55 protein-coding genes are annotated in these 56,284 nt (G+C 58.6%); 40 read left to right on the top strand and 15 right to left on the bottom strand.

Features of this window, described 5'->3' with window-relative positions; genetic code table 11:
* Window positions 1–177 precede the first annotated feature (177 nt).
* From DVJ77_RS19495 to DVJ77_RS19465, 6 genes are all read left to right on the top strand, one after another.
* Window positions 178–498, top strand: a complete 321-nt coding sequence (locus DVJ77_RS19495; protein WP_114847204.1) for a hypothetical protein — start codon at window positions 178–180, stop codon at window positions 496–498.
* Between the two features lie 223 nt (window positions 499–721).
* Window positions 722–1,414, top strand: a complete 693-nt coding sequence (locus DVJ77_RS19490; RefSeq protein ID WP_114847203.1) for an SIR2 family NAD-dependent protein deacylase — start codon at window positions 722–724, stop codon at window positions 1,412–1,414.
* Between the two features lie 107 nt (window positions 1,415–1,521).
* Window positions 1,522–1,887, top strand: coding sequence for a hypothetical protein (locus DVJ77_RS21245; protein WP_162791597.1), 366 nt, complete (start codon window positions 1,522–1,524; stop codon window positions 1,885–1,887).
* Between the two features lie 592 nt (window positions 1,888–2,479).
* Window positions 2,480–2,803: a hypothetical protein gene (locus DVJ77_RS19475; protein ID WP_114847200.1), complete on the top strand. Its 324-nt coding sequence runs from the start codon at window positions 2,480–2,482 to the stop codon at window positions 2,801–2,803.
* Window positions 2,804–3,222: 419 nt separating this feature from the next.
* Window positions 3,223–3,429 carry a hypothetical protein gene (locus DVJ77_RS19470; RefSeq protein WP_114847199.1) on the top strand — a complete coding sequence of 69 codons (207 nt, stop codon included), beginning with the start codon at window positions 3,223–3,225 and terminating at the stop codon, window positions 3,427–3,429.
* A 516-nt stretch (window positions 3,430–3,945) separates the two neighbouring features.
* Entirely contained in the window at window positions 3,946–4,251 is a 306-nt protein-coding gene (locus DVJ77_RS19465) for a hypothetical protein (RefSeq protein WP_162791596.1), read from the top strand.
* A 120-nt stretch (window positions 4,252–4,371) separates the two neighbouring features.
* Here DVJ77_RS19465 and DVJ77_RS19460 read toward each other — a convergent pair whose 3' ends face one another.
* The gene (locus DVJ77_RS19460; RefSeq protein WP_225428102.1) at window positions 4,372–5,700 is read right to left on the bottom strand and encodes an amidohydrolase family protein; all 1,329 of its coding nucleotides are present in this window, start codon (window positions 5,698–5,700) and stop codon (window positions 4,372–4,374) included.
* The gene (locus tag DVJ77_RS19455; RefSeq protein ID WP_162791595.1) at window positions 5,697–6,281 is read right to left on the bottom strand and encodes a TetR/AcrR family transcriptional regulator; all 585 of its coding nucleotides are present in this window, start codon (window positions 6,279–6,281) and stop codon (window positions 5,697–5,699) included. The genes DVJ77_RS19460 and DVJ77_RS19455 overlap by 4 nt, the downstream gene beginning before the upstream one ends.
* A 55-nt stretch (window positions 6,282–6,336) precedes the next feature.
* Between DVJ77_RS19455 and DVJ77_RS21240 the strand changes: the two genes are divergently transcribed.
* Together DVJ77_RS21240 and DVJ77_RS21730 are read left to right on the top strand one after the other, a co-directional pair.
* A complete protein-coding gene (locus DVJ77_RS21240) occupies window positions 6,337–6,513 on the top strand; it encodes a hypothetical protein (protein ID WP_162791583.1) in 177 nt (58 codons plus the stop codon).
* The gene (locus DVJ77_RS21730; RefSeq protein ID WP_162791594.1) at window positions 6,500–6,739 is read left to right on the top strand and encodes a LytTR family DNA-binding domain-containing protein; all 240 of its coding nucleotides are present in this window, start codon (window positions 6,500–6,502) and stop codon (window positions 6,737–6,739) included. Before DVJ77_RS21240 ends, DVJ77_RS21730 begins: the two co-directional genes overlap by 14 nt.
* 102 nt (window positions 6,740–6,841) lie before the next feature.
* Here the strand turns inward: DVJ77_RS21730 and DVJ77_RS19445 are convergent, their stop codons facing one another.
* Window positions 6,842–7,333: a hypothetical protein gene (locus tag DVJ77_RS19445; protein WP_114847195.1), complete on the bottom strand. Its 492-nt coding sequence runs from the start codon at window positions 7,331–7,333 to the stop codon at window positions 6,842–6,844.
* A 463-nt stretch (window positions 7,334–7,796) separates the two neighbouring features.
* On the opposite strand from DVJ77_RS19445, the gene DVJ77_RS19440 reads away from it, so the two are divergent.
* Entirely contained in the window at window positions 7,797–10,139 is a 2,343-nt protein-coding gene (locus DVJ77_RS19440) for a glycoside hydrolase family 31 protein (protein WP_225428101.1), read from the top strand.
* Window positions 10,140–10,474: 335 nt separating this feature from the next.
* Here the strand turns inward: DVJ77_RS19440 and DVJ77_RS19435 are convergent, their stop codons facing one another.
* Window positions 10,475–12,103 carry a S8 family serine peptidase gene (locus tag DVJ77_RS19435; RefSeq protein ID WP_114847193.1) on the bottom strand — a complete coding sequence of 543 codons (1,629 nt, stop codon included), beginning with the start codon at window positions 12,101–12,103 and terminating at the stop codon, window positions 10,475–10,477.
* A 993-nt stretch (window positions 12,104–13,096) separates the two neighbouring features.
* Between DVJ77_RS19435 and DVJ77_RS19430 the strand changes: the two genes are divergently transcribed.
* The 11 genes from DVJ77_RS19430 to DVJ77_RS21720 all read left to right on the top strand — a co-directional run bounded on the left by DVJ77_RS19430 (window position 13,097) and on the right by DVJ77_RS21720 (window position 19,126).
* The gene (locus DVJ77_RS19430; RefSeq protein ID WP_114847192.1) at window positions 13,097–13,504 is read left to right on the top strand and encodes a DUF4440 domain-containing protein; all 408 of its coding nucleotides are present in this window, start codon (window positions 13,097–13,099) and stop codon (window positions 13,502–13,504) included.
* Window positions 13,505–13,575: 71 nt separating this feature from the next.
* A complete protein-coding gene (locus DVJ77_RS19425; RefSeq protein WP_114847191.1) occupies window positions 13,576–14,103 on the top strand; it encodes a hypothetical protein in 528 nt (175 codons plus the stop codon).
* A gap of 179 nt (window positions 14,104–14,282) precedes the next feature.
* Window positions 14,283–14,519 (top strand): YcxB family protein, encoded by a 237-nt coding sequence (locus DVJ77_RS21725; protein ID WP_114847190.1) that lies wholly within the window; start codon window positions 14,283–14,285, stop codon window positions 14,517–14,519.
* A gap of 407 nt (window positions 14,520–14,926) precedes the next feature.
* Entirely contained in the window at window positions 14,927–15,277 is a 351-nt protein-coding gene (locus DVJ77_RS19410) for a hypothetical protein (RefSeq protein ID WP_114847188.1), read from the top strand.
* 165 nt (window positions 15,278–15,442) lie between these two features.
* The gene (locus DVJ77_RS19405; protein ID WP_114847187.1) at window positions 15,443–16,240 is read left to right on the top strand and encodes a tetratricopeptide repeat protein; all 798 of its coding nucleotides are present in this window, start codon (window positions 15,443–15,445) and stop codon (window positions 16,238–16,240) included.
* A 149-nt stretch (window positions 16,241–16,389) separates the two neighbouring features.
* Complete coding sequence (locus tag DVJ77_RS19400; RefSeq protein WP_114847186.1) at window positions 16,390–16,755, top strand: YciI family protein; 366 nt, start codon at window positions 16,390–16,392, stop codon at window positions 16,753–16,755.
* A gap of 152 nt (window positions 16,756–16,907) precedes the next feature.
* Window positions 16,908–17,276, top strand: a complete 369-nt coding sequence (locus DVJ77_RS19395) for a VOC family protein (RefSeq protein ID WP_114847185.1) — start codon at window positions 16,908–16,910, stop codon at window positions 17,274–17,276.
* An 85-nt stretch (window positions 17,277–17,361) separates the two neighbouring features.
* Entirely contained in the window at window positions 17,362–17,751 is a 390-nt protein-coding gene (locus DVJ77_RS19390; RefSeq protein ID WP_114847184.1) for a hypothetical protein, read from the top strand.
* Window positions 17,752–17,837: 86 nt separating this feature from the next.
* A complete protein-coding gene (locus DVJ77_RS19385; RefSeq protein WP_114847183.1) occupies window positions 17,838–18,290 on the top strand; it encodes a VOC family protein in 453 nt (150 codons plus the stop codon).
* A gap of 145 nt (window positions 18,291–18,435) precedes the next feature.
* Complete coding sequence (locus DVJ77_RS19380; protein WP_114847182.1) at window positions 18,436–18,852, top strand: hypothetical protein; 417 nt, start codon at window positions 18,436–18,438, stop codon at window positions 18,850–18,852.
* Window positions 18,791–19,126 (top strand): hypothetical protein, encoded by a 336-nt coding sequence (locus DVJ77_RS21720; protein ID WP_425480389.1) that lies wholly within the window; start codon window positions 18,791–18,793, stop codon window positions 19,124–19,126. Before DVJ77_RS19380 ends, DVJ77_RS21720 begins: the two co-directional genes overlap by 62 nt.
* Before the next feature lie 149 nt (window positions 19,127–19,275).
* Here DVJ77_RS21720 and DVJ77_RS19370 read toward each other — a convergent pair whose 3' ends face one another.
* On the bottom strand, window positions 19,276–19,827 hold the full coding sequence (locus DVJ77_RS19370) for a hypothetical protein (RefSeq protein ID WP_114847180.1): 552 nt from the start codon (window positions 19,825–19,827) through the stop codon (window positions 19,276–19,278).
* A gap of 1,023 nt (window positions 19,828–20,850) precedes the next feature.
* Between DVJ77_RS19370 and DVJ77_RS21620 the strand changes: the two genes are divergently transcribed.
* The 3 genes from DVJ77_RS21620 to DVJ77_RS19355 all read left to right on the top strand — a co-directional run bounded on the left by DVJ77_RS21620 (window position 20,851) and on the right by DVJ77_RS19355 (window position 27,541).
* A complete protein-coding gene (locus DVJ77_RS21620; protein ID WP_263853834.1) occupies window positions 20,851–20,976 on the top strand; it encodes a hypothetical protein in 126 nt (41 codons plus the stop codon).
* Between the two features lie 221 nt (window positions 20,977–21,197).
* Window positions 21,198–26,684 carry an ESPR-type extended signal peptide-containing protein gene (locus DVJ77_RS19360; protein WP_114847178.1) on the top strand — a complete coding sequence of 1,829 codons (5,487 nt, stop codon included), beginning with the start codon at window positions 21,198–21,200 and terminating at the stop codon, window positions 26,682–26,684.
* Window positions 26,685–26,722: 38 nt separating this feature from the next.
* Complete coding sequence (locus DVJ77_RS19355) at window positions 26,723–27,541, top strand: OmpA family protein (RefSeq protein WP_162791593.1); 819 nt, start codon at window positions 26,723–26,725, stop codon at window positions 27,539–27,541.
* A 97-nt stretch (window positions 27,542–27,638) separates the two neighbouring features.
* Here the strand turns inward: DVJ77_RS19355 and DVJ77_RS19350 are convergent, their stop codons facing one another.
* Window positions 27,639–27,857, bottom strand: coding sequence for an AraC family transcriptional regulator (locus tag DVJ77_RS19350; RefSeq protein WP_114847176.1), 219 nt, complete (start codon window positions 27,855–27,857; stop codon window positions 27,639–27,641).
* Window positions 27,858–28,151: 294 nt separating this feature from the next.
* On the opposite strand from DVJ77_RS19350, the gene DVJ77_RS19345 reads away from it, so the two are divergent.
* The 3 genes from DVJ77_RS19345 (at window position 28,152) to DVJ77_RS19340 (ending at window position 30,734) form a co-directional block, all read left to right on the top strand.
* Window positions 28,152–28,646: a cupin domain-containing protein gene (locus tag DVJ77_RS19345; protein WP_162791592.1), complete on the top strand. Its 495-nt coding sequence runs from the start codon at window positions 28,152–28,154 to the stop codon at window positions 28,644–28,646.
* Between the two features lie 239 nt (window positions 28,647–28,885).
* Window positions 28,886–29,062, top strand: a complete 177-nt coding sequence (locus DVJ77_RS21235) for a hypothetical protein (RefSeq protein ID WP_162791591.1) — start codon at window positions 28,886–28,888, stop codon at window positions 29,060–29,062.
* Between the two features lie 94 nt (window positions 29,063–29,156).
* Window positions 29,157–30,734: a hypothetical protein gene (locus DVJ77_RS19340; RefSeq protein WP_114847174.1), complete on the top strand. Its 1,578-nt coding sequence runs from the start codon at window positions 29,157–29,159 to the stop codon at window positions 30,732–30,734.
* Between the two features lie 98 nt (window positions 30,735–30,832).
* Here the strand turns inward: DVJ77_RS19340 and DVJ77_RS19335 are convergent, their stop codons facing one another.
* Together DVJ77_RS19335 and DVJ77_RS19330 are read right to left on the bottom strand one after the other, a co-directional pair.
* Entirely contained in the window at window positions 30,833–31,486 is a 654-nt protein-coding gene (locus DVJ77_RS19335) for a glutathione S-transferase family protein (RefSeq protein WP_114847173.1), read from the bottom strand.
* 291 nt (window positions 31,487–31,777) lie between these two features.
* On the bottom strand, window positions 31,778–32,323 hold the full coding sequence (locus DVJ77_RS19330; protein WP_114847172.1) for a DUF2867 domain-containing protein: 546 nt from the start codon (window positions 32,321–32,323) through the stop codon (window positions 31,778–31,780).
* Between the two features lie 138 nt (window positions 32,324–32,461).
* Between DVJ77_RS19330 and DVJ77_RS21230 the strand changes: the two genes are divergently transcribed.
* Window positions 32,462–32,638 (top strand): hypothetical protein, encoded by a 177-nt coding sequence (locus DVJ77_RS21230; protein WP_162791590.1) that lies wholly within the window; start codon window positions 32,462–32,464, stop codon window positions 32,636–32,638.
* 99 nt (window positions 32,639–32,737) lie between these two features.
* Here DVJ77_RS21230 and DVJ77_RS19325 read toward each other — a convergent pair whose 3' ends face one another.
* Complete coding sequence (locus DVJ77_RS19325) at window positions 32,738–33,169, bottom strand: helix-turn-helix domain-containing protein (protein ID WP_114847234.1); 432 nt, start codon at window positions 33,167–33,169, stop codon at window positions 32,738–32,740.
* A 72-nt stretch (window positions 33,170–33,241) separates the two neighbouring features.
* Between DVJ77_RS19325 and DVJ77_RS19320 the strand changes: the two genes are divergently transcribed.
* Window positions 33,242–34,087, top strand: a complete 846-nt coding sequence (locus tag DVJ77_RS19320) for a class I SAM-dependent methyltransferase (RefSeq protein ID WP_114847171.1) — start codon at window positions 33,242–33,244, stop codon at window positions 34,085–34,087.
* 283 nt (window positions 34,088–34,370) lie between these two features.
* Complete coding sequence (locus DVJ77_RS19315) at window positions 34,371–35,996, top strand: family 43 glycosylhydrolase (protein ID WP_114847170.1); 1,626 nt, start codon at window positions 34,371–34,373, stop codon at window positions 35,994–35,996.
* 103 nt (window positions 35,997–36,099) lie between these two features.
* On the opposite strand, the gene DVJ77_RS19310 is transcribed toward DVJ77_RS19315, so the two are convergent.
* A complete protein-coding gene (locus DVJ77_RS19310; RefSeq protein ID WP_114847169.1) occupies window positions 36,100–36,846 on the bottom strand; it encodes a glucose 1-dehydrogenase in 747 nt (248 codons plus the stop codon).
* A 101-nt stretch (window positions 36,847–36,947) separates the two neighbouring features.
* Here DVJ77_RS19310 and DVJ77_RS19305 point away from each other — a divergent pair, with 101 nt between their 5' ends.
* Together DVJ77_RS19305 and DVJ77_RS19300 are read left to right on the top strand one after the other, a co-directional pair.
* On the top strand, window positions 36,948–37,331 hold the full coding sequence (locus DVJ77_RS19305) for an ArsR/SmtB family transcription factor (RefSeq protein ID WP_114847168.1): 384 nt from the start codon (window positions 36,948–36,950) through the stop codon (window positions 37,329–37,331).
* Window positions 37,332–37,632: 301 nt separating this feature from the next.
* Window positions 37,633–38,631: a LysR family transcriptional regulator gene (locus DVJ77_RS19300; protein WP_162791589.1), complete on the top strand. Its 999-nt coding sequence runs from the start codon at window positions 37,633–37,635 to the stop codon at window positions 38,629–38,631.
* Window positions 38,632–38,635: 4 nt separating this feature from the next.
* Here the strand turns inward: DVJ77_RS19300 and DVJ77_RS19295 are convergent, their stop codons facing one another.
* The gene (locus tag DVJ77_RS19295; protein WP_225428100.1) at window positions 38,636–39,487 is read right to left on the bottom strand and encodes an SDR family oxidoreductase; all 852 of its coding nucleotides are present in this window, start codon (window positions 39,485–39,487) and stop codon (window positions 38,636–38,638) included.
* Window positions 39,488–39,600: 113 nt separating this feature from the next.
* Here DVJ77_RS19295 and DVJ77_RS19290 point away from each other — a divergent pair, with 113 nt between their 5' ends.
* Together DVJ77_RS19290 and DVJ77_RS19285 are read left to right on the top strand one after the other, a co-directional pair.
* Complete coding sequence (locus DVJ77_RS19290) at window positions 39,601–40,020, top strand: DUF1801 domain-containing protein (RefSeq protein WP_114847165.1); 420 nt, start codon at window positions 39,601–39,603, stop codon at window positions 40,018–40,020.
* 159 nt (window positions 40,021–40,179) lie between these two features.
* A complete protein-coding gene (locus DVJ77_RS19285; protein WP_114847164.1) occupies window positions 40,180–40,944 on the top strand; it encodes an SDR family oxidoreductase in 765 nt (254 codons plus the stop codon).
* A gap of 146 nt (window positions 40,945–41,090) precedes the next feature.
* On the opposite strand, the gene DVJ77_RS21545 is transcribed toward DVJ77_RS19285, so the two are convergent.
* The gene (locus DVJ77_RS21545; RefSeq protein WP_225428099.1) at window positions 41,091–43,076 is read right to left on the bottom strand and encodes a PKD domain-containing protein; all 1,986 of its coding nucleotides are present in this window, start codon (window positions 43,074–43,076) and stop codon (window positions 41,091–41,093) included.
* Window positions 43,077–43,426: 350 nt separating this feature from the next.
* Between DVJ77_RS21545 and DVJ77_RS19275 the strand changes: the two genes are divergently transcribed.
* From DVJ77_RS19275 to DVJ77_RS19255, 5 genes are all read left to right on the top strand, one after another.
* Window positions 43,427–45,091 carry a multicopper oxidase family protein gene (locus tag DVJ77_RS19275; protein ID WP_114847162.1) on the top strand — a complete coding sequence of 555 codons (1,665 nt, stop codon included), beginning with the start codon at window positions 43,427–43,429 and terminating at the stop codon, window positions 45,089–45,091.
* A gap of 127 nt (window positions 45,092–45,218) precedes the next feature.
* Window positions 45,219–46,001, top strand: a complete 783-nt coding sequence (locus DVJ77_RS19270; RefSeq protein WP_114847161.1) for an FKBP-type peptidyl-prolyl cis-trans isomerase — start codon at window positions 45,219–45,221, stop codon at window positions 45,999–46,001.
* A gap of 260 nt (window positions 46,002–46,261) precedes the next feature.
* Window positions 46,262–47,131: an SPFH domain-containing protein gene (locus DVJ77_RS19265; protein WP_114847160.1), complete on the top strand. Its 870-nt coding sequence runs from the start codon at window positions 46,262–46,264 to the stop codon at window positions 47,129–47,131.
* A 7-nt stretch (window positions 47,132–47,138) separates the two neighbouring features.
* Complete coding sequence (locus tag DVJ77_RS19260; RefSeq protein WP_114847159.1) at window positions 47,139–47,327, top strand: type II toxin-antitoxin system antitoxin; 189 nt, start codon at window positions 47,139–47,141, stop codon at window positions 47,325–47,327.
* 169 nt (window positions 47,328–47,496) lie between these two features.
* Window positions 47,497–48,465: an alpha/beta hydrolase gene (locus tag DVJ77_RS19255; protein WP_114847158.1), complete on the top strand. Its 969-nt coding sequence runs from the start codon at window positions 47,497–47,499 to the stop codon at window positions 48,463–48,465.
* Between the two features lie 64 nt (window positions 48,466–48,529).
* Here the strand turns inward: DVJ77_RS19255 and DVJ77_RS19250 are convergent, their stop codons facing one another.
* The gene (locus tag DVJ77_RS19250) at window positions 48,530–50,485 is read right to left on the bottom strand and encodes a S9 family peptidase (protein ID WP_114847157.1); all 1,956 of its coding nucleotides are present in this window, start codon (window positions 50,483–50,485) and stop codon (window positions 48,530–48,532) included.
* A 145-nt stretch (window positions 50,486–50,630) separates the two neighbouring features.
* Here DVJ77_RS19250 and DVJ77_RS19245 point away from each other — a divergent pair, with 145 nt between their 5' ends.
* A complete protein-coding gene (locus tag DVJ77_RS19245) occupies window positions 50,631–51,140 on the top strand; it encodes a MarR family winged helix-turn-helix transcriptional regulator (RefSeq protein ID WP_114847156.1) in 510 nt (169 codons plus the stop codon).
* A 100-nt stretch (window positions 51,141–51,240) separates the two neighbouring features.
* Here the strand turns inward: DVJ77_RS19245 and DVJ77_RS19240 are convergent, their stop codons facing one another.
* Window positions 51,241–53,838 carry a phosphocholine-specific phospholipase C gene (locus DVJ77_RS19240; protein WP_114847155.1) on the bottom strand — a complete coding sequence of 866 codons (2,598 nt, stop codon included), beginning with the start codon at window positions 53,836–53,838 and terminating at the stop codon, window positions 51,241–51,243.
* Between the two features lie 225 nt (window positions 53,839–54,063).
* Window positions 54,064–55,116: an NAD(P)-dependent alcohol dehydrogenase gene (locus tag DVJ77_RS19235; protein ID WP_114847154.1), complete on the bottom strand. Its 1,053-nt coding sequence runs from the start codon at window positions 55,114–55,116 to the stop codon at window positions 54,064–54,066.
* Between the two features lie 160 nt (window positions 55,117–55,276).
* On the opposite strand from DVJ77_RS19235, the gene DVJ77_RS19230 reads away from it, so the two are divergent.
* Window positions 55,277–56,200 (top strand): AraC family transcriptional regulator, encoded by a 924-nt coding sequence (locus DVJ77_RS19230; RefSeq protein WP_114847153.1) that lies wholly within the window; start codon window positions 55,277–55,279, stop codon window positions 56,198–56,200.
* The last annotated feature ends 84 nt before the right edge of the window (window positions 56,201–56,284 follow it).

The raw sequence follows: 56,284 nt of genomic DNA, 5'->3' as shown, positions 1-56,284 counted from the left end.
GATCGGCTGGGTGGTGGCTATCCTAATTGTTGTCGGCATTCTCGTTAGCAGTTCAAGCCGCGCGCCATGACACCTAACAATTCGCTCAAGCGGATCACGGACTGGAAGCTGCGCTAAGATCGAAACGTTGCGGCCGCGGCCGCTTAGCTCAAGCGTTAGCCGGCAAGGGGATATCTCGTGTGGTTTGACTACGTTTTCTGGGCCTTCTTCGCATTCGTTTTAGCCCACATGGCTTGGCGTTATTTTCGCAGTGGCAGCTTTACCGGTGCAATGCTTGGCGGAAAGATTAAGCGCGAGATTGGCCAAGCGTCGGCTAGCAGCGGCTCGTTCTCTTCACAAACGCTTAAAGTCTACACAATGGAGTCATCTGACGGTGAGTCGTTTATCGGCATGTCTCTTGTGTCCAAAGCGCCGCTCGCTGCGAGCATGCAGCCGATCAAGCTTTCTAAATCTCAAGCGCAAGACTTGGTTCAGCTCTTACAACAAGCTCTGGCGTGAATATGGTGGCTAACAATTCGTTCAAGGCGGACGGCGACGCCGCCGCTTAACTCCAGCGTTAAAGGTCCGTAACCCATAGCGGACAGTTCAAGAATGTGAGGAACAATCCCCTAAGGAGCAGGGCAACGTGACGTTTTCCAGTAGCTTCCTAACGGCAGTCGATGTGGCGGGTAGCGGACATGTATCGATCTCGTTGATCGCGGCCTAGCCGGAAAGGATCGTTGTGGAAAAGATCGTTGTATTTACCGGAGCCGGCGTTAGCGGAGAAAGCGGCTTGAAGACCTTTCGGGATATGGGTGGCCTATGGCACGAGTACGCCATCGAAGACGTTGCCTCCCCGGAAGGTTGGAATCGAAACGCATCGGCCGTCCTGGCCTTTTACAACGAGCGCCGGACGTCCGTCTTGGCTGCGCAGCCCAATTCGGCGCACGAAGCTATTGCCCGTCTCGAGTTGAAGTTCGAGGTGATCGTGATCACCCAGAACATCGACGATTTGCACGAACGTGCTGGTTCATCGAACGTCATTCATGTCCATGGCGAAATTCTAAAGGCAAGAAGCTCGGTCGATTCTTCGCTGGTCTATGAGTTGAATAAACCCACGATCGAACTTGGGGAGCTGTGCGAAAAAGGAAGTCAACTCAGGCCTGATGTGGTGTGGTTTGGTGAGAATGTCCAGCAGATGGAAGCGTGCCTCGAACACTTTGCAACGGCGTCGCGAGTCATCACGGTGGGCACGTCGCTGACCGTGTATCCCGCAGCGGGCTTGGTAAAGAAGGCGCCGTTCTCCGCGGAGAAATACCTCATTTCCCCGGAAGCACAAAAGGTCCCTTACGGCTTCAGGTTTCTCAGGGGGCAGGCGACCACGGTCGTACCTCATGTGGTGACCTGCTGGCTCGCCGGCCGAAAGCCGGTATAGGGGGCGCCATGTTGCGGCTGGCCCGATTTGTAAGCAAGCTGGGACTGTCTGCTTTCGGCCCGAGGCGGACGTAGTCGTGGGCAAGTGGCGGTCTCAGAGGGGGAGAAATGCAAAGTGGTTACCCAAACACCGTGGTTCTTCGACAGGTCAAAAAGGCGCTTGAGGATCTCTTGGAAGAGAAGGTTTGCCTCACAGAAGGCGTGAGAAATGTGGCGCAGTGGGGATGGTCCAATCATGGACTGGATGAACTGCTATTTCGCCCATTTATTGGCGTTGACTCTGAAACAGATAGGTTTCCAGTTGGCCGGATCCGTGATCTTTGGAATGCTGACCGACTTCAGGAAATTGATTCGGAAAGAATCGCCATCGAAACGCACTATCGGCGCTGGATTGTGGAAAGCACAACGAACTTGTTAGACGCGGTGGTTGCCACTCTTCCGAGGTCAACATTCACCGATCCTGACCCAACGTGAGGTCCGCTTTCGACCTAAAGTAGACAGTTTTCAACGAAAGCGAGAGGCCTTTTGGCTACTAACCCTTATCATTCAGAAGAGACTTACTGGTCCCCGTTATGCCGGCTCAGGTCGGAACTGCATTGCTGGGTTCGCTTGGTTTGGAGGGACGGCTCCTCGATTCAGGAGGGGCACTGGGGACAACTTCTGATAATGCCAGTGCAGGGTTATCTAGAAGGGCCCGGGGGACCGGTTCCGCTCCGACATATCGAATGGGTCGAAATATCGACGAGTACGGTTAAGGGCGGCATGGCAGGAAGGCCATTGCAGATGATCGACGTGAAGGACGAGATTCTAGCGGGCCTTAGCGAAACGCAGGCGATTTGGACTCTACGTGAGAGTTCATGGTCAATCGAAAGGATCTTCAAAGACGAGCCGGTTCGACTGATTCGTATTGCGAACCCTTTCCGGTCGACGGGAAGGCCGTAATTGGGTGGCAAGTGGTCGCTACCTCATTTCGATGAGGAATATCATATGTCCGCTCTCGACCCGTAGCGGACACATCGAAAAGTCCCAGCGGAGCTGCCGTCAAACTGTGAAGGGGGAGTTGTGAATGCCTTATGGAACCATGCTGGATGTGTTCGGATTCATCGTTATTGGTATCAGCATACTTATTTGGTGGGTTGCCATGAAGCTGAATCATGTCGATCCGAGCTACTTCAGAACTCGCGATGGAAGATTGCACTGGTGGGATCCTCAATCGGTCTTCGGCGTAGTGGGCATGATCTTTGACTGGCGACTACCGAATCCTTCGCACGGGTCAACTCTGCGCAGGGACATCATCACGATCCGTGTTCTGTATGCATTTGCCATAGTCGGCGGCGCACTCTTCATGTTCTTGATCTTTACTCAGCCAGCGCTGGTGTTCGCCCGTTAGTGCATGAGTGAAGTGGAGGACAGACTTTTTGACGATGAGATGGCTGCATTTGCAATGTCCGCCTCCGACCCAAAGCGGACAGAGCATTAGCGGCAGGAAGGGGACCATAGGCGCGCCACATAACTTCGCTGCCTTGAGCATGTCGGTAGAATATTTGCCATGCATGCCATCAATCAAAACGACTTACAGCTATCGGTTGCACCGGTGATGGATTGGGTCGATGAGGCGGGAAACCCTTGCAGGACAAGGCTTGTGCAATGCCTTTTCATAGCATGTGTAGTACTTACGTAGCACCGAAGGTTCACCGGTAGAGCTCTTCAGTCCTTGTGGTGGGGCCACGCGGTTCCAAAGGAACGCTTCCGCCCCCAAGCGGACATGCACGTTCATTCATTAGGTAGCCAGACCATCAAGGAGATGCGATGCGCAAGAGGCAGTTGGCGTGGTGGCTGTGGGCCGCAGGAACCGTCCTGATTGTGCTGAGCTGGTTCGATGTGGTGACTCCGCAGGTTGGATGGGTCGGTTTCGCTATCGGCATGTGCGGCAGCATTCTTGGTTGGGGCCTTCGCCCTCCTCGATCACCGCAACCATCGGTCGACACTAACAACGATCAGGCCCCAAAGGTCTAATGACGGTAAGGTCCGCTTTCGACCCGAAGCAGACATCTTGAACTTAAGAAAGCCCCTCCGAATTTGGCAGAAACGCATGTTTTCACCTGTAGAAATCAGTGAATTCTTTCTCGGAGAAACAGGCTGCGTCCTAGAGTTGGACTACGTCGACAACAACTCTTCGGTAAGATGTGAAGTCGTGGCCCCCAGGCATGTACGAGCTCGTATACCCAAGACATGTCGTAGCTTGAGTCATCCATTTAGCATTGAGTTTGCCCTCTCGGATCCAGCATGTGGCGCTTCATATGTTCAGTCGGCATCTGAATACATAGTGGAGATTACTAAACGACATCAAGTTCGCTCAGTACTCAAAATCGCATCGCTTTATCTGGATTGGACCGATATAGCGCGATTACGTGGCCGAATTACTCGGGTGGGCCAAGACGTGTAGAGCTTGATCGATACTGCACTTTCAGCTATCTCCGCTTCCGACCCAAAGCAGACATCATTGGCAAACTCTAAATGGATGGATCGACGATGCAGATCGCCTGTGAACGTCACGAAGACCTAGAGCTGAAAGAGCTCTATGACGCCGGAATGGATGTCAGTTGGGCTGGAGAGACGATTACATTTTCCGACGATGCACAAACGTTGGTTTTCAGGTTGGATGACTCATTGCCTGGCGAGGCACAGCTCTCGAAGCTCATCGAGAACGGGCGTTCGTTAGCTGTGAAGCTTGGCAAGGCTTTTGCTGGCAATGAAATTGCGCTGCCCCGGACGAATTCACTTCTCGTCCAGGCACTAGAATTCCTGAGAGATGAGCGGACAGTTAGGGGGATTTAATGATCGGCCGGTATGACATTGGGTGCGAGCAAGCATCCGTGGACGAGGCAATGGTCCTTGAAGGCATCCATAGCGGCCCCCCCCTGTGAATGTATTTCGCCCCCCATGTCCAATTCACTTCTATCGATCCGCACCCCAAATTACCCTTCCTGCTCGGATCGTGTCGCGCACACGGGCGAAGGCGGTCGGATCTTTGGCGGGGTCGCCGTTCAACAATACAAGATCGGCATCCATACCATTTGCAATCCGACCTTTGCGGGAGATGTAGCCGAATCGCTCGGCCGGCGCGGTGGTGAGCGAGGTCAGGATAGCCCGCCAGTCGAGGGCGCCCGACATCAGCTTGTATTCCTCCGTAGGGTCGAAGACATCGATGTAACCTACGTCGGTGCCGAACAATATCCGGCCGCCCGCACCAGCGTAGTTTTTGACCTCTGCCGTGATGACCGAAATAGCGTTCGCCAGATCGTTCGGGCTTTCGTGGAATTTCTTCGCCTCGACCTCGAACAGCATCATGGTTGGAATGAGAGCCATATCATGCGCACGCAGTCGGGCGATCAACTCTGGCGACCACCCGCCTGGGTCTCCCCCATCCATGGCTGTGGTATGAGCCAGGATATCGACCCCTGACTCAATCGCCACGTTTAGCCCGGCGAGGTTGGCTGGATGAGCGAACGCGGGCACCTTCCGACGATGTGCCTCGTCGACGATCGCCTTGGCGATGTCAATCGGCATAGGAAGAACGCCGATCTTCCCACCCACGACGGCACCGGCGAAGATCTTCACGCCATCGGTACCGTTATCAAGTTGGCGAGCCGCGCGAGCAGCAGCTTCTTCGGGTGTTGAAACTTCCTCATTGGGCGCGCCATGTGCCCGCAGATATTCGCGAACATAGAAAGGCGTCCCGCCTTTTGGATAGAAGGGATCGCCAACTGTCAAAATCATGGGGCCAGTGATATCACCCGTTTCCACGCGGTGCCGAAGTGCGATCGCGTTCTCGGTCGATGAGGCGATGTCAAAAATGGTGGTGAAGCCCCAGCGAGTGAGCATTGTCTCCAAGCCACCTTGCAAGGTTTCGGCTTTCGCTGCAGTTGCGCCGAGAAGGCTCGGTGTCATCAGGTGGACATGGCTGTTCCAGAAACCTGCCGTCAGCACTGAACCGCGCGCGTCTATTAGACGAACGCCACGGGGAACGCTGATCTGCCGGCGTGGGCCAACACCGACGATCTTCCCCCCACGCACGAGAACAACACCATCGTTGATTGGTTCACTATCGGGTGCGGGGTAGATTTTCGCCCCCACAATGGCAAGATCGGCTGCGGTAGGAATCGACTCATGCGCGCTCCCGCCAGCAATGAGAGACAACCCGACGATCAGTCCGATCAGCGTCCGGAGACGCAATGCACCAATTCGATATCGAGCGCTTGATGTTCTTGCCAATAAGAGGGTCATCTTTCTCTCCGAAGCGGTCTGACTGAATAAGATTCAAGGCAGTGACGTATGGCCGTGCGATAGATGGCTTTGAACTGCGCTTCACTCGAAAATCGGTTGGCGCGATGCATGGAGACCAGGCCTTGGGCGAGAGCCGCGAGTGATATCGCAACGTCAAGCGCAGGCTTGTTGCCAAACCATCCGTTGGACTTAGCCTGATCAATTCGCAAGATGATCATCGCCATGACTGGTGAGCGGCCGACTGCGAAGTCATCAGGAAATTGGCGTGCGCTGGGCGCTGGGAGCATGAAAGCTGCATCGAAACGGTGCGGCTTGGTCAGTGCAAAATCTAAGTACGCCTCGATCAACTCCTCCAGCCACGCCATGGGGTCCTGGGCTGATATGGACGACACGATCTTGCCCCACGTTGCCAGGCCGTCATCCATAAGGGCATCGAGCAAGGCGCTTTTGTCCACAAAATGCCGATACATGGCCATCGGCGACAGCTTGGCTCGCGTGGCGACCTTGCGAACGGTGAGTCCAGGGATGCCCTCGCGATCGAGGACAGCTCTTGCGGCGGCGAGGATGGTGTCTCTTGTCATATGTGTACACTGTACGCATATTTGTGTACTATGTAAACTGTCTCGCTTTCGAAGCATGTTTGAAGTGGGCCTGTCGCACGAAGCCGCGCGAATGCGCGGGGCGGGCCTGATCGTCGCCATGGCGACGCCAGCCATGCTCTCGCTGGGAGGTTGCTTTCCGCTCAGCGGACACTACCGGCTGCGCCATCTGCTCACAGACGCCGGTAGCACTCGATCAGGTGGATTGGCTTGAAACACAGAGCAACTATCTCGCCCTGCACATAGGTGACGCCACGTTTCTGATCTGTCAAATCATCAAGGCGTTCGAAACGCAACTGGATCCGAGACAATTCGCCCGCGTCCATCGCCGGGCCATGGTTTCCCTGTACAACATCCAGGACCTGAAGCCACGTATCAATGGTGATGCGGAACTACGCCTTCGCACAGGGCAGGTCGTACGCGTCAGCCGGAGTTATTGAAAACATGTGTCGGAGAAGTGCTCGGAAGCTTGATGCGGACTTCACGCGGGAAACAAGCGCCCCATGCGCCTCAGCAAGCCCGTCCAGCGTGCTGGTTTGGTCCTAAACCAGATCGCTACCACTCCGTACGTCAATCGGCACCGTCCGTCCGACACACGAGATCAAGAGATGATTGGGCAGTCTTGAGTTTATCGCTTTGGTGCAGGCATCGAAGTTCTCGATGGTCTCCGATACACGGACCCGCATTCCATGGCTGGCGCAGAGGATGATCTGTCCACTGTCATTGCCCTGGCGATAAGTGGCTCGAACAACCTCGGCGAATTCCATTCGCTTTAAGAAAAAGGCGCCCGTCCATATGGATGTCGCATCAAGAATGACGCGAAAACGATAGAGATATAGGCAGAACAGGGTGGCGGCGAGGAAGTACGCCGCAACGACCACCTTCCCAGCGAGCAGATTCGTGAGACCTGGCTGCGCTGCTATCAGGAAGCCCAGCGTGTAGAGGCCAATGAGGTAGAAAAGCGGTGTGCCTCTGGGCCACCGGTATGTCGAATACTCGTCCATCATCAAACCCGTATTTAGCGCCGTGGTCATGACCTCGAAGCGTCATCATTCACGCCATCGTTTGCCGAGTCCCAAAAACGGGTGCGCAATACCCGATGCCGGGGGAATACACCCCATGGGCACCTCCTGCGCGTGCCTTTCAGACCTCTGAAGGGCGAGTATTTGCCGGCCATTGCCGTTTGGGAAATAACAAAATGGCAGGGGGACGTAACGCGAGTGCATAAGTGGGCATTCGGTCGATTTAGCTAGCAAACGATCGTAAGGTCCGCTTCCGATCCGTAGCGGACAATTAGCCAGGCCAAGCATTGCTCCCGCCGCAGGTCCCGCGCAGGCCGGCTCTGCCGGGTCTTTGCTAAATCTCACAGTGGACATAGCGAATTTACCCAGCCGGCCGGGCAAGGCGGTGGGTCTGCCGGTCTTGTATGTTAGAAACCGGAGCATTCGACCGCGCGCCAGGCGACGCGGGTGTATGTGCCAACGCTGCGGGAATATCGTGCGGACCTATAAACTTGCCTTGCTCGGCCTGTCCTTATCCCTCGCCACGGCGTTCACCGCTGCGCATGCGGCCCCCATCGCCACGCTTGACCGGCATGGTGCGTGGGTCAGCGTTGAGGCCTATGGTCCCAACGTGGTCCACATCACGATGGCCACCGACAAGGCGCAGGCGCTGAAGGCACCCGGCTATGGGATTCTTGCCGATCACGCCGACGCGTCGGCGTTCCATCAAACCCACGATCAAGGCGGCGATACGTTTGCCTCCTCCGCGCTTACCCTGCATGTCGACGCTGCACCGCCGCCGCACACGCCAGGCACCATGGAGCGCTACTTCTTGCCCGGCCTGGCGCCGGTTCGCCTGCAGGTAAAGAACGCCAGGGGCTCAACCGTCGTCAACATGACCGGTTGGGAAATGGCGCCGCACGAAGTGGCACGCGAGGCGACCTATCAGGTGGGCGCGACGTTTGCAGCACCGGCCGATGAACACTATTACGGCATGGGCCAGAACCAGGACAGCGTTGGCCCGCTCGATCTGCGCGGCCGCGTCATCGACTGCCAGCACTGGTACGACGCGCCTGCGGGTGAAACCGTCTGCGTGCCTTTCATGGTGTCATCGAAAGGTTACGGCATCATCTGGGACAACCCCTCGGATACACGCTTTGTCGCGGGCATCCGTGGCCGCACCAGTTTCCAGTCGAAAGTGGGTGAGCGCGTCAGCTTTTTTGTCGTGACGGGCGACACGCCCGAGGCCATCTACTCCGCCTACGCCCGGGTCACGGGCAAGACGCCTATTCCGCCGAAGGCGGCCTTTGGCCTGATCCAGTCCAAGGCGCGCTACGACAGCCAGGCCGAGATACTGCGCGTTGCGCATACGTATCGCGAAAAGAACTATCCGCTCGACGTGATGGTGCTTGACTGGTTCTACTGGACGCGCATGGGCCAGATGGATATCAATCCGATGGAATTCCCCGATCCCGATGCCATGAACAAGCAGCTTCATGATGCGGGAATGAAGTCGATCATCTCGATCTGGCCGCGCTTCGAGCGCTCCGGGCGCTACTTCAGCGAGCTCGATGCCAAGGGCTACTTCCTGAAGGACAGGAATGGCAGGACGGTCGACGGCCTGGCGTTCCGTTCGGATCGCACCGGTGCGCTGATCGACTCCACCAACCCGGCGGCGCGCCAGTGGTTTTGGGGGCATGCGCGCGACAACATCCTCTCGCATGGCTTCGACTATCCGTGGCTCGACGAGACCGAGCCGGATCTCGTGCCGGATGGTTACTTCTTCTCGATCGGCTCGGGCGACCGCTACCACAATGTGTTTCCGTTGGTGCACGTCGAAGGCGTGGCGCAGGGTATGCGCACCTGGAAACCGGATGAGCGTGTGTTGATTCTTTCCCGCGCTGCTTATCTTGGCTCGCAGCGTACCGGCGCGCTGTTCTGGTCGTCGGATATCGATCCCACCTGGGAGGCGCTGCAGCGCCAGATTCCCGCCGGCCTCAATATGACCGCCTCCGGCATTGCGTACTGGGGCAACGATATCGGTGGCTGGCAGTCTCTGCCGCAGACCACTAGCGCTACCAAGGCGCCGTTGCTCGACCCTTCCGATGCACGCGACACGGTGGGTCAGAACAACGATTACCCGGAGCTGCTCACACGCTGGTTCGAGTACGGCACCTTTCTGCCGACCCTGCGTCTGCACGGCGATCGCAAGCACACGGAAATCTGGGCGTTCGGCCGCCAGGCCGAGTCGATCTTGGCGAAGTACGACAAGCTTCGTTATCGCCTGATTCCATACATCTACAGCCAGGCCAGGAAAACCTACGACACCGGCGCGCCCTTCATGCGCCCGTTGTGGATGGATTTTCCGGGCGATGCCCAGGTCCCCAACCTGGGCACGGAGTATATGTTTGGCCCCGCCTTCCTGGTGGCGCCGGTCACCGAGCAAGGCCAAACGGAGAAGGATGTGTACCTGCCTGCCGGCAGCGACTGGTACAACTTCTGGACCAACGAAAAGCTGACCGGCGGACGCTGGGTCAAGGTGGCCGCACCCATCGACCAGATCCCGGTATTCGTCCGCGCCGGCTCCATCGTGCCGCTGGGTTCGGACATACAGTCGACCGCGACGATACAGTCGATCGCCGAGGTCCGCGTCTATCCGGGCAAGGATGCCGACTTTGCGCTCTACGACGACGACGGCACCTCGTACGGCTACGAGAGGGGCAAGAGCATCACGACCCAGCTACATTGGAATCAGGCGTCAGGTGCCTTGAGCGCCACCGGTGGCGATGCCGCATTCAACAAGAAGGTGGCGGAGCTGACCAAGGTCGTGGGCAAGTAAGAGTGCATGGAGCGCGGCATAGGTTGCCGGCGCCGCCAAGGGTGGGGCCGCGATGCACCAGGTCACTTGGTCGGGTGTGGCATTGACAGTTTGTGGGGCTTGCCATGTTGCGAGTGTCCACTTCCGACCCAAAGCGGACCTGACGTATCTTGACCACGATCTAGTGAACAGGTGGCTCCAAATCTCTACGTCCAAGTGCGGTGTCATCAAACTACATCGCCAATACGCATGAGTTCCGCCATGCTCTCTCGAGAGAAACTAGCGCGGACCGAATGAAAGGCATGAGCCTCAGAATCCCCTCCCTCGCCAACATGGGGCAAGGGAGGGGGCTTCATCTACCAGCGTTGACTACCCGCCATCTGCACGGCTTTATAGGCATCCAGAATGCCTGCGCCGATGGGTTGATCGCTACTCACATGCGATGTCGCCGCGGACGACTTCAATATCGAAGTCACCTGCGCCGGTGTCAGTAATGCCTGACCGAGGCTTAGGCGATAGCTCTGCATCAGAGCAACCGCACCAGCCACATGAGGTGTGGCCTGCGAAGTGCCGGCCATTGCCCCATAGCCGGCCGCGGCTGGCGTTGTGGTGCCCTCGTTGATGGCCGACCAGATGGAGCCTGTCGTGGCCTGATCGCCGTCTGAAGCATCGTTGCGATACACCCCGCCGCCGGGAGCTGCAAGCGTGATGCCGCTACCGTAGTTTGAGTAGAACGCACGCTGGCCCGTAATGCCCGTCGAGGCTACTGCGACAACACCTGCACAATTTGCAGGCGAAGAGGTCGCGACGTCCTGGTTTTCGTTACCCGCCGCCACGACCACAGCCACACCGCGACCAATCGCGCCACTGATTGCACTTCCCAGCACACTTTCGGCAGGACATTCTCCACTGCCGCCCAAGCTCATGCTGATGACATTGGCAGGATGGGTGTTATCAGGCACTCCGTCCACGTGCCCACCCGATGCCCAGGTAATAGCATCGGCAATATCGGCGTTCGAGCCGCCACAATGACCGAGCACACGTACCGGAACAACCTGCGCGTTGAAAGCGGTACCCGCCATACCCACGCCGTTATTGGTGAGTTGGCCACCCGCTGTGCCGAAGACATGGGTGCCATGCCAACTACTATTCTCAGCCGCTCCACCGTCCCCACATTGGTTGCTTGTCGTCCAGTCTCCCGTATCCCAGCCCCCAGGCGCACGGCCGTCAACGGCGCGACCCGAAACCGTGTGATCCGAAAGAAAGTCATAGCCAGCATTGGCCAGCGCGAGATTCAAATCGGGATGATTAGTCACGCCCGTATCTAAACTGGCAATGACTACGCCAGCGCCATCCGCCAAGCTCCACGCTTTCTGAATATTCGCGCCCCCCCAGTTAGCAACGAGCGCATTGAGCTGCTTGTCGAAGAAGCCAGTACCGTCTGCGGCAACGTAATCCCATTGGTAGACAGAGAAATGCGGATCATTGGGTGCAGTGAACGTCGCAACGGCATCCGGCTCAACAGCGTCATCGACAGCATGCAGCATGTATTCCGGCTCCACGAACGCCACTGCCGGATCATCTGCGATCTGCTTGATGATGGCGGATGCCTCAACGTCCGACAGCACGCGCTCGGTGCGCACCAAGTCGGCGCCCGAAGCAAGCTTATGCCCGTATTGCAGGCCAGGTGCCTTGCTCGTCAACGCCCCATGTGCCCTGATTCCGTTCGGCATCGTGCGTCTGGCGCGGGAGATGGCGGCACTGACGTTCTGCACCGCCGTACTGGCATTGCCGCGCTCGGTGCTTCCATCCTTATAAGTGATAATGAAACCGCGATAGGTTTTCCCATCTTGCAATGGGCTTAGATCGTATGTGCTGGCGGAAGAAGACTGCCCGGAATGAACATCGTCATTCGCTTCGGCGGTTACCGCAATAATCAGTAGGACGGAAGCTGCTAGCAACTTCATTTGAAAGCCGTTCTTCATTTTTCATTCCTCCCAATGATGAATCCAAAGTAGACATTCGAAGGCGTCTCTAGTTACTTCCATGTCCGGACCCGGCCGATCATGCCCGCCACACGCATCGGCTACATCAAAGTGTTGAACCTCCGGCGAAGCACGCTATGGATCGATCCCTTCGCAAAGCTTGCGAAATCCGCGCCACACTTCAGAGTGAGAGGTATGCCGCATTATTCGCACATCAAGACGCAATGACACGGCCGCAGCGACATGGGGAGCCGATGGCTGCCAAGGCATGAATTCTGAAAAGACGTCTAGAAGGCTTTCATCGGAAAGAGAGGTGGGGCAACTTCTTGTTGCTGCTCGAACCCGAATGAGAACAAGCCTGCCATCGAGATGTGGGTGAGTGGTATCGGCACTCTCCCATCGTCACTGCGCCTTATGGCCTCTTGGCGACTTGTGCGGCCAAGTAAGTAAGGGCGGAGAACAAGGCGCATTCGATCCAATGGAGATCACGGTCACATTCTGACATCGTGACTCGCTACTTTTGCACGCGGGCATTTCAAAAATTTGCCTTTCAACCGTCATAGACAGAAGAGCCACCTTCGTCAGGCGTATCTGAAGAATGTGTGGTTCGTTCTTTTGATCGATTTGGAATTTTTTCTCGTCGCCACCGCCGCCCCGGCAATTCCTATGCGGTTTACGTGGCTAGTAGGCCTTGGAACAGGGGTCAGGGGTTTCCTGGCCCGTCTTTTCCGATAATGCTGTGGTGATAGATAAGCGTGGACACTTAGACACTTCGCCCTTTCCAAGGGGCTCTTGGTCACTTTGGAAGTGTGTTTCTCATGCATCAGTGACGGTACGAAAACAACTATCGGGCCAGGCTGGACTGCCTGTGACAGGCTTCAGGCAACTTCGGTGCAATACTTTTGGGGTCACAAAGCGGAGCTTCGCTGGATTGGGCCTCGCAAGCAGCTATCGTCGAACCGGGTTGCTGGTTTTTATTGGCAGGGAGTGGGTATGGACGAACCGAAGCACGTCGGCATTGATGAGTTGACCGCGGCCTTCTACGCGGCGTTCGACAATCGCGGAGCGCGGCTGCCGAAGATGGCGGAAGTACGGCGCATGTTCCTGCCCGATGGGCGGGTTACCCGCGTGTCTCTAGACGGAGTCGAATCCTGGACCGTCGACGAATTCATGGCGCCTCGCATCACGATGCTGACGGACGGTACGCTGATCGATTTTCATGAATGGGAAGTCGAAGCCGAAACGACGGTGTTGGGCAACATAGCCAACCGGCAATCCCGTTATAGAAAGGCCGGGACGCTACGTGGGGCACCCTATTGCGGCGAAGGGCGCAAATTTGTGCAGTTGTGCCGCGTCGGAGATCATTGGCGGATTATCTCGGTGCTGTGGGAAGATCTTTAATCGATTTTCTCGGTGGCGCAATAGGGCAATCATGCCGAAGGTCGACGCGCTTTACTTCGTGATTTACGGGTGTGTTGGGGAGCCTCTTATCAATTCGCCGATGGACTACTGAGATCAAGGGCGACGACCTTTGGTTTCATTTCCATCTGGAGACTGATAAATACAATGCCGAACGACATATCGAGGACGATGAAAGCGTCGAGTATCCATCAGACTGGGAGGCACCCATTGTTTGGGGGAACTATCACTCCTGCATCATTTCTTCGAATTCGTGGCATTTTTGCGGCTTCAAGGTTTGCGCTTTGAAAGAGTATTCGTTGGGTATGCTGGACGGGCTACTGTTGCACTTAGATCCGCTACCGTGCGACATGGAAGATCCCGACAGAAGAGTATTTCGTGCCTATTTGCTAGGTCACGACACCGTTGTCGACCATCACATTGAATTTTCTCGCATCAAAGATACGAATTCGTTTGCTATCACTTGGCGCGGCAAAATAGCCCTGACGTATGCCGGCTATTACGAGCCAGCATATGAGTTCGCTGCAAAAATCCACTCATTGGAAGCGCCCGAAATCGGTCCTGCGTCCTCCACAGGCTGAGGCCTAAACCAAGAAGTCATGCCTTTGTGTGACTTTCGTGCCGATGGAAGTGACTCGTGAAGCAGATGGCCTGAATAGATCAGACCTTCCTTAGGCAGCATTTTAGTTGTGGCATTTCTTCTCAATCACCCTGTTCGCTGTCCATTATCGCAACGCTGTTCAAAAAACTGCAGTCTATTATGGGCAATCCTCAGGCGACGCTTGAAGCTTCCGATAGCTCTTTGTCGCTATCGTCCGGCGCCGGTAGCGCATCAATCCCTTGGTCGGCAATTGCGGAGATATGGCAGCTCAAAGCCTGCCGGCTTCTCCTGCTTTCTAAATCGCAGTTCGTCACTCTTCCGCTCACGGACGTGATGCCGGAATTGGAGGCGTTCATTCTTGCGAAGGTGCGAGCCTCAGGAGGTAAAGTAGGCTAAAAGAATGTCCGCTTTCGACCAGAGGCGGACACTTCAACACGACGACGAGGAAAGGAAATGGATTTCGCTGTTCAATGCGCTGACGTTGGAGATGAGGCTGGGTTCTGGCAGGCGTATCTGGATGCGGTTAGGCCAGAGGGTGCTACGAGTTTCGGTTGCAACATGGATGCTTTCCGCGATGCGATCCTAGGAGGGGGCCCGGGTTGGCCGGGCGAGTGTGTTCTTCGGCTGATGGATTTTGACCACTTGCGGACTATTGGGGGCGGCCACCTTTGCCGCTTCCTACGGGATTTGGCGGTCGAATCCAGGCATGTGACGATCACATTTGAATGACTACTTCCGACCCGAAGCGGCTATTGGGCAGACGGCATGATCCGCAGATTCGCAACAATTAGAGGAGCCCAGGCGTGTCGCAAAATTTGCAGGACTCACAGAGCCCAGTAATTCGTCGCGCGTATGTCGTTCGTGCTTCCAGCCAATTGCTGGCTCGCCTCGCAGAAGTCGGTGAAGCGGATCTTGCAGAGTCGCTTTCAGTTCCCACTGTCGTCATGACGGAGCCCCTCCGATACGAGGGGAAGCTAGAGGGCTATCGCTCGCTGATCCTCGGTAAGTGCAAGACCGGTTTCATCACCGATCTCCACGATTTGCTTGGTGACCAGTTCACCAACTTGTTTGGTGATCTACCGGCGGTCGCCGTGTTCGACAATTGGTGGCTAGCCGAAGAGGCGGATGCCATCGAGATCGCAACAGATTGGTAAGCTGCCCGATCATTTGCTCATGTCCGTTCCTGGCCGATCGCGGACGTTTGAACGGTGTAAGGCGGTTGGCGGTGCTAATGTCCGCTTCCGACCCAAAGCAGACCTTCTTGGAAGGTGGGAATCGGGTCATTTGTGGCTGGATAGACGTTCCATAGGGGAAAGGGAATGAAGGCTGGTGATGTTCTGATTGGCCAGAAGGCCGAAGATTCTTGGTCTGTGGTCAAAATTCTGGCTATCGACGAGTGGCCAGATAACAGTCAGGTTTTCCATTGCATGTTCTATGAGCCATCACCAGGGCGCCCCACTGCAGAGACCATAGAGTCCCTGAATGTAGTCGCGTGGCATGCCCCCATGGCTGCGCAAGCGTATCGATCTGGCTGGGAAGTACTTTGTTCAACCGCGGTGCGTGACCGTGAGCTTGGAGGATTTCATGAATACCTAAAGCTGACGGACTTCTCGCGATACGCGACCGCAACGAGTCAGGACATGCGCAGCTTGGTGTCACAAGCGAATGAGCTTTACCGCCGAGCGTGCGCACTTGGTGAGGCGGGTGAGCGGCAAAGCGCTATTGACCTATACACAAGGGCAATCGACACCTTTCCCCTGTTTTACGAAGCCATCGATAACCGTGCTTTCACTTACATGGAGCTGGGCGACTTTGCAGCCGCTCTACGAGGATTCGAAGAATCGCTGCGAGTCAATCCAATAGGAAACGCAGCATTCTTTTCTCGAGGGGAATGCTTGATGAAGCTGGGCCTTTTGGATAAGGCGACAGCCGCGTTTAAGGAAGGTGCGGCCCGCTTTCCCGAGCATCGAGATCTTTATGTTCGTTTCCTCACGCAGTCGAGAATGAAGGCACAAGGACCGAGCGCAAGCAGTGATTTGTCGTCTTCAGAGAAGGGCGATCACGCCGCCAACGGTAGTCGTCAAGCCAATCCATGGTGGAAATTCTGGCGGCGGTAAGGTCCGCTTCCGACCCGAAGCGGACCTTAGTTGGACGCGATACATGTACGCCATGTCGATCCCGTGAGCCCTCTCTCGTCTAATAGGTAGGATCAAGTCAAGCTAGTCACTGCGGCTGGTAGCCTGATCCGATCTATAGAGGGGCTCTCATGACCACTGATGCCAAAGTTGCGACTCAACGGTACTTGATTTCATTTGACGACGGCTCGATGGACCATATCCCTGAGGAAGATATGCCATTGGTCGGCGAGGCAGCACATAAGGTGCTTCGTGAGGCAAAGGCCGCAGGAGTCTGGATCTTCGGCTGCGGTGTAGAGCGCCAACAATCGACCATTGTTGCGACAGACGGGACTATCACAGCCGGGCCTGTGCAGGAGGCAAAGGTAGTTATTGGCGGGTTTTCGATCATTGAGGTTTCTTCACGCGAAGAGGCGCATATTTTGGCTGCCAGGATCGCCGCTGCGTGTCGCTGCACGCAGGAGGTTCGCGAGATCATGTTCGATCCGGAGTCTTAATAGGGGTTTGCCGGGCTGTATGGCCCAACAATTCATTCAAGCCGACACCGCTTCGCGGCACGGCCTAATTCAGGCGTTGAGTGTCCACTTTCGACCCAGAGTGGACGTCAAGCAGAAACTGCCACCCGCTCGAACGCATTTCAGGAGAGCTTATGTTTGACCATGTCGTATTCGGAGTAAGTGACTACGAAGCGAGCAAGACCTTCTTCATCAAGGCGCTCGAACCGCTCGGCATAGCGATCGTCAGTGAGCGACCTGGCGGCGTTGAGCTCAGTTCAGACGGCAAGGTGTCCTTGTGCTTGCTGCAAACTGAAGAAAAACCGGCACATCTTCATCTGGCGTTTGTGGCCAAACATCGCGAGCAAGTCGAGGCTTTCCACCGTGCTGCTCTGAATGCAGGCGGCAAGGACAACGGCCCGCCCGGCCTTCGCCCGAACTACAGCGGCAAATACTACGCGGCTTTCGTCATTGGTCCGGACGGGCACAATATTGAAGTGGTTTGCCACGAACCGGAAAACTGACGCCACAATCTATCGATGGGCGTCCGCTTTCGACCCGAAGCGGACACTTGCGATTGACGTTTGCCATGGAAGCTAAAGGATCGGTATGAGTAAAAGCGCTGATAGTGCTAAGCAACTGGCTCAGTGGATTGTTGGATACATGGCGGTTGGCCCTATGGCTGTGGCAGCCGATCTCGCTTGGCATTTCTTTCCTGGCACTCCAGCCATTCAACTCATGCGTAATAGTGGTTCGTATGTACATGCAGCATGGATTGGATGCGGCCTCCTTGCGGTCATCACAATTATTCTCCTGCGTATTCGACCTGTGCAAGGCTACGTTTCTTTAGTGGTGTTAACCGCCAGCTATGCGCCTGTGTCTTTCGCAGTGTGGCATCAGTCCATCCTCTTACATTACTGGGCATCGTTGGCCACAATCGCTCTCGCGACCTACAGCGTATTCGTCAATCAAAGGTCGGTATCGCTAGAGGGAGGCTAAGAGATACCGCGAAAGGTCCGTATCGCCCCGAAGCTGACATGCCAGAAGCTAGAATGGGCCAAGCCATATAAACGGGGAGCACATAGATGGATCGGCGATTGATTTTCTTGCTGTGTCTGACCTTGCTTTCAATAGCCGGCTTAGCGTCGGCCGCATCTGCGCCTCCAGCCGGACATATCACCGGTGTCGGCGGAATCTTTTTTAAGGCGAAAGACCCCAAGGCACTCGCCGCGTGGTATCGCGATGTCCTTGGCATGCCGGTAGAGGCCTGGGGGGGCGCGGCTCTGCGCTACGACGCACCAAAGCATCCTGCCGCGCTGGCATGGAATGCGTTTCCTGCGTCGACGAAGTACTTCGCACCATCAACGAGTGGATTGATGATCGACTACGCAGTGGACGATATGGATGCGTTGCTCGCGCGGTTGCGATCCAAGGGTGTCACGGTTCTTAAGCGTGACGACAGCGATCCGAACGGCCGCTTTGCCTGGATTTTGGATCCCGAGGGAAACAAGGTCGAGCTTTGGGAACCCAAGCACTAGTTTGCGGATGCGAAGTGCGCCTGGCGTCATAACCGGGTTTCTTACGACCATCACGTCGAAGCCACTGGAACGCCTGGTCGCTCGGGGGCCGGGGCAGCGGTGGTAAGTGTGCTTTCGAGCTAAGCAGTGGTCATGGAGCTTGTCTATGAAGAAAGGTTATTGGTTTCGCTCCAGGCTGTTTCGGGTCGAGCCTGGCGAAGACGATGGTGTGAATCCGGGCATGTACGGACGGCAACTGGCGTTATGGCTGAAGGAGCAACTGGAGTCGCACGGACAGCCTGTGGTCGATGTTATCTCCGAGGATTTTGGCTGGTGCGTGCGCTGCCAAGTCAGTCCCTTCCTGCTGTGGATCGGCTGTGGGGACGTGACAGAAGTAGAACCATCCAAAGCGATGCCGACCTCAAGCGACCCGGTTTGGCATTGCTTTCCTGCCGCCGAGGCGTCTTTGATCGCGCGTCTCTTCAAGAAACACGACATGCAACCTGCGCTGTCTCGCCTGGATGTGCTGTTGCGGGAGATACTCATGGCGGAGCCTGCGATCCAGCTTATCGAGGCTTCTTGAGGCCGCCACCCAGGGCAGACAGTTCAAAAAGGAGAGGCGTATGCCTGTAAGCAAGGGAGAGCACTTCGCACAGCGGGATATCTACATCGACTATTCATTTGAAGAGGTCATGTTCAGATGTGACCACGTAACGGGAAGCATCTTTCGTCGCTTTTATGGAGAGGGCGAGAGCGCTAAGCCGGTTCCGCATGACAACCACTTATTCAATCACGCGCTCCTTTACGGAGACGAGATAACGTCTGAGCAGTACGAGCAGGGAAAGGAAAGATCGTAGGTCGCCTGCGATACATGACCGACATGCATGTGGGCAACTTGAGCTTCGTGGTCGACATCGGTTGGCCCCATCCCTTGAAGCTCGCACCGGTATACGACATGACACCGGTGCGATGGGTGCCGATCGGCGCGCGCAACGCGACCCCTCCCTCAATGGCCGAGACCGGCACCGGGCGCAGCCGCCGAGCTATGGGAAGCGCTTTGAACGGGAGAACTCGACGCACGTTGAAAATTCGACGACGAGTAGGCCGACCGTCCGCTGTCGAAATGCACACGCCCGTCGGTGGAATGATTATTCGGGCCTGCAAGTGCAAAGCGCCGACCTTCAACGTCCACCCAGTGCCACGTTCCCATGGGGACGGGTGACGTCGATATATAAGCGAACTGCGCGTCGTAATCGCCTTCTTCGCGCGGGGTGGCTCGCAAGGCAAGGTTAATCACGAACTGGCTGCTCACGGGATGTCCGTGGTCATAAGCCGGCTTGGTAATCATTTCGTCCAGATTCTTGGCGAGCAATCGGCTAAACACCGGCGAAAGTTCAATGGCCGGCGAAACACTGGTCACTTTGCCCTCGGGATTCACCTGGACCAGGACCGGCAGGTATCTGGGCGTAAACGGACTCAGGGCACCAGTGGCCGCCATCGCGGCACCCCCGATGGAAGACAACACGCCGACAAGCGCCAATGCATGAAACCGCTTCATAAGATCTCCTTGAAACCACGGTTGACCATTGCCATGAGAGTTGTACCCGATACCGTCCCTTCAACGTTTCAACTCTCCTCTGAAGATACCGGGCGGTCAATTAAAACTATTTTCATGGCCATGATTTTCCAAAGCTTTGAATTCATTACGATTGCGCGCGCATTGCTGTTCTAGACACAGCCAAGACTCGTGAGCCGCACTTCGATTCATCACGAAATCGTAACGACGATCTCGCGGAAAAAAAGCAAATGCGATTGAACACAATCGCAACTGCGCTTCGATCAAAGATACGCGTGGGAGATCGGCGGCAAGCGAGCAAGGGCGGCGGATCATTTGCCTGGGCCGAACGCCGCGACCCATGCGATCACCATGCCAAGGGCACGGGGGTGCCCTAACGCATGACATGAAGATTTAGTGATGCCTATCGCATCTTTTTGCGGTGTGCCTTTCTTGCTCGTACCGGGATTGCCTAAGATCGATACAAGCTGCGAAACGTTCGGATTGCCTACTCAGTTGCCACCGGTGGTTGTGTGTGGTGCTTTTCGGAAAATGCAGGGCAGCATGGCTTTACCCGCACATGCCTATAGGGGGCATCGGAGGCAGGTTCTCGCAGTTCGCAGGTCGAACACTTCAGGTTCCGGCGCAGGGCATCAGGCTCCGTCGTTGCGAGGAGGTGTTTGCCTCGCGTATGCCGAGTCCAGCCGTCGAACTCTCCATGGCATGGCGCCAGGGAGAATCTTGAGGTGCATGTTCATACATCGAGGCTGTACTTGTTCGCGGAGCGTGCGGCGCTTCCAGTGCAGTCGCATCCGCGCTCCCTTGGCCGCCGACGTGCGTAGGCACGTTTCTCTGATTCATACGGCACTACCCACGCGCCACGCCAATTGGCGTGCGTCGACGCATGCCGGTTTGGAGAGGCTGGGTGACGCGGCAACAGATGGGAGGGAAAGCTTCCCAGGATGGGAAGTGGCATACGCGAAGGACACGTATCCATCGAGATGGACAAGACATTAGGAGTACCGAATGCCGCTGATCGAATCGCAGTATGTCCAAGCCCCTTGGTTCGAGGGCTTTCTTTGTCATGCGCCGCTACTGCATGCGCCACCCGCACTCCAGGCCAGCCCGATGGCCTCCCGGCAGATCGCCTGAGCGACTGATCCGGGACACCGCCTCGTCATGACTGTCGTGCGTGGTCACTGATCGCGCGCGTAAGCACACAGGAGCGCGGAACAACCTAGGTAACACGCGTCATTCGCGTCGAATGCCGGCGCGGAGTCCATCGCGACTCCGCGCTTAAGGCGTTTGCGCGCCTGCGATTCGTGTCCTTGTGGCGCTTCCGGCTCCTGTCCCCGCCCCACGAAGGAGAAGGTATGAACAAGATTCACAGCAAAGTCTGGAGCCACGCGCTGAATCAGCTCGTGGTCGTTTCGGAGATCGCCGCGTGCCATCGCGGCGGTGGAAAGGGGCAGGCGGTTCGTCGCCTGTCGCGGCGAAACCTGAGCGCTGCGGTATTCGCTGCGCTGCTGGCGTCCGGCTGGATCGGTTGGGTCTCGCCGGCGCAGGCGCAGTTAGTGAATTGCACGCCATTGCCGTACAACGCCTACAACGGCACGGCCTCTTGCATGGGTTACGGGGCCACGGCCAATGGCGTCGGCGCGACGGCGCTGGGGGCCACTGCGGCGGCCGATACCGGCGGCGCGCTCGCCGTGGGGTATGCGTCTCACAGCGCGTCGTTGAATGCCATTGCCTTAGGTTTTCAAGCGTACGCGACGGGCGTCAACTCCATGTACTTAGGCGCACGCTCCGCCGTCGGCACAGGGGCCAGCGGCGCATCGTCCATCGGGATCGGCACCGACGTGACCGCCAGCGGTGACGGCGCTCTCGCCATTGGCATCCAGTCCACTGCATCGAGCACCAATGCCGTGGCGCTCGGCCATAGTGCCATCTCGTCGGCGATAGGCACGATCGCCATTGGCTACAACTCCAACGCCGCCGGTGTCGGCGGATCTTCCATCGCGATCGGTCAGGGCGCGCAGGCGACGGTGTCGGGTGGCGGTGGCTCACCCGTGGCTATTGGCGTCAATGCCAAGGCCAGCGGCAGCCCCGGTACGGCCATGCCGGGCGGGGCTACTTCCACATTTGAAGCGACTGCCATCGGCAATGGCGCTACGGCAACCGGGCAAGGCGGCGCTGCATTCGGGGTGGCCGCTTCGGCAACGGGTACCTGGGGTACGGCGCTCGGCACGACGGCGACGGCGTCGGGCGCGCAATCCACCGCCGTCGGAACGCTGGCACAGGCCACAGGCAATTACTCCACTTCGTTGGGTGTCGGCGGCACCACAACCGCTGCGGCGGTGCGTGCTTCGGGCGTGGCTTCTATAGCGCTCGGCGGCAACTCCACCGCGGGCGCCAATGCTGCCGGCGACAACGCCATCGCACTCGGCGGACAGTCGACCGCTGCGCAAACCAATGCCATCGCCATCGGTTTGCTATCGAACGCCGCTGCGGCGAACGCCTCGGCGATTGGCAACGCATCGAAAGCGCTGGCAGCCTCCACCGTTGCCTTTGGCGACAGCAACACCGTCGCGGCCGGCGCCGGTGCCGGCTCCATCGCCGGCGGCCACAACTCGCAGGTTATCGGTGGCACCGGTGCGGTGGCGCTGGGCGAGGGCCAGATCGCCAATGGCAACGGCGCAGTGGCCATAGGTGATCCGAATTCCGCCACCGGTAATGGTGCGGTAGCGACGGGCGCCAACGACACCGCCAATGGCGATGGCGCAGTGGCGATCGGCAATAACAACAATGCACAAGGCATCGGCGCGGTGGCGCTGGGCAACGGTAGCGGCGCATTGGCCGCCGGTGCGGTGGCTTTCGGCAACGCCGCCGCCGCCAACAACGCAAACGACGTGGCGCTGGGCTCCGGCTCCACCACCGCAGTGGCGGTGCCGACCGCTAGTTACCGCATCGCCGGTACGACCTATAACTTCGCCGGCACCACGCCGACCAGCACCGTGAGCGTGGGCGCATTGAACACCGAGCGCACCATCACCCACGTGGCGGCTGGCCGCATCAGCGGCAGTAGTACGGATGCGATCAACGGTTCGCAGCTCTACGCGGTGACGCAGTCCGTGGAGTCTCTTGCGGCCGGCACGCCGCTGCACTACTACAGCGTGAACGACGCCGGTTCGCAGCAGGCGAACTATCTCAACAACGGCGCAACCGGCAATAACTCCGCGGCGGTCGGCGTCGCGGCGAGCGCTTCGGGAAACCGGTCCATCGCCATGGGCTTCCAGTCCCAGGCGAGCGACACGCAAGCCCTCGCCATTGGCGACGGAGCGAAAGCCTCGGGCCCGCAGAACACCGCGCTTGGCGCGGGCGCAGTGAGTTCCGGCGCGAGTGGTTCGACTGCGCTTGGCGTCAATAGCACCGCCAGCGGAGTCAACAGTGTGGCGGCAGGCGTGTTCTCGAACGCGAGCGGCGCCACTTCAGCGGCCTTCGGCCCCGGTGCGGTCGCCGCGGCTGACCGCACCACCGCCTTCGGACCCTCGGCGCAGGCCCGCGCCGTATCCACCGTGGCCTTCGGCGACACCGCGGTGGTAGCCGCCACAGCAGGTCCGGGCTCCATCGCGGGTGGTCATAACTCGCAAGTGACGGCAGGTTCTGGCGCGGTGGCGCTGGGCGAAGGGCAGGTCGTCAACGGTAATGGCGCCGTGGCCATTGGCGATCCCAATACGGCTACCGGCAACGGTGCCGTGGCGATGGGTGCCAACAACACCGCCAACGGCAATGGCGCGGTGGCGCTTGGAAATAGCAACAACGCGCAAGGCGTGGGTTCGGTCTCGCTGGGCAACGCCAGCAGCGCGCTGGGCGCCGGCTCGGTAGCCTTCGGTAACGCGGCTGCCGCCAATAACGCGAACGACATCGCCTTGGGTTCCGGCTCTAGCACGGCCGTGGCGGTGGGCACGGCGAACACAGCCATCAACGGCACCACTTACGCCTTTGCCGGTACCACGCCGACCAGCACGGTGAGCGTGGGTGCGTTGAATGCGGAGCGCACCATCACCAACGTCGCGGCGGGCCGCATCAGCGGCGCCAGCACGGATGCGATCAACGGCTCGCAGTTGTTCGCGACCAATCAGGCGGTGACCTCGGTGGGCACGACGGTGACCAACCTTGGCAACACCATCGCCAGCAGCATCGGCGGCACGACGACCTATAACCCGGTCACTGGTGCGCTGACTACCAATGTGAGTTACGGCGGCAATACGTATAGCTCGCTGCAACAGGTGTTCAACCAGATCGGTGGCGTGGTGAACGGCGCGGGCATCAAGTACTTCCACGCCAACTCCACGCTGGCCGACTCCAATGCGGCTGGCACCGATAGCGTGGCGATCGGGCCGGTGTCCACCGCCAGTACCGTGAACGCGGTGTCGATCGGCAATGGCGCCACCGCCGGCGCGAATGCCGGCGACGTAGCGCTGGGTTCCGGCGCCAGCACGGCGGCAGTCGTGGGCACGGCGAACACCGCCATCAATGGCACCACCTACGCCTTTGCCGGTACCACGCCGACCAGCACAGTGAGCGTGGGTGCGTTGAATGCGGAGCGCACCATCACCAACGTCGCCGCGGGCCGCATCAGCGGCGCCAGCACGGATGCGATCAACGGCTCGCAGTTGTTCGCGACCAACCTGGCGGTGACCTCGGTGGGCACGACGGTGACCAACCTTGGCAATACCATCGCCAGCAGCATCGGCGGCACGACGACCTACAACCCGGTCACCGGTGCGCTGACTACCAATGTGAGTTATGGCGGCAATACGTATAGCTCGCTGCAACAGGTGTTCAACCAGATCGGTGGCGTGGTGAACGGCGGGGGCATCAAGTATTTCCATGCCAACTCCGCGTTGGCCGATTCCAATGCGGCTGGCACGAACAGTGTGGCGATCGGGCCGGTATCCACCGCTAGCGCGGTGAACGCGGTATCGATCGGCAACGGCGCTACCGCCAGTGCGAACGCAGGCGACGTAGCGCTGGGTTCCGGTGCCAGCACGGCGGCGGTCGTGGGCACCGCGAACACCACGATCAATGGCACCACCTACGCCTTTGCCGGTACCACGCCGACGAGCACGGTGAGCGTGGGCGCATTGAATGCGGAGCGCACCATCACCAACGTCGCCGCGGGTCGCATCAGTGGCGCCAGTACGGATGCGGTCAACGGCTCGCAGTTGTTCGCCACCAATCAGGCACTGGGAAATCTGAGCAGTACCGTGACCGCCAGCGCGACGCACTACTACAGCGTGAACGACAACGGCGCGCACGGTGGCAACTACACCAACAACGGCGCCACCGGTCTCGATGCGCTAGCGGCCGGCGTGGGGGCCGCGGCGACGGCGGACAGTGCGACGGCGCTGGGTCAGAACACGAGCGTCTCGGTATTGGGTGGCGTGGCGCTGGGGTCGGACGCGGTGTCCGATCGCGCGATCGCACCGAGCTCCGGTTCGATCCTGGTCGGCACCAACGTCGTGCCGTACAACACCACTGATCGCAGCTTGCTCGGCGCTATCTCGGTAGGCAACGCCACCAGCTTCCGCCAGATCACCAATGTGGCGGACGGCACGCAGGATCAGGACGCCGTGACCCTGCGCCAGTTGAAAGGCGCGATGAGCTCGTTCTCGGTCACGCCGATCAAATACTTCCACGCCAATTCCAGCGCGTCCGATTCGCTGGCGGCCGGTGCGGAATCGGTGGCAGTCGGTCCCAAGACCACCGTGAATGGCAACAACGGCATTGGCATCGGCAGCGGCGCCATCGTGCAACAGACGGCACCGGGCGGTACGGCCATTGGTCAGAACGCGACGGTGAATCTGGCCGATGGCGTGGCGATGGGCACCAACGCTACCGCCAACGGCATCCAGGCGATGGCATTGGGCGCGGGCGCGCAGGCGGCCTATGCCGGCAGTGTGGCGCTGGGCGCGGGTTCGGTGACCGCGGCACCGATCGCCACCACGAGTGTCACGCTCAACGGCACCAGTTACAGCTTCGCCGGTACCGCGCCAGGCTCGACCGTGAGCGTCGGTGCGGCAGGCGCCGAGCGCACTCTCACCAACGTGGCGGCGGGGCGGATCAGCGGCAGCAGCACGGATGCGATCAACGGTTCGCAGCTCTTCGCCAACAATCAGGCGCTGGAGCAATTGGGCACGCAGATTTCAAGCCTGTCCAAGACCGTCAACAATCTGCCTAGCGGTGGGACCGCTGTTACCACCTACCAGACCAGTGTCGACAACAACGCCCCAGCCTCATCCACGGGCAGCAACTCCACCGCCGCCGGTGCAGGCTCTACGGCATCGGGCGCCAACAGCACCGCCGTCGGCGCTGGCGCCACTGCCAGTGGCGACAACAGCGTGGCCATCGGTACGGGCTCGGTGGCATCTACTAACAACACGGTATCGGTGGGTTCGGCAGGCCATGAGCGCACCGTCAGTAACGTGGCGGCGGGCGTGAACAGCAACGATGCGGTGAATGTGGGGCAGCTAAGCAATGCCGTCGCGCAGGCCAAGGACTGGTCAAAAAACTACACCGACCAGCGCTTCCAAAGTATCGATCGCGATCTCAACCGCATCGGCAACCGCGCCAATGCCGGTATCGCTTCGGCGATGGCGATGGCGAGTCTGCCGCAGGCCTATCAGCCCAACCAGAGTTCGGCGGGCGTGGCTTTGGGCAGCTTCCATGGCGAAAACGGTATCGCTGTCGGCGTGTCGACCATCAGCGAAAGCGGTCGCTATGTATTCAAGCTCAACGCCACCACCAATACGCGCGGTGACACCGGCGCGGGCGTCGGTGCGGGCGTGGTGTGGTGATCGCGGGCATGTCCATCCCTATTCAAGGAGTCCAATTCATGCGTACTCATTTCAAAGGCATCATCGCGGCCTCGATCTCGCTCGTCCTGGCCGCCTGCGGCAATGTCAGTCACGACGTAACAAAGGATGGCCACAGCGCAGGCGAGTTGGTATGGCCGGCACCAGACAGCGTCACGCCGATGCACAAAGGCGGCACCTTCCCCAGCCTGGTCAATCTTCGGCAGGTAAGGGCGGCGCTCAATAAGCAGCAACTCTCCGACTTGATCGGCTATCCGCACTTCAGCGAAGGCGTGTGGGGTGTGCATGAGTGGAACTATGTATTCAACTTTCGCAAGCCCGGCACCGATGAAGTGACAGTGTGCGAGTACAAAGTGTTGTTCGATGACGCAGGGCTCGCACGCAGCTTCTACTGGAAACCAGAGTCCTGCGCAGCGCTGTTGGATGAGGCAAAGCCCGTAACACCGCCAGCCGAGGTGTCAACGGCCGTGCCGCGCGTGCTGTCCGCCGACGCGCTGTTTGCCTTCGACAAGGCCGAGCTTAGTCTGGCCGGCCGTACCGCGCTGGATGCCCTGGCCGTCGAATTGCGCGGCCACGGTGAAAAGCTGCGCGCCGTAAACATTGCCGGTTACACCGATCGCCTGGGCAGTGACGCTTACAACCATGACCTGTCGCTTCGTCGCGCTCACGCGGTCAAAGCCTATTTGGAAGAGCAGGGTGTTCCCGGCGAACGCATTAGCGCCGAAGGTTTCGGTGCCGGCGATCCCGTGAAGAATTGCCCGGACAGCGCCCGCGCCCAACTCATCGCCTGCCTCGCTCCGAATCGACGTGTGGAGGTGCGGATCGATAGCGCGAAATAAGGGTTTTCGTTCACTGCACAGAGATCGGCGCCACGGATGGCGCCGATCTCAACACGCGAAGTTGAGATCCAAGAATCGCGCAGACCAGTGGATGCACTTAAAAGATTACAGAGGTCGGGACGGCCGGCATCACGATAAACCTCGGAACGCCGATACCGAACATCGGGGTGAACTGGCGTTGGAAGTGAAAGGGTGAGAACGCGGCGACGGCGGCGAGTGTTTCGACGCTAAGGTCCTCGCTCAAGTGAACGTCGATATAAGTAATGACGCGCTGCAAACGGGCGTGATAGCGCTGATAGGCAAAAGCGTTATTCATGCGAGACAGGATAACGGCGGCGCTCCGGGTTTCGCTTGACTGTTCGTGCTGAAACGAGCCTGGCTGTTCGTGCGCCGGAGATGACGGATCCCCTTGCCGTTTACGTTCCCCCGATCATGATCGGTTTGGCAGGCGTTGCAGGTCGCCAGACTGCAACGCTACTTCTTATGAGCGCCCCCTGTTTGCACTATGCTGCACGCACCGCAGTGCAAGGCTGCGGCGCAAAACCCGTGCCCTGCCGTTGTAATGCGGGACATGTCCGGCTTATCGCCGCTTCATGTTTGGGAGAATGTTATGCAATTCCGCAAGTTTGTGTACTGTTCCGCTGGCGCACTGCTCGCCACGCTCACTGGCACCGCGCTCGCTGCAGAAGGCGTCGCAACTGCTCCAATCGCTGTCGCGAAAAACCTTAGCGATCAGAAGTTCGACGCTATCCCTGGCACCCCCGCGTGCATGACCGGCACTGGGCTCGCTGGCGACCCGAGCAAGGGTCCCGCGCTGTTCGAGTTGAAGTTCAAGACTGGCTGCACCGTGCCCTGGCACTGGCATACACCCGACGAGCACGTGATGCTGGTCAGTGGTATCGGCCGTATGGAAATGAAGGACACCAAGCCGGTGACGCTGCACGCGGGTGGTTACGCCATGCTGCCATCGCAGCACGCGCATCAATTCACTTGTCTGTCCGCATGCGTGATGTTCCTGCGCTCGGACGGCGTCTTCGATACGCACTACATTAATGCCGATGGCAAGGAAATTACGCCGGAGGAAGCGTTTGCGAAGAAGAAATAACCATCCCGATGGATATAGACGATACGCCTTGATATTGGCAAGTCGAAGTGCCAGTTGGCCACGTTCTTCAGAAATGTCACGGATGGCAACTGAGGTTTAGCTCGAATCGTGACTGATATTGAGTGGGCGTGCGCAGTGCATTACTTCTGCACTCTGAGTTCACTGTCGGGTGGCACACAACCATGATACGTTTTGGAGCGCCGCCATATCGCGGCATATCTACCCAATGGAGTGCACTCATGGAACAGTTGAACGGTGTTTTGCACGAAGAGAGGGTGAACGGAATGAATCCCTTCGGAATTCAGATCGAAGGTCCGCTGCAGAATCAGATGCCGATAGAGAAACGCGCGCCTAAATTTAACCAGCCGGGAGATCTCGCTCATGCGAGTCGCGGTTTTGGCTGCGACCAAGACTAATCCGTCCTGATTTCCGTATCTTGAGTATTTTTCGCAAACGATGCGAAGCCGCCTCTTTATCGGGAGGCGGCTTTTTTATGGGCAGAGGTCGATCATGCTAAAGGCCGATATTGCTTTATCTGATCTATCGCTTAATGCGGAATGGATAGACGGCTCAATCACATGGGGAAAGAGTCGAATCACTCCTTATCCGCACTCTATGCTCGAAATGCTGCTGGTGCGTACCGAGGGCCAATGGTTCGTGATCGTAAGAGAGCGCCATGCCTCGGTGCCGCTCGGCAGCATTGCCGCAAGCAGAGATGTTGATGCTGATGAGTTCAAGCGACTTTACCAAGAGTCTCTTTTGTGGCCGCTCGATTATGTGATGATCGAAGTCGCTCGCGCGGGATCTCGAATAAGGGTGCGAGCGGGGGTGTTCGGCTCCGTACCGGTGTATTGCCGCGCCCGCAACGATCAAGTCACCGTGTCCTGGGATTTCGGAGACTTCACGACAAGCCCCTTGGCGATCGATACTGAAATCGCCAGCCATCAACTGGCGCTCCATACGTTCTATTCCGCGCGGCAACTATGTGTCGGCGTCACTCTGCTGACGGAACGTGCCTCGTTCTCTGTAGAGCCGGGCAAGGCGAATTACCAATATCCCGCACCCGTGCAGCAGACTGTCTCATCGCCGCTGCCGAAGGGACGCGATGCCTTGGCGATGTTCAGCGAGCTTTTGCACCGCGTCGTATCGGCTCGACCGATCGCGGCGGATCGCGTCTCGCTAGAGCTGAGTGGAGGCAAGGATTCGGCCACCGTGGCGTGCGCGATGACGGCTATCCACGGACGAATGTCGAGCAAGGGAATTTTATTGGACGGCGATGTCCGCCGACCTCAGATTCAGCGACGTCAATCGATCACCAGCCGGCTTGGCTTGTTCGACCATACCGTGGAGATGGCAGCGTTTCCGCCAAGTCTCGATTTGCAGCGGCGCCCTGGTCAGTCACGGGGGTTGAATCGGGAGTACTACCTGGAAGCGTGCAGCGCTTTATGGGACTCGGTTCGAGCCGAAGGGCGCGACCTGCTTTTCACAGGCATCGGTGGAGACGAATTGTTTCCCGCCTATGTCGACGAAACACAGATAAAGAACGGCAAAGAATCGGGGAGCCAAGAACAAGAAGAAGCCTCGCGTTATGCGATGCAGTTGCTGACACCGCGCGCATTGAGCGCGGCACACACGCTACGCAGCTTCGATGCCCCCGACAGTCCCGTGACAGCGACAGCGCTGCTTGCGCATGCGTGCCGTGGGCCTGATCTGCTGCGTCATGGCCTGTGGCCCGTGAATCCGTTGAGCGATCCCAACCTTATCGCCTTTTGCCATCAACTCCCGCGCGAGTATCGGCAAGGCCGGGAAGTCATGCGGCAGTATTTGCACGCGCGTCTGGGCAGCGAGGTGTTCCCTCGCGGCTATACGAAAGAAACGTTCGCGCAGGTACTTCCCGAACAGATTTCCAGGCATGCCCAAACCATTGCCTTGCAGTTGCGCGACTGTGCCCTGGCCGACCTTGGTCTGGTAGATCAGCGGGCCGCCCTGACATTGTTGGATACGGTGGCCGTTACGCGGGGGCAGGTGCCGACGGCGGCATTGGCCTCATTTCTCTGGCTTGAGCGATGCGTACGTCAGGTGAGCTGATATGCCTGACGCGTGTATATATCGTTGCCCGTGGTGACACTGGCCAACCCACCGTGCGACACGAGGGGTGACGACATCGAGTTCAGGATGGAACGCAATCAGCCGTTTGCTGGCTTGCCCGCATTAATCGCCAGTTGGGCAGCGAAAGCCCGCTTGTATGCGGGCCGCGCTTCACCGCGGGCGACATAGGCAGCCAGCTTCGGGAATTCGTCCAGAATGCCCGACAGTCTCAGCCTGAGCAGCACCGACACCATCATCAGGTCGCCCGCGCTGAACGCGCCATCGAGCCACTCGGCATCGCCCAGGCGAGTAGAAAGTTGGCCCAGCCGCTGGCGAATGCGATCTGCGACCAGGGGCATGCGCTCTTTGCTCCAAGGCTTGTCGCCTTCCTGAAACTTGGCGGTGACGAGTTCGAGAATCGTCGGCTCCACCGAGTTGAGCGCGGCGAACATCCACATGATCGCCCGCGCCCGAGCATGGGCATCGTGCGGCAACAAACCCGCATGGCGCTCGGCGATATGGAAAACGATGCCGCCTGTTTCGAACAGGACGAGATCGCCTTCCTCATAGGTCGGAATCTGGCCGAAAGGATGAAGGGCCACATGCGCGGGCTCTTTCATTGCAGCGAACGAAACCAGGCGAACCTCGTAGGGTTGCTCCGCTTCTTCAAGCGCCCAGCGAACGCGCGTATCGCGCGCCAGTCCCTTGCCGCCATCGGGCGACCGTTCAAAGGCAGTAATGATGATGCTCATCGTGAAACTCCTCTTGGCGGAAATCATCGGCAGCGGCTGGCAAGCCGTCAAGGCAAACTCCCCAGGATTGAAGACGATACTTTTCCGTGTCCGGTTTGTCTGTCTGTAAGGTGCCAGAGAGGCTCATAAATGTCTCTCGCACCTTCATTCCTCAGATACAACCAGGGGGATGGGCGAATAGCACAGGCCGACTCTTTTCCTTCCTGATGGTGCCTCGGCGATCAATATGCCAATCCCAGGCATGGAAGGATTAGGCCTCAGTGGGCTGCGCATAATGACTGGGAGTTTGGCTCACGCCTCCGTGGCCGACGGCCAGCCGATTCGTGCGGCCCGTAGGAGGCTGGACTGAACAACCAATCGGTGGAACGGGGCGATGGCACGAATATAGAGACGACCTAAGAGGTTGTGGCAATGGACCACGGTCGAAAGAGTCAAGTAGCGTTTGCCTTCCGGCGACGGCTGATGGGTACAGAGGATAGAAAGCCTGAAGTCCAGGTGCTTGTCGTCTTCTCCAAAGACAACTTCAGTCGGACTTGTGCTGTAGATCTTGAAGATGCCGAGACGGCCTGTCCCGCTCGCTGCACCAAGTGACGCGAGTTGCTTGGCAGTCTTGAGGCCGAGCTTGCCGACGACGGCATCTCGGACCGTCATGAGGTTGCCCACCCACGGTGCTTGGTGGGAGAAGATGAACCTCGCCAACAGTTCGGGATTGGTAGACGCTTCCGTTGGAAGCTCGATCGAGTAGGCGTCTGCGAGATTCGTCGATTCGTAGGCTCTGGCAATTCCCGATTCTGTGGGAAGCAATACGGGCGTTGCGCGACGTTGTTGGTTTGACATGTTTGCGAGCCACTGGTTGGGTTCTGAGGTCTAACTACTTAATAGACGGACGTGCGCGTTCGGTTACGAGAATCACGCAGCTCCCTACTGTGCTGGCATGGCGCTGACGGCCTTGGGCGTGAAGTCGCGAAACCTGGCATGCGTAAGCAACATTTTCGGGTTGTCGAGCCCGACGATGATGCGCGCAACACAGTTTGTCGTAGTGCCTCCGCAGAATTCTTGGCAGGTTATGAGCAATGGGCTCATTTTTCTAAAAGCCTAATAGAGCTTAGCAAAGGGGAGCTACAAGAATTAGCATTTGAAGAGTTTGAATAATAGGAAGCAAAGGGTTGATAAATAGGTCCCCTGAACGAAGTGATGTCCAGGAGCATGAGGGGGCAACGTTGGGGTTCGCTTGCGCTCACCCCAACCTACTTAGTTCGGTGGTGGCGGGCGTTTCTTTCGTGTGCCCATCGCCCCCGATGCGGCCGCTTGCAGGATACGGCGGAAGGTGGGGCACTCCATGTGGCTTGGCGCGGGGCAGGCGGCGGCATGGCGCAGGCCGTCGCGCATGGTGCTCATTTTGCGGATGGTGTTGTCTAACTCATCCGCCTTGGTGGCGAGCATCAGCCGGTCGACGCGCACTGGCCCATTCGGTACCAACATAAGCACGATCTCGTCCAACGAGAAGCCGGCGGCGCGGCCCAAGGCGATCAGCGCCAGCCGCTCAAGTACGCCCGGATCGAACAGGCGGCGTAAGCCCCGCCTGCCGACTGAGGCGATCAGCCCCTTCGTCTCATAGAACCGCAATGTCGAAGCAGGAAGATCGGAGCGTTGAGCTACCTCTGCTATGTCCAGGTATTTCACCCTCTTGACCTCAAGTCGACTTGAATTGGCACACTGCCGATTCCGCTTATTGAAAGCAAGAAGGAGCATGAAATGAATATCACCCAGCAGGTCGATGGTGAGCAGGCAATGCTTTGGAACGGCTCGGCTGGACGCGCCTGGGTCGAGTCGCAGGCGGTACTCGATCAGATGTTCAAACCATTCGAGGATCTGCTCGCCGAAGCCGTTAACGTCCGATCAGTTCTGCGTGTACTCGACGTCGGCTGCGGCACGGGTAGCACCATGCTTACTGTCGCACGCTTACTTGGCGCGAAAGGCCGCTGCATCGGCATCGACATTTCCGCGCCGATGCTGGCCGCCGCTCAGGCGCAGGCAGAGCGAGAGGGGGCGCCGGCAAGTTTTATCTGTGCCGATGCGCAGATACATGCCTTCGAGCCCGCGAGTTTTGACACCATCATTTCGCGCTTTGGCGTGATGTTCTTCGACGATTCCGTTCGGGCGTTCGCGAACTTGCGCTGTGCCGCAAAGAGCGGCGCCGAGCTCCGCTTCATCGCTTGGCGGAGCGCTGAGGAAAATCCATTTATGACAACGGCCGAGCGTGCTGCGGCCCCGCTTCTGCCGAACATGCCCACGCGCGCGCCGAACGCACCAGGGCAATTCGCCTTCGCGGACCAGCACCGGGTCCACCGCATTCTGGAGGAGAGCGGCTGGGCCGACATCGATATCCAGCCGATCGATGTCGCCTGCACGTTTCCCGAGCAGGAGCTGATCCGTTACCTGAGCCAGCTCGGCCCGCTCGGCCGGGTCCTTCATCAGGCAGACGAGCCGACGCGCACTGAGGTCATCGAAACGGTCCGCGCCGCTTTTGATCCCTATGTGGACGGGGCGGAAGTACGCTTTAACGCTGCCTGCTGGATGGTCGTCGCGCGAGCGCCGTGAGAGGCTGCGCTACGAATGCCACATCTGGTTAGGCGTGCCGTTGAAATGTTGATGGCGGGATACAAGTCATTACACGGCGCAGAAGAAAACACGCCTTGCTGCACCTAAAAAACGTAAGCGCCAACGGACGGAATCGTAAACAGCATTTGCTCGAAGATGAGCAAGTGACGCTGCGCGCTATCCGATGAGGTGCGCAACAGTTTCAAATACTGAGCAGCATCGGTTTCGCTTTTGACTCGCTTAGTGCGTTTTTAGATGCAGTGCGGATAAAGAGAATACAAGCATGGTAAATACCTCCCGTCGCAGCGCCTTCAAGATGTTAATGGCTGGCATGGCTTCAGCGCCGTTCTCCATGGGCTCGGTCGCGGTTGCTCAGTGCGCACAGGGCAGGGCGCCTCTGCGCAAGTGGGGCGGCGGAATCGAGGGGCAGCGGAAAGCCGATCTAGGAAATGGAACCTATCTCAATCCGATCATTGCCGGGGATCATCCAGATCCCACCATTCTTAAGGATGGTGGCGACTACTACATGACGTTTTCGTCCTTTTATTCCTATCCTGGCGTGGTCATCTGGCATTCCACTGACTTGGTGAATTGGGTGCCGTTGGGACCGGCTCTTTCCAAGCCGCTTGGCGCTGTCTGGGCGATGGATCTATGCAAGCACGGGGATCGGTATTTCATCTATATGCCTGCCAATCCAGGCGGCAACGGATGGTCGATCTATGTGATCTGGGCCGATCGCATGGAAGGCCCATGGAGCGACCCGATCGATTTGAACATCGGTAACAGCATTGATCCCGGCCACGTCGTGGGGGAGGACGGCAAGCGCTATCTGTTCGTCAATGGCATTCGCAAAATACGTCTTACTGATGACGGCCTCGCCACCGATGGCACCCTGGAGCCGGCCTATAGCCCCTGGAAGTATCCCGACGATTGGGTCGTGGAGAACTTTGCCCCGGAAGGGCCGAAGCTTCTGCGTCACGGGGAATGGTTTTATTTGATGATGGCCGTCGGCGGCACAGCGGGCCCGCCGACGGGGCATATGGTTATCGCAGCCCGCTCGAAATCCATCCATGGCCCGTGGGAGCATTGTCCGCATAATCCGTTGGTACGCACGACGAGCGCTGATGAGCCCTGGTGGTCTCGTGGGCATGCTTCGCTGGTGGAAGGCCCGGCAGGCGATTGGTGGATGGTCTATCACGGCTACGAAAACGGCTTCAGAACACTCGGGCGCCAGACTCTTCTAGAGCCCATGGAGTGGACCGACGATGGCTGGCTGAGAGCCAAGGGCGGTGATCTTTCCAAGCCATTGCCTAAGCCTAAAGGAGGTAAGCGCGGGCCATCGGGCGTTGCTTGGTCGGATAACTTCACGACCAACAAGTTGGGTACTCAGTGGTGCTTCCACGATCCCGCACCGGACGAGATTCGGCGGGCTGTATATGAGACCAAGGGGCTACGCATAGTGGCGAAAGGGCGTTCGCCATCAGACAGCACGCCGCTGACTTGTTCCGTTGGCGATCGCGCGTATGTCGTGGAGGTCACCATGGACCTCATCGGCAACGCCGAAGGTGGCTTGCTGCTTTTCTACAGTCAAAAGGCATTCGTCGGCATTGGCTTTACGCCCGATGAAGTGAAGACCTTCGAGTATGCGGAAGAACAACCCTGGATGCGGCTGGCGCTGCCGACGTCCAGCGTGCGGATAAGGCTGACGAACGACAACAACATCATTACTTTTCACTACTCGCACGACGGCGGCAGAACATGGACTTTGCACGGGCTCCGCATGGAAGTCTCCGGCATTCATCACAACGTATTCGGAGGGTTTCTAAGCCTTAAGGTGGGTATCTACAGCGCGAACAAAGGAAGCATCCTGGTGAGGGACTTCGTATATCGCGCTTTCGATAGCGGCTGACCGGCTCGCGCTTATCTGGTCCGGCATGGCAATGGCGTGCCGGCTCGGTTTGCTTGAGGCGCATTCCTGCGTAGGAATGCGCCCTTCCGATGCGATAGCTGGATCAGCGCACGCCGCCGCCGGCGAACAGTTGCTCACCGGTGAGCCAGTACGAGTCGTCCGAGGCCAGGAACACGGCGATCGACGCGATATCGTTCGGCTGGCCAATGCGGCCCAGCGGCGTTTGCGCGATGGTGCCGGCTTCTAAATCCGAGCCGATGACACCGGCCGTGTGGGTACCTTCGGTTTCGATCATGCCAGGGTTCAATGCGTTGACGCGGATCTTGCGTGGGCCCAGTTCGCGCGACAGCACGCCGGTAATCGCATCCACGGCGCCTTTGGTGGCCGTGTACACCGAACTGCCCGGCGGCACGATGCGGGTGACCACGGATCCGATATTGATGATGCTGGCCCCTTCGCCCAGGTGCTTGGCCGCCGCCTGGGTCGTTAGCAGCAAGCCGAGAACGTTGATGTTGAAATGCCTGTGGAAGTGGTCTTCGGTGATGTCCTCAAGGGGCGCGAACTCGTAGACGCCCGAGTTGTTGACCAGGATATCCAGTTGACCGAACTGCTTGACCGCCGCATCGACGATAGCTTGCGCGTCGGCTGCCTTGGAGACGTCGCCCTGCACGGCCACGGCCTTGCCGCCGGCTGCGCCGATCTGGGCAACGACAGCGTCGGCGCCGGCCTTGCTGGACGCGTAATTGACGACCACTGATGCGCCTTCGGCGGCCAGCGACTTAGCGATGGCGGCACCAATGCCTTTGGACGCGCCGGTAACGATAGCGACTTTGCCTTTGAGCTTGCTCATGACATTTCCTGATGGTGTGGTTGTGGAGCGAATGGTTACTTCAATAGTTCGCAACATATGAACTATGGAACTAATTGTCAAGGGCTGGTAAAGTAAAAGCCATGAGGCCCCTGATACATCCGTCGATCGAAGACATCACCGTGGAAGGCATCCTCCACGCTCTGTCCGATCCTGTGCGCGCCGCGATCTACGCCGAGCTGGCCGGCTCGGACTACGGCCATACCTGCTCGAACTTTCTGCAGATCAGCGACCGCGCCATTCCCAAATCCACCCTGTCGCAGCATTTCAGGGTGCTGCGAGAAGCAGGGCTGATCCGCAGCGAACGGCAAGGCGTAGAGATGAACAACACCTCGCGCTGCGCAGAGATCGAGCAACGTTTTCCGAGCTTGATCGCTGCCGTAATGAATGCGCACCGCGTGCAGTTCGCCGACCGTGCCCGTGCAGCGAAGCGAAAGCAGTCCGCTCGAAAGACGACAGCCGGCTAATTGCTTACGATGGCGGACATTGCGATGTTGAGGCTCGATTGCGCTCAACCCAACGAATGCATGCATCAAGCGATACGTAGCTCTGCATCGCCTCATCACAGCGTCGTCGCAGAACGTAGGTTGGGCTGAACGAAGTGATGCCCAACGTGGCGCAACGTTGGGGTTCGCTTGCGCTCACCCCAACCTACGTTGCACGCGTGCGTGGTCGGATGCGCTTTGGGCCATATCGATCATATTGGCGATGGCAGCGTTTGGTTATGTGCTGTCTCGGATACTTACGCACCATGGTGTGGCGGCTAATATGCTCGACCAGACGGGCTTGGCGTTCAACACCCGGATGGGTCCAGGGATACATTGCCATCGCGCGAACTCGCCGCGTGGACACTTGCGCCGAATCACCACTTCTACAGCGACCGATATGCATCTGCGTTATTTGAAGACTTTCCTGGCCGTTGCTTCGAGCTTGAGCTTCACCCGCGCGGCCGAGCAGGTTCACTTGGCGCAGTCGAGCGTGACGGAGCAGATTCAGGCGCTGGAGGCCGATCTGGGGGCTGCGCTGTTTGATCGAACGCAGCGTCGGCTTCGTCTTACCGAGGCAGGCAAACGCCTGCGCAAATATGCCCATGAGCTGCTGGCGCTCGCCGATGAGGCGCGTGCTTCCATCGCGGACATCGCAGGCGACGTCTCGGGGATGCTTGTCGTGGGTGGCTTGGAAACCATTTGTGCCGCGAAGCTTCCGTCGCTACTGGCGGCGTTCAAAAAGACGCATCCGGCAATGGGCCTCCAACTCAAGGTAGCGAACAGTGCCGAGTTGCGCGGCGAGATAGGCCGTGGGTCGATGGATGTAGGTTTCGGTTTTGGCGAACCACCGAGCGGCGCAGATCTACAAGGAGACATTGTCGGTTATGAGGATCTCGTCGTTATCGCACCGCCGGCGCATCGTCTAAGAAGCCAGGCCTCCGTAACGACCGCCGATTTGGCAACCGAGTCGTTCCTGCTAACCGGTCCGGGCTGTGTCTACCGCACGATGTTCGAGCAGACATTTCCCGCCGATGGGGCGCATCGTCCATGCGTCGTGGGTGAGTTCGACAGCCTCTCGGCCATTCGATCCCTGGTGGCAAGCGGTGTGGGTTGTGCCATGGTGCCGCGTGCCGTCGTGGCTATCGGCGGCTTCGATGCGCTCTGCCTGCCTTGGGCCGAAGGTACGAACGCCGTGCCCATTTCCATGTTTTGGCACCGGCGACGCCAGCCGTCGCCGGTACTTGAGTTGTTTCTCGATGCGGCCCGAAAGGGCCTTTGAAGGCTCACGCTAAACGGTGCCCTCCGTCCACATGCAATACGGTTCCGGTGACGAATTCGTTGTGCATCAGAAAGCGAATGGCATCGGCGATATCGCTTGGCTGGCCGATACGCCCCACCGGCAATCGCCGCGCCATGGCGTCCAGGGTTTCGGTTTTCTGATCGCCGGCGACGAAATCCCAGAGCGGTGAATCCACCCAGCCGGGGGAGACCGCATTAACGCGGATGGGGCCCAGTTCTACTGCAAGCGCATAGGCCAGCGATTCGAGGGCGCCATTGATGGCCGCTACCACGGAGCCACGAGCGGCAGGGCGATAAGCGGCGATTCCCGAGGTGAAGGTGATCGATCCTTTGGGCGACAGTTTCGGCGCGCCGTATTTGGCCAAGAGCAGCGGGCCGATGAACTTGGAGTCCACGACTTTGCGCGCGGCCTGTATTTCCAAGTCAGGTAACAGCTTATAGGCGCCCTCGATATCGGCCGCGGTGGTGACGATATGATCCACAGATACGAACGAGTCGAAAATTCGAGCGACCTGGTCCTCCTGCGTGATGTCCGCCGCGAACGTCGTCAGGCGTTCGGGATTCCCCAGCGCTTGCCTTGCCGCCGCCAGCCGTGCTTCGGAGCGGCCGACGATAATCACCTCGTCGCCGTCGCCGAGCAATGTCCTGGCCAACGCCAACCCCATGCCGGAACTTCCGCCGACGATTACTACACGCTCAATGACTGCGCCTTCACCTTGCACCTGCGTACTCAAACTCATGACATCTCCGCTGTGTCGATTGCTCCAGGACAGGAGCCGGGCGACTTTCTCATGAGCGAAAAAATCTGGGAAACGGGAAATTCCGATGAGCGGCATCGGAAGATCCGATGCTGTCGAGAATGCATCGGAGCATCCCTAGACCTTTCCAGTTCCCATATTATTATCGTGATCGCACGAAACCAGACCAGCATTCGAGGCACGAAGAGCCAATGAATCCGTCACAACGTATTGACCAGTTGATCGCAGAAACCGCCGACTGGCGCGGGAAAAAGCTCGCCAGCATCCGCAAGATCATCCTTGCGGCCGACCCGGAGATCATCGAGGAATGGAAGTGGATGGGGAGTCCGGTATGGTCTCGCGATGGAATCATCGTGGTCGGCAACGCCCACAAAAATAAGGTGAAGCTTACCTTTTCCCACGGGGCGAGCCTCCCGGATCCCGACAAGATCTTCAATGCGGGTTTCGGCGGCAAGGTGTGGCGAGCGATCGATGTTTCCGAGGGCGACGAGATTAATGAGCGTGCTCTAAAAAATCTCATCCGTGCCGCTGTTGAATACAATCAGGTCAAGTTGAAAAAGAAAGCGGCCGCGGGTGCTGCGGCGAAAGTAGCCAAAAGTAAAAAGGCCTGAAGCCATAGCTTTTCTCGTGACGCACCCCGGTGCGGGTATGCCGCAAGATGTCATTGACGATTCTTCTCTATATGGTCGCAAGAATCGGATGTCGCTCTCTCCCGTCATTTGCGATCTTGGTTTGGCAAGCCAAGATCAGGCAAATATGGGGATACAGAAGTGGCACAGCTATCAAATAAAGTAGCCATCATCACCGGCGCAAGCTCGGGGATTGGATACGCAGCAGCAAAGCTTTTCGCCAGCGAGGGCGCACGAGTCGTGGTGACGGCCCGTCGCCATGCCGAACTGGAGGCTCTCGTTGCCGAGATCGAAAGTCGCGGTGGCGAAGCGGTTGCGGTTGTGGGGGATGTGCGAGATGAGCAACTTGCCCGTACCTTGGTGCAGACCGCAGTCAGCCGGTTTGGTGGCCTCGATATCGCTTTCAACAACGTCGGTTCGACCGGCGAGTCCGCGCCGGTCCCCGACATTTCACTGGACGGATGGCGTGAAACGCTCGACATCAATCTGACGAGTGCATTTCTTGGCGCAAAATATCAAATTCCCGCGATGGAAGATCGAGGCGGCGGCTCGATCATCTTTACGTCCACCTTTGTCGGCTACACCGTGGGATTTCCCGGCATGGGTGCCTATGCGGCCAGCAAGGCGGGATTGATCGGTCTCACTCAAGTGATCGCAGCGGAGTTCGGGGCGAAAGGCATCCGCGCCAATGCTCTCTTGCCTGGCGGCACCGATACGCCCATGGGGCGCACCGTTACCAATACACCCGAGTCACTGGCCTTCGTCGAAAGTCTCCATGCCATGAAGCGTCTCGCACGACCCGAAGAAATCGCACGGTCGGCTCTCTATCTTGCTTCCGACGCGTCGAGTTTCACCACCGGATCGGCACTGGTGGTTGATGGTGGAGTATCCATCAGCCGCACGTAGGCACTGGGTCAATCTCGCTAGTAGGGCGCCTCTCTTCTTTATGCGGCCTGGCGCCCAACTATGGCATCGAGGGTGGTTCTAAGAGAGCAGGGGGGAAGAGTCATTCAAAAATACAGTGACTCTTCTCCCCCTTTGTTTCACGTTGTCTACTGAACGGTCAGAGTTACATCGTCAAGCACAAACGAGGTCTGCTTTGAACTGTTCTCAGTACCAGTGAACTTGATAACGACCGTCTTGCCGATATAGGCACTGAGATCGGCGGTGTGTTGGGTATAGCCCGCTGCCGCATTGACGTTTGAATAGGTAGCCAGTGTCGTCAGTACGCTGCCCGAAGTACTCAACACCTGCACTTTCAACGTGTCGGCAGCGGTTTGACTGGTCTCTGCGGTGTCGATGTGCAGGTAATAAGACAGTGTCGCGGAGGTCTTGCCGCTGGGAATGACGACTTGCTGCGACAGCGTATCGGTATGCGTGCTGCCGTAGCCGTCCAGCCACGCAAACCACGATCCCGTATGCGGGGATTCGCTGCTGTCGTTGCTGACGACGCCGCTGGTCGCGGTCCATGGTGTCGCCGTGCCTGTTTCAAAGCCGGTGTTGCCAAGCAGTTGCGTGGAGCCGCCGCTGCTGGCGACTGTGACCGACTGGCTTTTTGTATTGCTGGCGCCGTTGTTGTCAGTCACCGTCAACGAGACGTTGAACGTGCCGGCCGCAGCGTAGGTATGACTTGGGCTGGCGGTGGTGGCGCTGGCGCCGTCGCCGAAGTTCCAGCTATATGCCGTAATGGTGCCGCCGCTGTCGGTAGAGCTATTGGTGAAGTTGGCCGTTAGCTGATTGGTGGCGAATGAGAATCCGGCCACCGGCCCGGTCGGCGGTGGATTGCCGCTCTTCACATTACACGTGCCGGTAAAGTGGTCGGTGAACATATTGCCGTCGGAGGGTACGAAATCGCCGGTATAGCCGGTGGACGTCAAGGTCAGTTTGAGCACGCCATGCGTACCGTCGTCGCTGGCTTCGACATTCGGATCGGTGGTGGTGAAGCTGTAGAAGGCGCGGCCTCCGGTGCCGACCAGGATTTCTCGCATGCCATCGGTCGCGGCCTGCTGATTTGCATTTAATTTGGCATAGCGCTGGTAGTTGTGATCGTGGCCGTTCAATACGAGATCGGCCTTGGCCGCATATAGCGCATCCCAGATCGGCTGCGTCGTACTGTAGCCACCGGAGTAGTTGCCGATACTCATCAGCGGGTGATGAAAATACGCCGCGGTACAGGGTTTGGTATTGGCCGCCAGATCACCCTTCAACCAAGTGATCTGCGCGTTGGCGACGGCGTTGCCGGACATGGTGTTGAGCGCAATAAAGTGCCAGTCACCCACGTCCCAACTGTAGTAGCCCTTGCTGCGGTCGCCCGCCGGGCCGGTTTGCACGCCGACGCCGTTGAAATAGTCGAAGTAGCCACTGGCGCCGCTGGTGTTGTAGTCGTGGTTACCCGGTGCCGGGCTCGTCAGGTTTTTGAAGCGGCCCCACTTCGGGTCGTAATTGGTCTGGTATTCCGACAGCGTGCCGCTCTCATAAACCGAGTCGCCTGCGGTGAATACGGCGGTCGGACTGATGCTGACGATCAAATCCGAGGTGCCCTGGCAAACGGTGCCGCTGCTGTCGCAGATGTCGCCCGCGCCGGCGACCACGACGGACGTGGCATCCAGAGCCTGGCTGCTGTACTGGTAACTTTCGAGTTTGAAGTCACTCGCTGGGTTGCCGAACGATGGCTGGATGTCCACGCACGCGCCGCGCAGCGCACGCGTGTTGAACGCGCGGTTATTCCACTGGTTGCCTTCGAAGGTGACACGATCGCCCTCCGAACTGACCAGCGTGAGCGAGTCGTAAGGGCTCAACTGCAGTTGCTTGAAGCCGAGCCGCATCCATCGCGCATTGGGCTGGCAGATACGATTGAGCGACGATGCCAGAATAAGTGAATTGGCATTCACATTGTTCTGGATCGGCTTGGTCGTTACGCCGTTCTCCGGCAGTTGCACGGTGCGTTGCGCGGCTTGCGCAACCGATGCGGTAGCCATGGCGGCGATAAGCATCAGCGGCACCGCTACTTCATAGCGTCTTGAGAGCTTCGTTTTCAAGTCGATTTCTCCAGGGTGGGGAACTGAGACGGTCTTTAGATGTAGTGAATTCGGTCCACGAACCGGCCTGCGTTAGAAACAAATCCGCAACAAAAAGTCGATTTCGGTATAGACACTTGCTGTTCGAACGAACTCTTCTAAAGAGCAGAAGATAATCAGCGCTGAAACTGGTCGTTACTTCACGATGGTGTCACGGCAATACTCTAGATCGCGTGTACAAACCGTATCGTCATATGCGTAGTGAGACATGGTCGTTATTTGCAACAGACTCGTCACAAGCCGCCATATTCTTGTTGCAGTGACGCTGTATATTTCGACGTCCTACCTCGCATTCGGGTCATCGCTCAGACATGGTCGATCCACAGCGCCGCCGCATGCTGAGCTGGCTTTCGTGTGGCGCGGCTGGCTTGGTGGCGGTGCCCTTGCTGGTTCGGTATGGACGACAACCGCAGGCAGGCTCGGGTGTTGTCGCGGGGCCGTCACCAGCCAGCGCCTCGACGGTGCCGGCTCATCCAGCCGCTCATCTGCAGCACGAGCCAGGCGGGCAAGCGTTGCGGATACCGGGGCGCGACGGTCTGATGGCGGAGCAATCGCTGTCGAAGGCCCTGCACCTGGTTGCCCGAGTCGATTCGTTTGCACTTTTTCCCGGCGAGCCGACGGCATTGTGGTGTTACGCCGGGGAGGTCGATGGCCGTACTTTGGCCAATCCTGTATTGCGTGCAGTCCACGGCGAGACCATCGACGTCACCCTCGACAATCGCTTGCAAGAAGCCACGACGATCCATTGGCATGGCCTGTCGTTAGACGAAGCCAGCGACGGCAGCGGTCTGCATCCCGTTGCCGTCGGCACGGGTGCGCGCTATCGCTTTCGCATACGCAACCGCGCTGGGCTCTATTGGTATCACGCGCATCCGCACTCGCGCACCGGCATGCAAGTGCAACACGGTTTGGCCGGCGTGCTGCTGGTCGACGACGAAGAAGAACTTGCGCTGCGCGAAAGTCTGGGACTTCGCTGGGGCGAGCGCGATATTCCGTTGATGATTGCCGATAAGCAGATCGACCAGAACAATGCCATTGCCTACAAGCTCGATGCCGACGACTGGATCGGCAATCGCGTACTCGTCAATTGGACGCCCGAACCTTATCTTGATGTCGTGCCCGGCTGGTATCGTTTCCGCATGGCTAATGTCGCCAATGCGCGCATGTTTCGCCCGGCCTTCATCTACGACGGCCAGCCGTTGCCGATGCAGTTGATCGGCACCGATGGTGGGCTTCTGGCGCAGTCGTGGCCTATCGACGACTTCTTTCTAGGGCCCGCGCAACGCGTCGATATTCTGCTCGACTTCAGCGCCCTGGTACCTGGCGCTCGCGTCACGCTGTGCAGTCTTGAGTACGTCGCGATGGAAAACGATAACGACGACACAGTCACTTTTCAGCCGGATCCGATGGCGGATCACCCCGGCGCGGAGCCCATGGGAAACCGGCTCGACATGATGGAGCTGCGTGTCGTGCCCCCAGTCCAGCCGATTCAGAAGACCCATGTTCCACAGCAGTTGGCCAGGCTCGATCCAACCCCCGACACCACGGGGTGGCCAGTGCGTCATTTTCGCCTGCGCACGGACCAGGACGGCCGTTGGTTCATCAACGACTGGAACTTCCACATCAATGGCCACGAGTCAGTGTTTGCAGTAAAGCGCGGCACGCGCGAGGTGTGGGAGATTCGCAACTACATGACCAGCATGCCGCACCCGATTCACTTGCATGGATTCCAGTTTCGAGTGGTCTCGCGCAGCATCAGCCCGCCGGACATCCGCGCTCGCATGGTGACGGCCGAAGGCCTGGGGCCACAGGACCTGGGCGTCGCTGACACCGTGGTGATATGGCCGGGCGAGATCGTGCGTATCGCCATCGACTTCGCCCAGCCGTTCACGGGGACTCAACGCTACATGTTTCATTGCCACAATTTGGAGCATGAAGACAAGGGCATGATGGTGATGTTCGCTGTTACCGATTGACCTGTATGAGCGGACTGGCGTGTGCTTGTCCTCATTTGTTTGTCCATGTTTATTCGTCCACGTTGCCGTCACTTTTTCTTCACCCGCATTCGCGACAGTTGCGAGTGTTCGCCCCGGAGCTGACCTCATGAGACCTGTTGCGCCTGTAAATCTTCTTACATCGTTTCTTGCCTTGGCCCTTTTGGCGTCCTGCAGCGCCGATAAATCGGCGCCGCCCGTTCAGTCGGCTGCCGTCGGTGCCCACATCGCCGGACTCGATACCGAGCGGAAACAGGTGAGTTACATGGTTGGCCTGGACCTCGCCAAGAACATGGCGCCGATCAAGGACGAAGTCGACATCGACACCGTCATGCAAGCGATGCGCAGCGCACAAGCCGGCGAAAAATCGTTGCTCAGTGAGGCGCAGGCCGGTGCGGTGCGCCAGCGTTTCGTAGAGCATCTACGTCTCAAGCGCGAGGCAGAGCAGAAGGCACTTGCCGCGAAGAATTTACAAGCCGGCGCGGCTTTTCTCGCGGATCATGCCGGGCAAGCGGGCATCGTCACCACCGCGTCAGGTCTGCAATACCAGGTGTTGCGCGATGCCAAGGGCGGCAAACCCAAGGCAACCGATACCGTGCGAGTGAACTACATCGGCACTTTTCTAAACGGTGCGGAGTTCGATAACACTTATAAGACCAGCCATGCCGCGTCGCTGGTTCTTAACCAGATTGTGCCCGGCATAGCCGAAGGGTTGGCCTTAATGCCGGTCGGCAGCAAGTATAAATTCTGGATACCGGCCAAGTTAGCCTACGGTGAGCAAGGTGTGCGGAATGCGATCGAGCCGAATGCGGCCTTGATTTACGAGATCGAGCTGGTCGAAATCGCCGGAGTGCCGAGCAATCAGCCGGAACAGCGGGGCGCGCGCGACTGAGCGAAGACATAGTGCGAAGTATCCCCATTCAATCCAGGGCAGGCATCGTTGCGAGCATCCTCACCATGGTCGCTCAGCTTCGACCATCCTGGCCTCTGATGCGGGGTGCTTTGATCTGATGGTGCCCGGTGGCGAGGGCTTGCCGTCCAGGCGCACGTAAGGCACTCCGCGGTCGCCAGTACTAAAAAGATAGCTGGCGAGGGCGCTTGCATTAGATATCATTTTGATATCTAATTGCGTCGTCTAGTGGAGGATGGGCCATGAACGAACGGAACGGTTTTTCGATTGCCGGCATTCCATTTATCGCTTTCTGCTTCTTGTTGGCGCTGAGTGGTGTCGGCCTGTATCTCTATGTCGGTATAGGTGGGGCGCCGCAGTGGGTCAGCCTATTCGGTGTTCTTATCCACGTACTCACGGCGTGGTCGCTCAAGGGTTTCTTTCAGGTGGCTCCTAATCAGGGGCAGGTCTTGCAACTGTTCGGCAAGTACGCCGGTACCGTGCGTGTAGAGGGTTTGCGTTGGACCAACCCGTTCTGCACCAGGCTGCGCATTTCTTTGCGTGTACGCAATTTTGAAAGCGGCAAGTTGAAGGTCAACGATAGCGATGGCAATCCCATCGAGATCGCAGCCGTGGTGGTCTGGCAAGTTGTCGATACCGCCGAGGCCACGTTCTGTGTCGATAACTACGAAGATTTCGTGCATATCCAGACTGAGTCGGCACTGCGCCAAATGGCGCAGAGTTACCCATACGATGCACACGATGATGGAAAGCCTTCGCTGCGTAGTCACGGTGAGGAAATCAATAATCACCTGCGCGACGAAATCCAGGCTCGGCTCGGCAAGGCGGGTGTGCAGGTTGCCGAGGCCCGTATCAGCCATCTCGCCTATGCGCAGGAGATTGCGCAGGCCATGCTGCAACGCCAACAGGCCGGCGCCATCATCGCCGCGCGTGGGCGCATTGTCGAAGGCGCGGTGGGCATGGTCGCCATGGCGCTGGACAAACTGCGCAGTCAAGGTGTCGTCGATCTGGACGAAGAGCGCAAAGCGGCGATGGTCAGCAATCTGCTCGTTGTATTGTGCGGCGAGCGCGGTACGCAGCCGGTCATCAATACCGGCACGCTGCATAACTGAAGGCGACATGTCGACCGATAAAAAAGCATACCCATTGCGAATCAGCGCCAGCGTTCTCGAAGCGATGCAGCGCTGGTCCGACGATGAGTTGCGCAGCGTCAATGCGCAGATTGAATACGTATTGCGTCAAGCACTACACAAAAATGGTCGGCTCAAGCCGACCAAGTCCAAGCCCGTCGCCGACGATGACCATTGATTCAAGTGGTAGTGCGGGCATCGTCGCCTGATCGATCGGCTTAGCCGTACCTACGAAGCGCATCTCTGCTTTTAGACCTAGCTTGGCAAGTGAAACAGAACCGTAGCGAATCATGCATTCGCTATCGCGTCGTTGACTTCAACTTATGGCGAAACGTCGGGAGAACTTTATGGCAAATGCCAAGTTGTGCATCACGCTGGCTGCGGCACTCATGACGCAATCGGTAATGAGTGCCGAGAAGAACATATCTACCCATGTCGCATCGGGCACCCTCGGTGGAACGTTGCTAACCACGGATAGCGACCACGGGCATTCGCCCCTGGTTCTGATTATTCCCGGATCCGGGCCGACCGACCGGGACGGCAATAACCGGTTAGGTGTTACCGGAGCCCCTTACCGCATGCTGGCGGCAGCTCTGGCGCAGCATGGAATTTCGTCGCTGAGAATCGACAAAAGAGGCCTGTTCGGTAGCGCGAACCAGGGTTTGGATCCCAACGACGCGACCATTGATGCGTATGCGGATGATATTCACGCATGGGTCAAGGAAATTCGCGCCACCACAGCCCATACCTGCGTCTGGGTACTTGGGCATAGCGAGGGTGGGCTCGTCGCCGGGGTGGCAGCGCGGAAGCCTGATGGCATCTGCGGTCTTATTCTCGTTTCCGCGGCAGGTCAAAACGGCGCGGATGTTATCAAGCGCCAGTTGCAGAGCAACCCCGCCAATGCGCCGCTGCTTCCCCGGGCGTTTTCGGCTATCGAGTCACTTCGCGCAGGGCACCGTGTCGATGTCTCTTCATTCCCCGCACCTCTGCAGTCGTTATTCAATCCTGCCGTGCAGAACTATTTAATCAATTGGTTTTCCTTCGATCCGGCGCAGGAGCTCAAGGGCTTCGCCGGCCCGATCATCGTCATCCAGGGCACGGACGACTTGCAGATCAACCTCGACGACGCCACCAGGCTTGCCTCGGCTCGCCCTGGTATCGCGCTCAAGACGATCCATGGAATGAATCACGTCTTGAAGTTGCCGGCGGCGGGTGTCGCGGCGAACTTGGCAAGCTATGCCGACCCATCCATGCCGCTGGCACCTGAGCTGGCCCCGGCAATCGCCGATTTTATTTTGAAGCATGGCGATAAGTGAGAGGTCTTGGGGTTGGTTGATTGCGCGCCTCGGAGACCAGCTCTGAGGCGCGCCCATACGCGCTCTACTTATGCTTCTTTTCCGCGAGCAGATATTTCTGCCAGAACAGCACCGAGGCGGCTTCGAAGTAGTTTCTGTTCTGCTTCTTGCCAAAGCCGTGGCCTTCGTCCTTGAACTCAAGAAACCACACGTCGTTGCCATTCGCACGCACCGCGCTGGCGATCTGCAAACCCTCTGTGGGCGGTACGCGCGGGTCGTTCGCGCCCACGGCAACGAATAGTGGCGCGCCGATGTTCTTTGCATTGGTCGTTGGCGCTATGCGCTCAAGAAATGCGCGCATTTTGGGATCGCGCTCGTCGCCGTATTCCGCCCGGCGCAGGTCGCGCCGATAGCCTTCGGTATGCTCCAGAAACGTGACGAAATTGCTTTGCCCGACCAGTTCGATGCCGGCCCGCAAGCGCTGGCTGTAGTGGGTTAGCGTGGACATCACCATAAAGCCGCCATAGGAGCCGCCGTCTACGCCAACGCGCGAGGCGTCGAGTTCGGGCCGCGTCGCGATCCAGTCGAGTAAGGCGCCGATGTCTTTAACGGCATCCTCCCGCTTGAAGCCGTTGTCGAGTCCTAGATAGGTTTTTCCGTAACCGGTCGAGCCGCGCACGTTCGGCATGATGACGGCCACGCCTAGTTCATTCACCCAAAACGCCATTTGGGCGTTGAACAATGGCCGCGCCTGGTCCTCCGGGCCGCCGTGGATATGAATGATGACCGGGAAAGGCCCTTTGCCTTGAGGCCGATAATAGAAGGCCGGAATACGACGCGGCTGGCCTGCTGCCTGGTCGAAGGTCGGATAGTGTTCGAGCGAGGGCTCGACAAAGCGGCGGGCATCGAGACCGCCGACCTCGCTTGACGTCCAGCGCACCAGCGCCGGGTTGGTCAGATCGATGGCATAAGCGTCGCCGGGCGTTATGGCGGACATGAAGGTGAAGCCCAGCCGCTTGCTATCGGCACTGAACGCCATCGAGTCGACTTGTCCGCTTTGCAGCGCCGGTAACGCGACTTCGCGGCCCGACTTGAGCTCGATCAAATGCAAGACATCGATGCCGTCCTGGTTGGCTGCGAACGCGAGATATTGACCATTCTTCGATAACGTAAAGCTCTCGATGTCCCACGGGATATTCGCGGTAAGGCTGCGCATCGCGCCTGTTGCTACGTCGCGATAGTGCAACTCGGCAAATTCGCCGGTTTCGTTCGATATGTAGTAAATGCCCTTGCCGTCACGCGAAAACTTCATCTCGTTGTAGGCTGTTTTATGTCCGGCATCGCCGAGTGCGGTCATCGCGCCGCTGGCGATATCCACCGCGTAGGGGTACGACTCTTCATCCGAAAGATAGTGGCGCACCAGCAGGCGGGCGTCGTCCGGCGACCAGTCCAGTACATCCCAGGTGCCTTTGCGCTCCACCACGGCCTTGCTGGGTTTGCCATCCAGTCCGACGATATGCACATCGCTATCGTTGCCGTTGCGTCGCGTCGTATCGAATGCAACGCGATCGCCGTGATTGGACCAGATCGGGCCCTCGTTGCGCGACATGCCGTCGGTAAGCAACTGTATCGCCCGCGTATCCAGATCGAAGTAATAAATCTGGAAGAATTCCGCTCCGCCGGTGTCTTTGACAAACGCGAAGCCGTTGCGCGATGGGTTGACGGTCACGCTGCCGACCGGATCGCTGTAGAAGGTTAACTGCTGACGCGCTCCGCCTGGATGGTCAACCCAATGCGCCTGGTAGGTGTCGCCAAAACGGGTGGAAATAATCGCGCCCTGGCCATTGGCGAGCCAACCGTCGAAATCCGCCCGGCGGATGCCCTGATATCGCAATAACCGATCGCCCAGCTCACCGGGGATCTCGGGAATGCCTTCGGTAATGCGATTGCCCTTTTCGACACGCTGAGGGCTCGATTGAGCGTGAACCGCATAGGGCGCGCACCAGGACAGCAGTGCCGCAACAAGCAACGCGTATTTCATGGCATGCCTCACTGTGAAGGAGATACACGGCGATGAAGCAACTAGAACGGCGCTTTCGTAGGATCGACTAGAATTAACTTACTTTGAAAGTATCTTGATGTAAAGATACTTATTGTTGACATAAATCGATCGAGGGGCCGAACACATGCCGAAAAGCTCAACCCCGCCGGGCAAGGACCGCGTCGACCAGTTGTTGCGCGATTGGCAGCGCGAACGCCCGGATCTGAATGTCACGGCCATGGCTGTGGTCGGCCGCATCCTCAATCTGGGGCGCGCCTTGGAGGCCAGGGCCAACGACTCCCTCAAGACGATAGGGATTCATTACACCGATCTCGATGTACTGGCGACCCTGCGGCGGTCAGGAAAACCTTATCGGCTCACGCCCACGGTTTTGCGGCAGTCGGTGTTGATTACCTCCGGCGCCATGACCGCCTGCCTCAACCGCCTGGAAAAAACCGGCCTGGTCACGCGCAACCCCGAAGACAGTGATCGCCGTTCCCTCACGGCAACGCTGACCCCGAAAGGGATTGCATTGATCGATCGCGCCGTCGTCGTGCGATTCGCCGAGGCAACCCAGGCCGTTGCCGAGCTAACTCGTGCCGAACAAGTGGAGCTGGCCAAGTTGCTGCGGAAACTTGGTATGTCGCTGAGCTGACATGTTGGCGATATCAAAACCACCCCGGAACCGCGCGCGACGACGACATCGCGCGCAATCCCGACATGTTGGATAGCTACAGAAAGGGCGTCATACGCCCTTAGATCTTAAGCGACACCGGCTTTGTCCCCAGCGGTGTGTATCCGTCATCAAAGAAATACCAAACGTCGTATCGACCCGATGGCAATGGTGTTTTACCCGAGGTGGATAGCATCACCGATCCCACACCACGTGGCGCGTAGACCCACTGCAGCAAGTTCGCCCTGGTCGGGGCGGCCCCTGCGGGAAACACGCCGAGCCAGTTCTTCGGCCGGTGATGCCAGGGCGGAACGGCATAGTCGAACCGTAGCGTGTCGGCATGGCCGTGAATCGAGAACGACGCGCCGAACATTCGGTTATTTCCGATCGCCGGGTCCGTCGTCGGGCTGCGCAGCCGGTGCTGGACGCAGCCGGCAAGACGCCTGAAATAGACCGCATCGCCAGCCAGCCGGACACTGGCGTCATACCAGCCAGAGCAGCCCCGCCATTCGATGGTTCGCTCGCGCCCTGCCTCTACCCGAATCTGCAGAGGATCGTTCTCGTAGTACGCGTTGTCGGTTACCTGAAAGACGCAGTCGTTCAAGCTGGCCCGATTGTCCAGTTTGATAAGGATATTGCCGCGCAAAGCATGATGGGACGTGGTCACTTCGGGTGCCTGCCCAGACTGCAGCATCGCCTTTACGTCGCCGCGGAATTCACGCAAGAAGCCGTTGGGACCGTACACGGCCCAATCGTATAGGTCGTCATCCCCGATAGCAGCCGGTGCCGCCAGCAACGATTCGCCCGCCGCGACCATGTAGTGGTACGGCTCTTGCGCGCTGGACATCGGATTGCAATAGGCGATCAGGGCGACGCCGACGGTTCCGGTGTTGGCGAAGGCAAGCGCAAGGCTATCCGTATCGACCTGGATACCAGCGGAAAATGCATAGCCTAAGCGGCATGCCGGTCGCGCCAGTGGCGTTTGTATCGGAAACACCTGCGGATCGGGCACTGCGGCATGGGCCGTGCCGTTCTTGAACGTCGTGGTGGTGTTGATCGGCTTGGCGGGCATGCGCCGGAAATCAAACGCCTCGGTCAGGTCGCCGCAGACCGATCTGCGCCAGTCCGAAATGGCCGTGCACTGAGTGCGGCCTTCGGTGCCGAGACCTTTAGCGACCGACCACTGCTCCAGAAATTGCAGCACCGAGGTGTGATCGCTAAGTTGTGAGTACACCTTTCCGCCTGCGGTCCATGGGGAAATAATCAACATGGGCACACGCGGTCCCAGCCCGACCGGGATCGACCCGTTATTTTCCGCCGCACCGGCGTCGGCCAGGGTCATCTCCCCGTAGTGTGCGGTGATGGGGGGAATCGGCGGCGGCACATGATCGAAATAGCCGTCGTTCTCGTCGTACATCAACATGAAAACTGTTTTCTGGAAAACGTCTGGATGGTCGTTGACCAAGACATTGAGCAGTCGGGCGGTGAAGGATTCGCCGTCGCCCGGCGAGGAGCTCGGGTGTTCGCAGAATTGAGCCGGAGCCACGATCCATGAAACACGTGGAAGCCCGGATTTCACCGTGCCAAGGTCAGGATTGTCCGGCTCCATGCCGGCGGCGACGTCTTTGGCGAATTCGGCAATGATGGCGTCGCCGGTCTTGCCCGAGGCGGCTGCGAATACGCGGCCTCTTTGATACAGCGACTGGAAATAGGGATCGCTGGACTTGTCGATCGAGGCGCCGCTGTTGTCGATCCGAAAATTCTTGAAATACTGAAGATAGTTGTCGCCGTAGTTGTCGTACTCCTGGTAGACCTTCCAGGTGATGCGGTTATCCGTCAATGTCTCAGGATAGGTCTTCCAGTCGGCAATGCCGGCCGCGACGGCGGCACTCCTGGCTTGCGGGCTCTGCCCATACATGGCCGGCGTGATGCCGGTGTTGATATCGCACTGAATATCCGAAACGTAGCCGCAACTGCCGTAGTTGTCCGGGAAATTCATCGGTGGCGGGACGGTGCCCGACCAGAAGCAGAACCGATTGGGGTCGGTCGCCGAAAAAATCGAGCAATGGTAGGCGTCGCAAACGGTGAAGGCGTTCGCCAGTTGGTAGTAGAACGGCAAGTCATCGGAGTTCAGGCAGCCCATCGATTGTCGACTCTTCAACGGGACCCAGGTGTCCCAATTGCGCCACGTATCCTGGGACGCCTTCCAGCTATGGTCCAGGTCCGACATGTATTGGAACTGCACATTGCCGGGCTGATTGAGCCGGAACGGCAACACATAATTGGCCGATTGAGCGCCCCGGTCGGTGTTGTACCAGCCGGCCGGCTGGGTCCAATCGGCATGCGGCACATGCGCGCTGAATCCTCGTGAGCCCGGATTCAAGCCCTCCGGTTGATACCACACGTAGTTTCCGCTCGGCATCGGCACCGGCCGGGGATCGCCGTAGCCACGGACACCGGGAAGCATGCCGAAATAGTGGTCAAACGAGCGGTTTTCCTGCATGAAAATGATGACGTGCTCGACATCCGCGAGGCTGGGATTGCCGGTGGGATTGTGCGGCTCGATCGCCAGCGCCTTTTCGATAAGGCCAGGCCACACCGATAGGGCCGCTATGCCTCCCGCCGATCCTGCTGTCATCTTCAGGAAGCGCCGGCGCTTGATATCGTCGATCTCGCTCATGTTGTTTTCCGCGTGGCTGGCTGACGGGGCTGTCAATTCGTCAGTTCACTACGGGTTTGTTGCAAGCGAAGGTCAGCGACAAGTAGGCATCGGCGGAATCTGGCCGCAGATCTCATTTTGGAAAAGCGGCGCCCATGCGGACTCCCCTGAAGGAGTGCGCGCGACCGGTCGGCGCAGAGGCGAAGCAGCAGATGGCCGTCGGCGATCTGCTGCTTCGCGGTCCCGTCAGGCTGCCAGGCTCGCCATGTCGATGACGAAGCGGTATTTCACGTCGTTCTTGATGAGACGCTCGTAGGCTTCGTTGACTTGGTCGATGCGGACCATCTCGATGTCCGAAACGATGTTGTGCTCGGCGCAGAAATCGATCATTTCCTGGGTTTCGGCCATGCCGCCGATCGCCGAGCCGGAGAGCTTCTTGCGGCCGAACATGAAGGAGACGCCTTTAAGTGGCGGATCCAGGTCGGTAAGCACGCCGACCAACACCATGCTCGCCTCACGCTTGAGCAGCGCCATATAGGGGTTGAGGTCGTGCGAGACCGGTACCGTGTTGAGCAGGAAATCGAAGCTGCCGGCATGGCTGGCCATGGCGGCGCGATCGGTGGATAGCAGAACCTCGTCGGCACCGAGGCGCTGCGCATCCGCGGCCTTGCTCATCGAGGTGGTAATCATCACCACGTGCGCGCCGAGCGCCTTGGCGAACTTCACGCCCATATGGCCCAAGCCGCCGAGGCCGATCACGCCGACCTTCTGGCCGGGGCCGACGTTCCAGTGGCGCAGCGGTGAGTAGGTGGTGATGCCGGCGCAAAGCAGCGGCGCCACGGCCTTGAGATCCATGCTGGCGGGAATGCTGACCACAAAGCGTTCCGGGGTAACGATGGTTTCGGAATAGCCGCCGAAGGTAAGTTGGTCGCTGCCGCGCTCCTTGGCGTTGTAGGTCCAGGTGGCGCCTTGCTCGCAATACTGCTCAAGCGATTCCTTGCACGAAGCACACTCGCGGCACGAGTCGACCATGCAGCCGACACCGGCGAAGTCGCCGACCTTGAGCTTGGTCACCTTGGCGCCCACGCGCGTCACCCGGCCCACGATCTCGTGACCCGGCACCATCGGAAACAGGGCGCCGCCCCAGTCATCGCGGGTCTGGTGAAGGTCGGAGTGGCAGATGCCGCTGAAAAGAATCTGGATCTCGACATCGTCGTCGCCCGGTTCGCGGCGCTCGAAGGTAAAGGGGACCAACGGGGAGGTGGGGGTGTGGGCTGCGTAGCCGCGAACAGTGGTCATGGGCAATAACTCCAGATGGACTGACTCGGAAAGTTTGGGGCCGGGAAGCGATTGTGGGTATCCAGATCCTGCCGATTTATTGCCTGATCCTGCAAAGCTTGGCCCGGTGCACACTCGAAAACAGGCATACTACGCGGCACGTCATATGTCGATGGACGCTATGGATACTCACCACTCCGATCTGCCGATGGCGGCGATGTCGGCCGAACTCGGCGGCATCATCGCTCGCTTTGCGCCGTCCGATGGCGATCACGCAGTGGCGGTGCCGTGGCTTACCTTGCACAGATACTCGCAGATCGGCGACCTATCTTGCGGCATGAGCCGGCCGTCTCTGATTATCGCTGCGCAGGGTGCCAAGCGCATTATTGCGGCCGGCGAAGGTTACGATTACGACGCCCGGCATTTTCTGATTACCTCGATCGACCTGCCGGTGATGTCGCGGATTACCCAGGCCAGCGTTGCGCAGCCGTATCTATGCATGGCCATGTCGCTGGATTTGCAATTGGTGGCTGCGCTGATGGCCGACATGGGCCGCCCGCGCTCCGAGTCGTTTCCGATTGGCCGGCCGATCGCGGTCGGCAGCCTTTCCCAGCGTTTGCTCGATACTGCACTTCGGTTGGCGCGCCTGCTCGATCATCCCGATGAGATTCACGTACTCGCGCCCTTGCTTGAGCGGGAAATTCTGTTCTTGCTGCTCAGCGGGGAGCACGGCAGGCGACTGGGGCAACTGGCTGCCGGCGAGACCGGCAGCAGCAAGATCGCGCGTGCGATCGACTGGCTGAAAAACCATTACGACAAGCCGTTGAGCATCGACGCGCTGTCGCAGCGACTCAATATGAGCGTCTCGTCATTGCATCACCACTTCAAGGACGTCACCTCAATGAGTCCGCTGCAATATCAGAAGCAGCTACGCCTGCATGAGGCGCGCCGCATGCTGCTGGGCAGTGACGGCGATGTCGGCACAGTGGCCTTGCGCGTGGGCTACGACAGCGCCTCGCAGTTCAGCCGCGAATACAGCCGTCTGTTTGGCGCACCGCCATTGCGGGATATCTTGCGGATTCGCGCTGCCGTTTCAGTGCGCTAGCCGGCGGCAAGGCATGCTCGGCCAGGGTGTATAAACGATCGTACTCATCCGGCCGGCGAATGAGTGCTCACTCGCCGGGTTGCT

It is taken from the genome of Dyella tabacisoli (assembly GCF_003350925.1).
GTDB classification, from domain to species: Bacteria; Pseudomonadota; Gammaproteobacteria; order Xanthomonadales; family Rhodanobacteraceae; genus Dyella_C; species Dyella_C tabacisoli.
This window is presented reverse-complemented; position numbering and strand designations above follow the sequence as displayed.

What these genes read in the sequence shown, in the direction of transcription:
- DVJ77_RS19470 (WP_114847199.1), top strand. Translation starts at nt 3,223, where the DNA reads ATGCGCAAGAGGCAGTTGGCGTGGTGGCTGTGGGCCGCAGGAACCGTC.
- DVJ77_RS19400 (WP_114847186.1), top strand. Translation starts at nt 16,390, where the DNA reads ATGACCACTGATGCCAAAGTTGCGACTCAACGGTACTTGATTTCATTT.
- DVJ77_RS19290 (WP_114847165.1), top strand. Translation starts at nt 39,601, where the DNA reads ATGAATCCGTCACAACGTATTGACCAGTTGATCGCAGAAACCGCCGAC.
- DVJ77_RS19360 (WP_114847178.1), top strand. Translation starts at nt 21,198, where the DNA reads ATGAACAAGATTCACAGCAAAGTCTGGAGCCACGCGCTGAATCAGCTC.
- DVJ77_RS19320 (WP_114847171.1), top strand. Translation starts at nt 33,242, where the DNA reads ATGAATATCACCCAGCAGGTCGATGGTGAGCAGGCAATGCTTTGGAAC.
- DVJ77_RS19435 (WP_114847193.1), bottom strand. Translation starts at nt 12,103, where the DNA reads ATGAAGAACGGCTTTCAAATGAAGTTGCTAGCAGCTTCCGTCCTACTG.
- DVJ77_RS19265 (WP_114847160.1), top strand. Translation starts at nt 46,262, where the DNA reads ATGAACGAACGGAACGGTTTTTCGATTGCCGGCATTCCATTTATCGCT.
- DVJ77_RS19445 (WP_114847195.1), bottom strand. Translation starts at nt 7,333, where the DNA reads ATGACCACGGCGCTAAATACGGGTTTGATGATGGACGAGTATTCGACA.
- DVJ77_RS21720 (WP_425480389.1), top strand. Translation starts at nt 18,791, where the DNA reads ATGTGCTGTTGCGGGAGATACTCATGGCGGAGCCTGCGATCCAGCTTA.
- DVJ77_RS19295 (WP_225428100.1), bottom strand. Translation starts at nt 39,487, where the DNA reads ATGCCGCTCATCGGAATTTCCCGTTTCCCAGATTTTTTCGCTCATGAG.
- DVJ77_RS19300 (WP_162791589.1), top strand. Translation starts at nt 37,633, where the DNA reads ATGCTCGACCAGACGGGCTTGGCGTTCAACACCCGGATGGGTCCAGGG.
- DVJ77_RS19305 (WP_114847168.1), top strand. Translation starts at nt 36,948, where the DNA reads ATGAGGCCCCTGATACATCCGTCGATCGAAGACATCACCGTGGAAGGC.
- DVJ77_RS19230 (WP_114847153.1), top strand. Translation starts at nt 55,277, where the DNA reads ATGGATACTCACCACTCCGATCTGCCGATGGCGGCGATGTCGGCCGAA.
- DVJ77_RS19465 (WP_162791596.1), top strand. Translation starts at nt 3,946, where the DNA reads ATGCAGATCGCCTGTGAACGTCACGAAGACCTAGAGCTGAAAGAGCTC.
- DVJ77_RS19240 (WP_114847155.1), bottom strand. Translation starts at nt 53,838, where the DNA reads ATGAGCGAGATCGACGATATCAAGCGCCGGCGCTTCCTGAAGATGACA.
- DVJ77_RS19270 (WP_114847161.1), top strand. Translation starts at nt 45,219, where the DNA reads ATGAGACCTGTTGCGCCTGTAAATCTTCTTACATCGTTTCTTGCCTTG.
- DVJ77_RS19255 (WP_114847158.1), top strand. Translation starts at nt 47,497, where the DNA reads ATGGCAAATGCCAAGTTGTGCATCACGCTGGCTGCGGCACTCATGACG.
- DVJ77_RS21240 (WP_162791583.1), top strand. Translation starts at nt 6,337, where the DNA reads ATGTTTGAAGTGGGCCTGTCGCACGAAGCCGCGCGAATGCGCGGGGCG.
- DVJ77_RS19405 (WP_114847187.1), top strand. Translation starts at nt 15,443, where the DNA reads ATGAAGGCTGGTGATGTTCTGATTGGCCAGAAGGCCGAAGATTCTTGG.
- DVJ77_RS21230 (WP_162791590.1), top strand. Translation starts at nt 32,462, where the DNA reads ATGCGTAAGCAACATTTTCGGGTTGTCGAGCCCGACGATGATGCGCGC.
- DVJ77_RS19335 (WP_114847173.1), bottom strand. Translation starts at nt 31,486, where the DNA reads ATGAGCATCATCATTACTGCCTTTGAACGGTCGCCCGATGGCGGCAAG.
- DVJ77_RS19350 (WP_114847176.1), bottom strand. Translation starts at nt 27,857, where the DNA reads ATGAATAACGCTTTTGCCTATCAGCGCTATCACGCCCGTTTGCAGCGC.
- DVJ77_RS19385 (WP_114847183.1), top strand. Translation starts at nt 17,838, where the DNA reads ATGGATCGGCGATTGATTTTCTTGCTGTGTCTGACCTTGCTTTCAATA.
- DVJ77_RS19380 (WP_114847182.1), top strand. Translation starts at nt 18,436, where the DNA reads ATGAAGAAAGGTTATTGGTTTCGCTCCAGGCTGTTTCGGGTCGAGCCT.
- DVJ77_RS19275 (WP_114847162.1), top strand. Translation starts at nt 43,427, where the DNA reads ATGGTCGATCCACAGCGCCGCCGCATGCTGAGCTGGCTTTCGTGTGGC.
- DVJ77_RS21725 (WP_114847190.1), top strand. Translation starts at nt 14,283, where the DNA reads ATGGGCAATCCTCAGGCGACGCTTGAAGCTTCCGATAGCTCTTTGTCG.
- DVJ77_RS19430 (WP_114847192.1), top strand. Translation starts at nt 13,097, where the DNA reads ATGGACGAACCGAAGCACGTCGGCATTGATGAGTTGACCGCGGCCTTC.
- DVJ77_RS19370 (WP_114847180.1), bottom strand. Translation starts at nt 19,827, where the DNA reads ATGAAGCGGTTTCATGCATTGGCGCTTGTCGGCGTGTTGTCTTCCATC.
- DVJ77_RS21245 (WP_162791597.1), top strand. Translation starts at nt 1,522, where the DNA reads ATGCAAAGTGGTTACCCAAACACCGTGGTTCTTCGACAGGTCAAAAAG.
- DVJ77_RS19315 (WP_114847170.1), top strand. Translation starts at nt 34,371, where the DNA reads ATGGTAAATACCTCCCGTCGCAGCGCCTTCAAGATGTTAATGGCTGGC.
- DVJ77_RS19260 (WP_114847159.1), top strand. Translation starts at nt 47,139, where the DNA reads ATGTCGACCGATAAAAAAGCATACCCATTGCGAATCAGCGCCAGCGTT.
- DVJ77_RS19355 (WP_162791593.1), top strand. Translation starts at nt 26,723, where the DNA reads ATGCGTACTCATTTCAAAGGCATCATCGCGGCCTCGATCTCGCTCGTC.
- DVJ77_RS19330 (WP_114847172.1), bottom strand. Translation starts at nt 32,323, where the DNA reads ATGTCAAACCAACAACGTCGCGCAACGCCCGTATTGCTTCCCACAGAA.
- DVJ77_RS19245 (WP_114847156.1), top strand. Translation starts at nt 50,631, where the DNA reads ATGCCGAAAAGCTCAACCCCGCCGGGCAAGGACCGCGTCGACCAGTTG.
- DVJ77_RS19310 (WP_114847169.1), bottom strand. Translation starts at nt 36,846, where the DNA reads ATGAGCAAGCTCAAAGGCAAAGTCGCTATCGTTACCGGCGCGTCCAAA.
- DVJ77_RS21235 (WP_162791591.1), top strand. Translation starts at nt 28,886, where the DNA reads ATGGAACAGTTGAACGGTGTTTTGCACGAAGAGAGGGTGAACGGAATG.
- DVJ77_RS21620 (WP_263853834.1), top strand. Translation starts at nt 20,851, where the DNA reads ATGCCGCTGATCGAATCGCAGTATGTCCAAGCCCCTTGGTTCGAGGGC.
- DVJ77_RS19345 (WP_162791592.1), top strand. Translation starts at nt 28,152, where the DNA reads ATGCAATTCCGCAAGTTTGTGTACTGTTCCGCTGGCGCACTGCTCGCC.
- DVJ77_RS19250 (WP_114847157.1), bottom strand. Translation starts at nt 50,485, where the DNA reads ATGAAATACGCGTTGCTTGTTGCGGCACTGCTGTCCTGGTGCGCGCCC.
- DVJ77_RS19455 (WP_162791595.1), bottom strand. Translation starts at nt 6,281, where the DNA reads ATGACAAGAGACACCATCCTCGCCGCCGCAAGAGCTGTCCTCGATCGC.
- DVJ77_RS19475 (WP_114847200.1), top strand. Translation starts at nt 2,480, where the DNA reads ATGCCTTATGGAACCATGCTGGATGTGTTCGGATTCATCGTTATTGGT.
- DVJ77_RS19235 (WP_114847154.1), bottom strand. Translation starts at nt 55,116, where the DNA reads ATGACCACTGTTCGCGGCTACGCAGCCCACACCCCCACCTCCCCGTTG.
- DVJ77_RS19460 (WP_225428102.1), bottom strand. Translation starts at nt 5,700, where the DNA reads ATGACCCTCTTATTGGCAAGAACATCAAGCGCTCGATATCGAATTGGT.
- DVJ77_RS19395 (WP_114847185.1), top strand. Translation starts at nt 16,908, where the DNA reads ATGTTTGACCATGTCGTATTCGGAGTAAGTGACTACGAAGCGAGCAAG.
- DVJ77_RS19340 (WP_114847174.1), top strand. Translation starts at nt 29,157, where the DNA reads ATGCTAAAGGCCGATATTGCTTTATCTGATCTATCGCTTAATGCGGAA.
- DVJ77_RS19390 (WP_114847184.1), top strand. Translation starts at nt 17,362, where the DNA reads ATGAGTAAAAGCGCTGATAGTGCTAAGCAACTGGCTCAGTGGATTGTT.